The following is a 57,671-nucleotide window of genomic DNA, read 5'->3' on the forward strand; positions in this document are numbered from 1 at the left end:
CCATCTTCATCCTCCCTCATAAGTGTTCCAACTATATAGATAACTGCCTTTTCCAGTTCCTCCCTGGCAGGGCTGCCTATCTTCAAATTGCATTGCCGATCACGGAGATATGATACCATTGCTGTACCATCAATCGTCTTGTGTTCCAGTTTCATGTTTCACCTCCCCGGAATGCTTTCTGGCCCATTCTCTGTCCTTGTTACGGCACTTATCACACTCTCTCCACTGTTCAGGATCAAGAAAACGGCCACAGGAATCACAACGGTATGGATGCATCATTACCTGCCTCCTGCTGTTCTTTCTTTTTTACCCCAAGAATGCTGAATATGACATTATCATCTGTGTACTTAGCGGAATTGACGTACTCCTGTACTGCATTGATTTTTTCTACCGCCATCTGACCTTTAATGAACAGGTCCATAGGTACATTATTCATTTGGATATTAGATAAATTTGCCATCTTTACAATCCCCTTTCACTTGTGCTATGATATCTATAGTGTTATTTTCCATCTGGCCGACCGGAGTTCGCTGCTCCCTCGGCCTTTTTCTTGCCTTTCCGTTACCCCATCCATAAGGATTGATACCCAGCGATATAGCTGCACGGATGGTTCCGTTCATACGTCTGCTCATTGCTCTCCTCCCTTCACCACGCCCCCAATATCCACATCATGATCACTGCCGCAGCCACCACCATCCCAAACATCCAGAAGGATGCTATGATGATCCATCTCGCTGCTGTCATCAGGGGAGGTTCCTCCTCGTCACGCCTCTGTCTCATACACCTGTCCTCCCTCGTAGATCACGCGGATCTTGTCTCCGCTTACATCAGTTACTATGGCTTCATGCAATCCGGTGAAATTTACGCAGGCATCCAAGCCCGGGTAAACCGCCTCTAGGTACTGACGGATCCGGTGCTCTGCAAATGTCTTAGCCCTCATTGGCTGTCCCTCCCTTCTCCTCCGGTGGCATCTCTAGCCCTGTCCGCTCATAAAAATACTTCCTTGATATCATACCCGGCCGGGTTAGATAGCCTTTGCTTTCAAGCTCCTTATTCAACCTCTCAATAATCTTGTAAGAGTGACTTTTGGAATACGCCAACACTTCTGCCACATCATCAACGGTCATCATTGGTTTTACCATAAGTGGATCCTCCTTTCCTCATCTTTCCATTGACACGCATACGCGATAGTGGTATAGTCATTTTATCGAACGTATGTTTGTTTAGGCATTATTTTTCCCTCGTGAATAGATAATCTAAGTCGTACTTTGGAAACAGGACATTACGGATTGCTACTGCATCCTCGTGATAGAAACCTTTTTTGGTTTCACCATTTACCGTATCACTTACAGTTTGGTATCTACACCCAAGCAAGCTTCCTATCTGAGCAAATGTAACGCCTTCGTCCTTCATAGCCATCAAGAAATTTCTGTACATTTTTTTTCACCTCCTATTAATTCCGAATTCCGAATCGGATAAACCGATTATATTCTTAATTCAGTATTTTGTCAATGTAAAATATTCCCTTTGCCGAATTTATTCGGTAAAACGAATATTTTATATTTACAAAATTCTATTTTGGATATATAATGGGATTACTTAGAAAAAGAGGTCGTGATTATGGAAAAAGCAAAAATTTTAGAACGATTAATAAAAGAACAAGGCTATAGCCTTAAATCATTCGCATCAAAGTGCGGTCTCCCATATACCACGCTTTACGGGATAATGAAAAATGGTGTTGGTAAAGCAACTGTTGACAATGTAATGGCTATATGTCATGGACTTGGCATCACTATGGATGATTTAGAGAAAATGGCAAATGATAAAAAAATCATAAGGCCAGAACCTACTTATGCGGATGTTGAACGCCTTGTAGCTAGAAATGGTAAACAGATGTCTGCCGACCAAAAACTACGCCTAATCAAACTGTTGTCCGAAATAGACGATGAGGATTGATTTAATTGAATCACGATTTCATACTTAGCAAAGTTATTGAAACTTATGCTTATTGTGACTTTAAAAAGTTTCCATTTGATTGTTTTAAGGCAATTAAAATGTATGGATACCGAATTTTCACGTACAGTGAACTGAAGGAAAAGAGTCCGGAAGCTTATGAATTGTGCGTAGCCTGCTCTGACGAATCCTATAAGGATCCTTTTAGTAAGACGGTCGCATTCAACGAGCATATGCCGACTGATAGAATTACATTTTCAATGGCTCATGAATTAGGACATATTGTACTTGATCATCCATGTAAAACAGATTACTACGAAGCGGAAGCCAATTGTTTTGCCAGTTATCTGTTGGCTCCTAGAATGGCCATACATTACTGTAGATGCAAAAACTCATGGGAGGTTGAGCACCACTTTGGAATATCGTCAGATGCTGCGGATTGTGCCTTTGATGATTACCAAAAATGGCGCAGACGTGCAACCCATAAGATGTATCCTATTGATTGGATCGTTTACCAATATTTTTACCACCCAGAGTTTAAAAGGTTTATCTGCGGTGAAAATCAATGCCTCTATTGTGGACGGACTTTTTATAACCATCCGGGGGACTGCATTTGCCCTATATGTTATGCCAAGGTCAACCAGGAACCCTACGGATTGAGCAACTTGATTCTTTCTAAAAAACGCATAGGAAAAGCAATGACGGCATGTTAAAAAAATATATATCAAGAGAGGTTATATTATGGGAATCAAAGATCTGATGAAAAATGCCGCGGATGGCGCAACGGGTTTAGTGAAAAATGAATTAGCAAAGATGGATTCAGAAAGACAATTGGCTGTTCGGAGGCAAAGTCAAGTGAGTGCCTTTGTCACCATAAAAAATGGCCCTATCGGACTAAATGGACCCAATACTATCCGTCAGCGGCAGGAAGATGGCCTTGTATACTTTGGTACGGATGAGGCCAAACTTTATCAATTAATTGATTACTCTTGGGATGGTCCACTCTATGGCTCTGTATCAAATACTCAAACAACAGGAACCAATAATAGTCAAACAACAAAAAAAGGAAAAGCCGGGAAAATGACAGCAGGTGCTGTTGTTGGAACTTTCTTGTTGCCTGGAATTGGAACGGCTGTTGGCGCAGCAATTGGTGCCGGGGGCAAAGGAAAGTCTGCCACTCAAAGTACCATGTCTTCTAATTCTCGGCAGGTGACACAACAAGTTGAGCAAGCAGGGACTGCCGTATTAAAACTTCGCCGTATAAATGACGGAATGGTGTTCCCAATTTCCATAGCCTGTACTACTGAAATAGATGCCCAAATAAGATGTTTTCAGATCATACAAGAACCGTCCGTTGCTGAAGTATCCAAAAATACCGCGGATGCCCTTAAAGGTATTAAGGCACTTAAGGAATTATTAGATATGGGAGCTATATCAGAAGAAGAATTTGAATTCAAGAAAAAGCAGTTATTAAATTCATGATATGAAAAAGCCCCTGTGCTACCAACACAGAAGCTTTTCACATAGATTTCTCTTACCGGACGAATCCAGAAAGATATAATCAACAAACACACCTGAATTATATCATTCCTGGAGCGTCCTGGCAAGGGGCGTATTTTTTATACTCATTTTGAGATAGGAGGAATGATACATGCCATCATATTATGATGAGAACCAGAAGACCTGGTACTGCAAATTTTATTATACCGACTGGACAGGTCAGCGCAAACAGAAACTAAAACGTGGATTCCCACGCCAGCGTGACGCAAAGGACTGGGAGCGTAATTTCTTAGAAAAGCAGCAAGGAAGCCCGGATATGGCCTTTAAATCCCTTTGTGAGCTGTATCTGGAAGACTCTCGAAAGAACTGCAAACTTTCCAGCTACAAAATCAAAAAATCGCTCTGTGATACCCATATCCTCCCATATTTCAAGGATAAGCCTATCAACAAAATTCGTCCTGCCGATATACGAAAATGGCAGAATACTATTAAAGAATCCATCAGCAGCGAGGTACACCAGAAAAACATAAACCAACAGTTCTCCAGCATCATGAACTTTGCAGTCCGTTATTATGGCTTAAGAAAGAACCCTTGCAGCATCGCGGGATCCATAGGCAGACGCAAAGCCCGTAAAATGGATTTCTGGACATTAGACGAATTTAATCGGTTTATAGTCCAGGTGAATGATTTACCGCTCAAGATGGCCTATCTGGTACTGTTTTATGCGGGGCTGAGGCTCGGTGAACTACTTGCTCTTACCAGGAGTGACCTCAGCGTACCATCCAGAACACTTACAATAAGCAAAACCTATCACAGATATGATAAGGCTGATCTGATTACGTCACCAAAAACTGACAACAGCTATCGCACCATAACGCTTCCCCCTCTCCTGGTGGATGCCCTATCCGATTACATTGAACGTAATTATGATATGCAGCCTGGAGATCGTTTGTTTCCTCAAGTCACAGAATTTAAGCTACGCTATTGGAAGAAGGAAGCTTGCAACGCATCCGGTGTAAAGGTCATCCGTCTGCATGATATTCGACACAGCCATGTATCTTTGCTTATTGATATGGGTTTTTCCCCACATCTGATAGCGGAACGCATCGGAGACACTGTCCAGATGGTAAATGAAGTATACGGACACCTGTATCCGAACCGTCATGCAGAAGTTGCTAACAAATTGCAAGAAATAGTATCATTGTAGTATCACACAATCAAGTAACGGGCATAAATCCTAGTAAAATCAATACTCTCCAGTCCTTTTGCAATAAAATCCGACATTTTACAAGCAGATTTTTTTATTTCCGGCCGCCCTGGTTTTATGCAATATGACTGTCCCATTTCCTCATCATTCGTATGAAAACAGTAAAGAAAATGATCCCCTTTACAATGCTGGAAATCGTCAGCGCCCACCAGATCCCATTCAGCCCCATGGCTGTACCGCCCAGAAGTATGGCCAGCGGAATACGGGCAGCGGTAAAGATAATGGTTATGACGGATGCCTCCATGGTCTTTCCCATACCGGACATGGCGCCAACAGTCATCAGCTCCACACACATGAACATTTCCGAAAATCCGATAATGCGCAGATAATCCGCTCCCGCAGGAATCACTTCCGCTTCATGGATAAACAGGCTGAAGATTGGTACAGCACCCAAAATCAGCAGACAGGTGGTAAAGATGCCCCAGACAAACATGATGCCTGCGGCTGTCATATATCCCTTTTTCACCCGCTTTAGGTTTCCTGCCCCATAGTTCTGCCCCACAAACGCATTGATGGCAGACCCGAAGCCGTCTGCCGTCATCCATGAAATGGACTCAATCTGCCCTCCTACCCTCTGGACGGCTACCGCAGTATCCCCCCAGGAAGTGACAAAGCGGGTCAGGACCATGGAAATGCCGCAGTACAGCATACTCTGGACCGAGGAAGGAAATCCGATCCTTATCATGGTTTTAATATTGGAAAGGGGAGTGGGGTTCCATATGCGCATCTGGGCTGCCAGCACCGGATCCCTTCTCATGGCCAGGACAAGCACCAGGGCCACAATAAACTGGGCGGAAACCGTTGCTATGGCAGCGCCAGCCACTCCCAAGCCAGGGACGGGTCCCAGGCCAAAAATCAGAAGCGGATCCAGCACTATGTTGGCTCCCATTCCAATGCAGTTTGCAATAAATGGCGTCCTGCTGTTGCCGGATGCCGTATACAGTCCGGTCAAGGTCTGCCCGATAAAAGCAAACACAATAAGACCGCATGCGATCCTGAGATATAAAATTGCGTTCTCCACCACCATGGGTGAATTGAGATGGAAAAACCCGATCAGAGGACCGGCCAGCATATTGGTCAGCACCCCATATGCGATTGCCAGGCCCAATGCCAGCTGCAGAGCGCCTTTGCCGTACTGCACCGCTTCCGCAAGATTTCCCTCACCATGCGCATGGGCAGACTTTACCTGTCCCCCCATCCTGGCCAGCGTAACCACACCGGAGGACAGCCATGTATACATGGCGGCTGCCCCCACTGCCGCAACTGCATCGCTGCCCACCATACCGATCCAGGCCATATCCGTCAGGTTATAGGCTGTCTGCACCAGGGACGTGGCCATTATGGGGAGTGCCAGCCCGGTCAGGGATCTGAGGATCTTTCCATGTAATAAATCAATATTCTTCTTCACAAATTTCACCTGTCACTTTAATATTAGCATGCCATATATAATTCTCATTGGATATAAAACTTCTATTACTATACTATCTTTCGACTTTATATGCAATATGGAAGACTCATGTCTTTAAGTGATCTGGTGACCGGCTTTCATCCACCTGGAAGACAGCCTGGAGGATCAGACGCTGATTTCCGTTCACACAGGTGGACAGTGTGATGACCCGGTCTTCCCCTCCCGGAATCACACCTGTATCATAGATGGAGGCCTGCCGCATTTCCTCTAAATACTCTGTCCATTCCTCTTTCAGAAGGTTTGTCCTGTAGGCGCCCGCATCATTTTCACTGCGGATCTGGCAGGAAAAGACGGGGCACTCCCTCCATCTGCCATAATAAAATATTCTGATAAAAGGGTTTTGCTGAAAAAATGATTTGTCCCTATATTGTTTTAATCCTGCAAACATGGACCCATCCTTCATGTTATGGCCGTAGAGGATGGTATGATTTGCCGTCAAAGGGACTGTGGTGCTGTCCGCGAAAATGCTGCCCGCTATATGCTCCTCCCGGTTAAACTGATGAGTCAGGTAATACTGGTTATTCTCATGCTGTACCACCGGATATCCAATTGCGGTTCCAGGAATGGAGAGCCAGAATCGATAGTCCGGATTAATCCTGAGCAAAGCAGGCTCATCAATGTCAGGCACAGCCTCCTGCGCCTCTCCCTGAATTTCCTCTCGTACCTTCTCCTGTGTCACCCTCTGCATCTCCTTTGGCATTGCTTCACAGCCCTTTTCGTTTTTATATGCGATCCGGCGCACGGATTCATAATAATCCCTTCCGTTGGCGTATACTGCCATGGTTTTTGCAAGCCATCCTCCACTGATGATAAAACCTGCCAGAAACAGAGCCGGTACTGCCCCTGAAATGCGGCCGGCCCCTGTTTTCATCTTAAAAGCCGCTGCAGAGGCAGTAAGCACAACAAGAGCGAGAAGCGCAGAATATTCTTTTATTTTCCCGGAACCGGATGCTTCACGGTCACCGCCTGCCCATAAAACTCCGGTCCGGCCCTCATTGTTTTCCTGCTGCCTGATATCATTATGATCAAGAAACACACTTCGGTTTACCTCTCCGCTATATGAAGCATTGCAGTCTGCTACCAGCTTTCTTCCCCTGACAGTCAAATCCCTGTACATCACTCCATTCTTTTCATATGGTTCTCCTTTCCACCGGATCCGGTCAATCTTATATGATTCCTCCGGCAATCCGGCCTGGGATAGAAGGATTTTTTCATATTCTGCAAGCAGATTCCCATATTCATTTCCTGGCGGGTCATCGCTCTCTGGTCCGGCCCCTAGGAATCCATCATCCAGCAGTACATCCCCCATCAGTACATCCCCCATCAGATAACCATCCGCCCCATAATCCGTCACCGTCACATCCAGGTAAAGGTCTTCCACCCAGCGCTCATTGGAAAAATGGCATTCTGCCAGGGGAAGCAGAACCTTTTTTCCTATCCCCGTCTGTGCATCATAGGCCCATATCCAGGCAGCCTGGGGCACGGGGTCTTTTCCCTCCATTCCGTCATATATGATCTCACCCGAAACATAGATGGTTTCCTTTCCGTCATGGCCTATCCCTCCATTATCGTTCTTGGGGGCAGCCATGACCATACTTGGAAATACGGCTGCAATCGTAATTAAAAACAGGATAACCACTGCTGCTTTTTTCTTAATGGTCCATTTTCTTATTCCATCCCTTCTTATGCTGAAAATGAATCCGGCCATACACAGAACAGCTGTAACCGACACGGCCAGGACCGGCAGATCATCCCCTGTCTGGATCTTATGCTTGAATCCTGTGCCGAAATGAAACGTACCTTTTCCAAATCTCTGGTCCACCTTATATACGGCTGTGATCCTGCCGATCCGTTTCTGGGGAAGCTCCTTTTTCCAGTTGTAAACAGTTGTATTTCCCCTTATATCCCCATTCTCCTCCACAGTAAATTCATATACCGTATCATCCACCGCATATTCCTGGGGCGGAGTGATCTCCTGGATGGTATATGTGCCTGGGAGATCCGGCCGGAATAGAAGTGTTCCGTCCTCTCCTGTCTCTCCTTCATACACGGATTCCATTGGCACATGCGCCCGTTTCATGCACAGCCGGGCACCGCTAAGGGGCTGTCCCGTAGTTCCGTCCAGTTTTGTGATGACCACCTTCATTTCCTGATTTATGATCTCATATATCCCACGGATAATGTCCGGACCGCTGACCGTAAAACTGTAAATGTCCTGGTTCAGGGCATAACCTGCAGGAGCCTTTGTTTCCTTAAAGGTATAGGTTCCGTCTTTTGGTTTCTTAATCCGTACTCTCCCCGTATCATCGCTGACTGAGGTTCCTATTACATTTCCCCGTTGGTCATAAAAGGTAAATTCAGCTCCCTTAAGAGCCGCTCCAAGGGCATTTACTTTTTTAAAGAGAATGTATTCAGTCACCAGGCCAGGCTTCTCCCCGCCGCCGGAGGAGGAGGCGGCCCTGTTTTCAAAGCGGAATACCTGTACGGACTGATGGCTGTCTTCCACTGTGATCTCCTGATCCTGCGCCTTTTTGTAGCCGGATGGCGCCTGCACCTCGTGAATCCTGTAAATCCCCGGATCCAGCCCATAAAATATCTGGCCGCTTTCTTCCTCCGAGGTCCACTCCCTGATTATCCGGTCATTCTCGGTTTGGATCAGCTGAAGCCTGGCTCCTGCCAGCAGAGTGTCCGTTCCTGCTTTTGTCTTTTGGACTTCTACAATGGTCGAATAGTTGCGCATGATCAGCCGCGGGACCTCCTCCAACCCATCTGTAACCGTAAATTCAATAGGCTTTGCCAGAAGTTTAAATCCGTCCGCAGCCTTTATCTCTATAAGGCGGTATTTTCCTGCAGACAGGTTCTTCGTGCAATGGCCCTGCTTGCCGGTTATCCATTCATCCACCGGTATCCAGGTAAAACTCTCTGTATTCCCTGTTTCTTCCCTGTTTTCATCTGCCCACTGTTCAATCCGCAGCGTAACTCCTGCCAGCAGTTCCCCGGTATCCCCGAGCAGTTTTTCAGTGATCACCCGATTGGAATCATTGGTAGGATTGTATTCTGCTATGATCAGGTCTGTCAGTTCATTTTTGTATTCAAACTGGAATTCATATGGTTTCAAGGTCATCATATGGCCTTCTGCTGCTTTTATTTCTTCGCATACATATGTATAGGACTGGAAATTTCCATTGGGATCCATGGTTCCAATCGGCTGGGGTGCAAACTGCGCCGTCCCCATGGAATCTGTGGTTATCTTTTCACAAATTTGATTCAATGTCTTGTTCACCAGCTGGAACTGGGCCCCCTCCAGCTTTTGGCCGGGGTCGTCTGTATCGCTCTTGGTTATTTTAAGGATCCCATCCGGGATCTCATCTGTCATTTCCACTTTTTGCAGGACTTTGGTGTCCACAATGGAAAATGGGATATCCACGGACTGCAGGAATCCATAGGGCGTTGTCACTTCCCTCAGGATATAATTCCCCTCGGGTATGTATTTTATAAGATGGGGTTTTAAATCTCCGGGCTTAAATCCGTCCGGGATAGCTCCACATTCCTGGTCCTCCACCCCATACCTGCCATCCAGGCCGCTGATCCATTCCACTGTGACGTCCTCATATCCTCCATCCTCAGCAGGCTGATGAATCACCAGGGGAGATCCGGCCGGATTTCCCTCTCCATCCGCCTGGTAAATGGCAAGACTTGCCCCGTTCACCTCTTTGCCTCCGGTTATGTGTACCTTTGAAACTTCAAGCGTCAGTGGAATGTCACCCATTTCCCCGTACTGGATTTCTTCTAAATGTCCTTTTTCCTCCACGGTCATTAGGACCGGATCTGATGTGGCATATCCTTTTGGGGTTGCTGACTCTGTCAGTACATAGGCACCGGGAGGCAGATATTCCAGACGAGTGGTTCCATGTTCCGTATAATAACAGCGGCCCTGGAAGGTGCCCGGGATGTGTCTGAACTCATAATCATATTTCATGATAGGATGGCTTCCGCCTGCGTCAGACACCACCCGCCCGGTTGCGGCCACCTCCTGCCCGTCCTTGTAGGTCGCTGCGCGGAAGGTGAATATCCTGCCGTCCTCATCGTACTGCGGGATTCCATCCAAAACAGAGGGCTGTCCATGCTCGTCCAGCTTTGCATGGTACAAGGTCAGCCATGCCTCACTGTCCTCATAGATCACATCACTGTTTTCCGTATCATACTTACGTATTTCAATGGAAGTAAAATCATCCTCCATCTCAAAGCTCTGTACATTCCCGGTTTCCTCTATATCAATATTGACTGATGCTGACCGGACATATCCCTGTTCGTACGGACAGATTGTTTCCTCCAGCACATATGATCCTGTGGGAATATGGTCGATCCAATGGGGCTGTACAGACGGGATCGGCTGTCCTTGGGGATCCAGCTTGATATTCCCGTCATCACCATACTGGTATCCGCTGATCCAGGCTGCATATACGCTGCCCTTTTTGTAGATCCCATCCTCCCCCTTCACCGGATTCCCGCTGCTGTCCAGCTTGGCCTGATATAATGTCATGGATGCGCCCTGGATTTCTTTTTGAGTCCGCACATCTATTTTGGCAAATGCAGTTTTAGTGAATTCATTCTGCATAAAATACGTTTGGACCTCCTCCGTGTCCCGGAGTATGATCCCCATATGCCTTGCCTGGATATAACCCTGGCTGTAGGGCACTGTTTCCTCCTGTAGGATATATGCGCCAAAAGGAAGACGGGTAATGGAATGCACGGCCCCCTGCCCTTCCGGGACTCCGTGGGGGTCTGTGCTTTCATCCGTCACCCAGGCTTCATCCTTTGTCACCACCGCTCCGTCAACATAATAGATGGGCAGGGCATTTTCATCATCCTTGTCCGTCTTATTCTCATAAATGGTCTGACCCGTACCGTCATCCAGCACCTGAATGGATCTTATCAGTTCCTTGTCCCCCTGACTGTCCACGGTATAGGCAAGGATACGTCCGTAATCATCATATACATATGCCATGCCTGTTCCTGCATCCGCATAACACAGTGGATTGCCCCGCTTATCCAGGACCAGCAGTTCACCGGTATCCGGGTCTTTCCGGGTATCCACAGTATCCAGGTCGTAAAAATATAAATGGACCGGTTCATTTTCCACCCAAACAGCATCCCATACATCCAGTGCCGCCTGACCGCTGTCCTGACCTGTGACACGAATCTCCTTATGGGTTCCTGTATTGGTGTCCGTGATCTTTCTTACTTTCCCCTTCTCCCACAATACAGTGACGCCTTTGTATGTATGTTCCCCTGTCCGCTCAAGCTCCGCCGCTTTATATAAGGACAACCTGGCCCCGGATACCGGTATATCAAACCGGATTCCTTTGCCGGTAAAAGTCCCATCCCATTCATAGAGCAGTTTTACCCCCTTCATAGCCTTCAGGGATTTTTCACTCCCCTCAACTATATGCTCAGAGTATACGTCCAGGGCTTTGGTTACATTGCCGTACCAATCCATTTTCTCAGGATCATAGGTGATGTCCCTTACATCTCCCCGCTCCTCCAGCTTTTCCTTTCGTCCGCGGACTTTATACGTCAGCAGGTCTCCGGTATCGTTCACCGTGATATCTCCATCAAATCCTCCGCTGGATTCTGTTATCCCCTGATTATCTGTCCTTTGAAGTCCGTTCTGGTTGCCTGTCATGGAATCACCGTCCTCCACTTTGCGTATCTCAATTCTGGAAGGATAATCCTGCACGTTTATCCGGCTCACTGTTTCAGTCCGGAACATATCACTTTCCCCTGGTACAGGAACAGCGTATTGATACCTTACAGCAGGTTCCGGTTCCCACCCTTTGGTGGTTCCGTCCGTATTTCTCTGCTCGCTGTAGTAGATCACATCATCCCCATAAATCTCAAATGCCACCGGACGGCTTTTCGTATATCCTTCCGGCGCCTGGATCTCCACCAGGACATACGCGCCTGCGCCCAATGGTTTATATGTTACAATGTATCCCACCGGTACTTTTTGTGCCTGTCCATCTATGGTCACTTCCCGGACAGTGGAATATGCCCTAAAGATCCCGGTCTCATTTCCCTCCCTATCCTCCTGCTTGACCAGCTGGGTTTCATCATACTGCGGGATCCCTTCCCGGTCCAGACGGATCGGCAGGTCGTCATTGTCAGCATTGCTCTGCCCCACTCTTGGATAAAGTATATGGTTTCCATCCGCATCTTTTACCGGATTTCCTTCCCAGTCAACCGCTTTTCCAAACAATACATCCCCGGTCCCGGCAACCGCGCCGGTCCCGTTCTTAGCCACATCACGTTTTGCCGCATACAGTTTAAACAAGGCCCCATCATGTATTATGTTTTCGCCTGTCTCCCCATCCAGCTTTTCAATCCGGATCCGGGTACGATAATATGTATCCTCAAAATCCTCCTGGGCAAATGCCACAAAGTTAAAATCCGATCCGCTGCCGGACGGTATGAGCGTCTCCACATCTCCCGTATCCGGATTTACACGGTCTGTGGCAGGCGCCAGCACGGTCCAGGGGACCAGCATGGGGGCAAACTTTCCGTCTATGGCAGTCTGCACTCCGGTCATAACGGATACGTGATCCCTTATCTCCGTCTGACCGCTCTCCGTCTCATATCCATGGTAGGCCACCTTGTCCAGCCAACCTGCATCCTCGCTCTGTGAGGTGTATCCAAGATAGTAGGCTTTCACAGATGCATTCTTTCCCTCCATATATTCCGGCTCATGAGGTTCCGCCTCGGTCAGGCTGTGCCCCGGGCGAATATCTTTATCCAGTCCATACTTGAATACCTCAAAGTCGCCATCCTGGCCATGTGCCTGAATGATATGTGATTCCTCGTTAAAGCGGATACTATACTTCCTGATCAGGTCCTCAGGGGTGTCCATAGAATTAAAACGGTAGTAGGGATCTCCTGTCTGGTAGTTCACCTCTGTTTCCCCTGTATTTTCATCCTGTCCCATATAGGGTACAAACGGCAATGTTATCTCCTTGGGATAGTCCTTATTAAAATGACGGTTTGCCAGTTCCTTCCCGGTATCAGAGGGCGTCTGCTCCGCTATGACATAGGTGCCGTACGCAAGCATGATGGAATGATTATAATAATCATCCTTCCCATTTTTGGTGTTGCACTGCAGGGTGGTCTTATCCCCATCCGCCCCGCCTCCCGGGTCTTTGTCCCAGGCAATTGCAAGACGGTCATCCAGCCCGATAAAAATATCCAGATAGTCTGCTGCCTGGGCCTCTGCCTTTTTAAGGGCCTTTTCGTACGCCTTATCACTGTTTAGGTCCGGTTCTGCTGCCAGGATCTCCTCTTTATATCCTTGGATGTCGTAATAGTCAATGGCAAACTGTTTTACTGCCTGTGCCGGGTATGTATCTCCTTTCTTCTGCCCGGCCCCATACATGGCGTCAAAAAACTTGGCGTAATGGTATGTTCCATCCTCTTTTGTCTCCAGGAGCCTGGTGCCGTGGCCATCTTTTGGAGGCAGATATATTTTCTGGACATCTCCCTTATATCCCTGGATCCCTATATCTTCTGAGACGATCTTTCCCCTTTCGTCCACGAAAATGTTCTCCAGATTGCTTTTAAGGTATGCCTTAAACTTAAACTGGTTCAGTACCTTGGCGCCCTGAGAGGCATTTCCATGGTTAAATAGTCCCAGAAGCACGGTGGCAGGATCATTGTGCAGGGAACCATATGTATTCACACCCTCATAGGATGCCTGGGATATATCCTTTGTGATCTTAATGGACTGTTTGATGGCGCGCTCCAGAACCTGCACCGGCCTCTCCCCCGTACCTCCGTCCTGAAAAGGCTGATTCTGCCCCGGGTAGGCCAGGGTCTGAGTCACCATATAGCTGCCCTCATCCATGGCCGGAACGGACACGCATACACTGACACCGGCCCCCGCCACGTCAGTCAGGTACTGGTTAAAAGGCATTTCCATACCTTCATAATCAATGGTTTTCCTGGTTGTCACTGCACGGTACGTGGTTTTTACCGCCAAACCGGTGTGGCTCCAATCAGTGTTGTTTTCCTCGTGGATCACATAGGTGCCGGAAGCTGTTTGATAATCGGCCCTGGTCGGAATCAGTTTTTCATATTCACAAACCTCCTCCCTGCCCTCATATGTTACGATCCGGTCCATCACCGGGATCGGGTTTCCCACGCGGTCCAGAAGCACTTCCCCTTTTTCATAAGTTTCATAAACCGGCTGGTAAACAGTCCGGATCAATGCGGTAAGATCATCCCCGTAGGTAACCGGTTCCCCAATTTCCCGCTTTTCGCGGACCGATACGGTTTTACTTTTTAAATTGTACTCCCCTTTGAGATATTCAATCCAGTATTCTACCTCATCGGCCGGCCCTCCCTCCAAATCCGCTGTCTTGCGGACATAAAGCTTCTGGGTGGAGGAATCATACACTGCCGGGTAGGGATCGCTTACGGCTGAGTAATTGTATAAAAGCCTGGCATAATAATCCCCGTTCTTCTGGTAGATGTACTCCACCTGTCCGCAGTCGTAAAAGCTATGGTCCGTATACCAATCCAACATCTCGGCGGCTGCCTGGGCATTGGTGGATCCCGCCAGCCGTATATCAGCCCATGCGGAAGTTCCAGGGGCAGTCTTATACCCCATCTGATCCAACATGGTATTGACCTGCTCAGACAGATAATTTTCATCTATTGTCTGTCCCCATTTGCTCATATCCTCCGGCGCCGCGCTGCCGCCGGGATAGGGGGCTGTCCGGAAACGGTAACAGAAGGTTTCCCCAAACGGTACGCCTTCCTCTGAATTACCGCCCGTTTCCTCTTTTATCATGGGATTGCCGTTTGCGTCTGTTTTATACTCCCCGCCCTTTGCTTTCTGATAGACAGGATTCCCATTCTCGTCCAATTTGGGCTGCAGGGAGCTTCCCGTGACCACCTTCACATTTTCTGTTTGTCTTTCAGTGTCAACTTTATAAAACTCCGTTCCCTGCGGATATCCGCTGACCAGGATATCAAAGCCATTTTCCGTCTTATAATTTTCTATGATAAAATCATTCCAGGAACCATCCGCATCCATATTATTATAGTCTGACAGTCCTCCTGCCACCCAGGCCTGTCCTGCTTCCCTTATTGTGGTGGTTCCTTCCTGGGTGCGGTTGCTTTCTGTCAGGGAAATGCCGCTCACCGACAACTCATATCCTTCGGACCGGCTCAGTTCCCTGATGTAGTAATTTCCCAAAAGAAGGGGCCGGCCGATCCACTGGTTTCCATTAACCGCTGCATTATCCGGGTATGTAATGGTTCCAAATCCCTCTGGCGAGGAAGTGATGGAAGAACCATTGTATAAACTCTCCTGGCCCGTGGCATTGTCAGGGGATTTTAAGTTCCCGTCCAAATCCAGGCTTGTTCCCGGCTTCTCCGTAAATACCAGGAATGAGGCATCGCCGTTCTTATCTGTTGCAGCTACTGCCACCAGGTCATTCAGGTTATATATGATATGGGATTTTCCATCCGGATGGATCAGGTCCTGGGCTGCGAACAGGCCGTATACAGCCCCCTCTAAGGTTCCATCCCCCTGGGCCAGGCCATAGCTTCCCTCCCCGTCAGTCCGGTACAATTCCAAATCCCGTTTATTGATATGAATACGCCCTTCTGTCCGGTGATTCCAGATCTTAAACACATACAGGATCTCTCCGGGGTTTCCATATCCGGAAGGATCCAAGGGGTCCAGGCTGTCGTCAATAAAGTCCGGCAGAAACGCTGTTATGCTGTTGTCTTCATTGTCTGTAAAAAAGGAGGCAAAGAAACGGATAATCCCGCTGCCTTCCCCAGGCTGTTCCTTTTGGTCTTCCCTAAAGGTGATGTCTGCTTCAAAAGATGGATGGATTGGATTTCTTGTGTATTCATATACTTCGTAGCCATCTGCTTCCTCATCTTTGTCAGCCGCCTGTGTCATATTGTCATTTTGTTTAGATGCATTACTTCCCGTGGCGTGGGGAGAAAAAAGGATGGTCCGATGGTGAGGCCTGGCAGAAGCTGTAATAGATGACATTAGATACGCAGAGGCCGCCTCAGGCTGACGGCCGTTATTTGGCTCGTCTTCCTGGCTTTCATTCGCTGAGCCATTGTCTGGCGGATCATTGGTTTCTGAATCATTGGTTTCTGGATCATTGGTTTCTGAGTTTTGTTTTTCGGAATCGCTGGTTTCAGGAGATCCAGTCTCGTCCTTTTCGCTTTCTGTACCATCGTGGTCAGGTCGGATGATCTCTGAATCCGCACTTCCTGATTCATTGTCTTCAGGATTTTTGATTCCGTCCTCTTCCATCCCTTTGTTATCGCTGCTGTCATTCTCAGACTCATGGTTGTCTGAACCTTCACTTTCAGTATCATCAGCTTCCATCCTTTCAGATTCAGAGGGCAGGGATTCCTGACTGATTTCTGCCGTGCTTTCCACAGGTGCCTTAATCTGTTTTTCCTCTTTTTCCTTTTTGATGCTGAGTATACTGCGCCGTTCATTTAATTCCAGATCATGTCCCTCCGGAAGAGGATACGTATATCCTTTCCGCATATTGATCTCTGACAGAACTGTATACACTGGATCAAACAGAGTTCCGATCACACTGCGGCTTTTATGATCTCCCGCTCTTGCGCTGCCTCCTGCCTGTGCTGATGCAAGTATTACACGCTCTATCTCTTTATCATCATTGTGTCTGCCATGGAGAATATAACCGGTGCGGGCTGTTTTTTCCTGCAGATGGTAACTGTATTCCAAATGAATAAAGTTTTCATATGTTATATCTCTGTCCTCTAACATGTTCTCCATAGCAGTTGTATCCTGACCATGATCATCTTCATCATCGTTCTGCACATGAAAATCACATGTGGCAATGCACAGTTCCTGTTCAGCCATCCACTGCCGGCGCAGCCGTTCATTTTCTTCATCACAACTGCATTCCTCTGCCTCTTCCGCTTCCCCTTCTCCTCCTTCACCTTCGTGATCACACTGGATCCAATCCGGCGCAGGATGCCCCATACAATACGTTTTATTGTAATGGTAGTACCTTGTGTCGCTGTGCCTGGCCTGTCCGTTGGTATCTGTAGTAATGGCACTGCAAATATACTCAGTGTGCGGCTCCGGGGACATACAATTCAGATAAACCTCACCCGTGATTCCCTCCGGTTCCCCTTCCTTGTATTCATCTTCATTAACCTGGGAAAAATCAAAGTCTTCCCAAACATTGAATGTAGTGCCCTCCAATGGTTGGTTGGTTTCAGCACAGTATTTTTCAAGGCTTATGTTGTAATCGCTTTGGAAGGTTTCTTTGTGGCGGTATAGTTCTAGTTGCCCGCTTTCAGATGCTCCTGGCTCTAAAGATACTATCTCAAACTGGATTACCGCTGGTATATGTTCATCCTCAAAGCGGCCAACTTGATACTGAAAGCCAGGCGGTGAGAATATCTCAGCATGATATTGAACATCTGTTCCCGGCAGTTCAGATGACCGTATAACGCCTTTTGGTTCTGCGGCACCATTATAATTAAATGTGATACTCCTCCCATCCCCATCTAAACTATATGACCAATCAGAATCAGGAAATACCCAACTTGCTTCTCGGATAACGGGATATGCGCTTATATCCAATGTAAGAAAATATCCCCCATTATTTAGTATCATCTTTTGCTGAGTCCCGTTCCAACTTGGTAAAACAGCAGATGAACTATATCTTTCCTCTTCAGAAATAACAAATTGCTTCATATCTTCATAGTATCTCATTACACCGCTGCCCAAAATTGGGACTAATTGTTGCATGGCCTGTTCCTGAGTATCCCAATCATCTGAATATCCCGCCATACATCCCCAAATATAAGTCTGTACAACAGCATACGGTATATTGGTTCGGTCTGTATAATAGAAGATCCAGTTATATGCACAGGTAACAGGCAAGAATTTATCAGCAGGACCAATTCCCGGTATTGTTTCTCCCTTTGAAACAATATATTTTTCGTAAGGAGCCGCGCTGCCATTAGGCATTCTCTTTCCCGGCTGAAGACAAAATGTTGGATTAGGCGGATCCGTACCTAATATTTGATAAAATCCCATTTCATTATGTTTTTGCCCAAATAAATATATGGTATGACCCTGAAAAATATTTTTCCTTCTTATTAAATTTACTGTATTCTCAGCGAATGAAGAATGATCCATAAACACGATTAATAACAATACAGCCAGAATAAGTGCTGTAGGGCGTTTGAATCTTTTTGGTGATCTCATGTTATTTTCCTCCGATAAAATAAAGCTATGGTTTCTGCCCTCTCAAGCAGCCCCATAGCTTTATATATTTATGCAACTATTTGTAACTGTTCAGGACATCCGAGTTTCCATATTAAATTTTCAAGGTACTTACATTTACATGTTCTTTTTAGAAAATGTTTGGAATAAATACCCTGAAATACAGAGTAGAAATAATAAGATAATCAGAAACTCCATCATTTGAATATAATAAATTGTATCCTTGTAATTCTGTTTAATTTGCTGATGCCAATCCGTCACTTCCTCCCCATTCTCCTGTTCCATGTCCACTGTCTCCTGCCTTTTTTTAATTAGTTCTTTCTGCACTTCATCTGTCTCTGTATGGATAATCAACTGATCTTCTTTTAATCGGTTTAATCCCATATAAACAGAACTGAGCAGACCCCTGGATTGTAAACTTGTTATTTCACCATCATTTTCACCTATCTCAAATAATGGCTTTAATACACTTCGTCCAACCAGTCTTCCTACGCTAAATCCTCCTGATCCTCCAGATGAATTTCCACGCATATACTTCATATCATCCTTGGTTCCTGGTAACTGATCCGGACCATTCATCCATAATTCATCATCTTCTGTCCCAAATATACCGTCTGGACCAGGCCGGACATTGGTTCCTTCCTGTTTCTCTTTATTATCATAACAATCATCCTCTGTTCCATATTGTCCATCCGGTCCGGGATGAATCAGCCGGTCATCCTCTGTTCCCGGCTTCCCATCCGGTCCATTCCAGTACACCTCATCATCCTCCGTACCAAATACTCCATCCAGGCCAGGACGCAGGTTCGTTCCCGGATAATCACAGCTGTTGTCCACCCAGTCGTCCTTTGTCCCCAGCTGGCCATCCAGGCCAGGATATATCAGCCGGTCATCCTCCGTTCCCGCTTCCCCATCCGGTCCATTCCAGTACACTTCATCATCTTTTGTACCAAATATCCCATCCATGCCAGGACGCAGGTTCGTTCCCGGATAATCACAGCTGTTGTCCACCCAGTCATCCTTTGTCCCGGATATTCCGTCTAAGCCGTTAAAAGCAAGAATATCATCCGCTGTTTCAAATTCATGATCCTGCCCCGGCCTTGTATTGGTTCCATCTTTATTGTCGCGATAATCATCCTTGGTCTGAAACGTTTTATCCGGACCGGAATATATCTTCAGCTCCTTTTCATCCATGTAATAATCATCTTCTGTTCCATATTGTCCGTCCTGCCCCGGATAAATTCTTTTGTCATCCCGTGTCCCGGCAAGGCCGTCTCTGCCATTTAGATAAAATGTATCATCCTCTGTATCCAGATCCCCATCAGGCCCGGGCCTTTGATTGGTGCCATTGCCAATATCGCGGTATATCAGGGTAAAGTATGCATATACCTGAAGATCCCCCGCAACCTGATATATATCTGTTTCCGCAACCTTCTTGAGATCGGATGGCCTTTGCTCCCCGAACATGATTCCTTCCTGATAAATATGACTGTATGGTTCTGCATACCACCCCAAAAACTTATAGGCTTCCATGGACGGCGTGGGCAGAATGCCGATGGCACTGTCATAGGTAACTGTCTTTTTCCTGCTCCCCCAAAAGGAATCCTGTGTATGAAATATAAGATCATACTGATTCGGTGACCACTGGGCATAATAGGTTGTGTCACTGCCTGGAACTGCGGTTTCCTCTGTAATCTTCTCGCCCCCGGTACGATCCGTGCCAAATCCAATCTGGGTATATCCCGGCCTTGTAAAAACAGGGAGTTCTCCTAAATTCAAGGTATACGAGAGAGCTTTTGTTATATTTTGAGTGCCGTCCAAACTGTCATGGTATGTAATATCATATTGATCAGGCTGCCATTGCGCATACAGCTGCAGATTGCCGGAATAGACAGGCGTCAAATTATTTACTGATTCCTTATCATAGTACACTGCTCCGCTTCCGTCCGGCTGCTCAGACCAATTTATAAAGCTGTGGTGATCCTTTTTAAAATTATTCGCCTTTAGGGGCTGAGTGATGTTGTAAACAAAGTCTTGGACTTCTGCCTTTTCTTCCCCATTGTTAGACAGGAATGTCACTGTATATGGATTATTTTTAACATCTGTTTTGGAATTGCACCCGTTCCGTACACATCTCTTGTAATAAGTCCCATCGTCCGCTCCGGTATAATAATTATTTTCCCATAAATGTCCCAATGCTGACGTTACCTGTGTCTCAGCAGTCCCGCAGCCTGCGCATGTTCTTTTCTTTAATCCCGTCTCAGTGCATGTGGCTGCCTTTACAATTGACCAGTCCCCATATGTATGCTGGCGTACCATTGTAAAGTAGTCTGTTTTCATAGGAATAGGGGACCAGGTACTCCCCTCAGAATCGCTGTCATAATAATATCCTCCGGCATTTACCTCTGATATGCTCCAGCTCCAGTGGGAACTGAGATTCATCTTAGAACCGGCATACCAATATGCATTCTCATCAATAGGGGCATAGACCCATTTATGGCCTTCTGCCCAGGTCTCGTGGTAATATTGCAGATTGGTCCAGGCTTTATCTGCTTTGTAAAAAATGATCACCTTGTGTTTGCTATTACTTGCCCCCAGGTAATCATTGATCGCCACCTGATTGCCATATTTCTTCGCCAGACCGCAGTCAATGATCAGCCGTCCGCCGTTGGGTATGTCGGAAGCCGTAAATATCGTAACATTACTGCTCCCTGCCAATGTTTTTTCAACTGCCGTCACATCCGCTCCACGGCTGAGGGACAACGGCATAATGCCAGGATCCGGATACTTATAATTCAATGCATTGCCAAGCACCTTCCCCTGCTCATCGCACCGATACCAGCATGGGTCAAGGTCCGCTTCATCTATCTCACTGTTGACAATGGTACCATAAAGATAATAGCTGTCAGAATCCGATCCCTCCTGTACATTTCCATAAATATGCAGAAAATCATACCTGGTATTATCATAATTAGACCCGGACAAAACTTCTGAACCAATTCTTCCATTTTGTTGTACTTCTATATTCTCTCCATATAGAAATGTCTGCAGTTCACTGTCTGTGATCCCCGCACTTTTGTAACGGTAGGGTGCCAGTACCATATCCTCACTCTGTATATCAACAGCCCGGGAATCCGAGAGATTTCCCTTCTCATCACAGGCATACCAGCCCATAATGCCTGAGGAGACTGTGTATATCCGGTATTGGGGACATCCGGTACGGTCCACAAAAAAGTAAAGATCCACTGTCCCGCGGCTGCCTTTTATATACCATGACGGCACTTGGGACGGCTTCAGCATGTTTACTTTGTCTATTATCACTCCTGACTCCGTACATTCCAGCCACTTGTCTTCCATCTCTGCATTAACAGCACGGCCATATATAAAATATCGGACAGGCGAATTATGTTTTAGCAGATCCTCCCCCAGCCACCACACATCATAAAAAGTGCCGTCATAGTTTTCCCCCAGTTCCGAATCCACGACTTCAAAGTCCATGGAGTTGACAATATGATCATCCACCCCATAAAGTTGGCAGGAAAGCTCACATGTTATATCAATACCCACCTCTGCGCTCTCCCACCGCAAAGGAGCCAGCACCCAGTCCTCCCACAACAGATCGATCCACTGGCTTTCATTTGTAACCCTTCCCCTTTCATCACATTCGTACCACTCTGCATCTGTTTCCTCGTCATAATATCCATAGATTCTGTGCTGGATATTTCCATACCTGTCTTCAAATTCATAGTGGGTCCTTCCCCCCAGTAAACGCCCTTTTATTTTCGTATACCAACTGGGCACATCCTCAGGTTCTGCAGACTCAAAATCAATTTCCACCACCGGCGTTCCCATCCGAACCTGCGGTTCGGATGGAGTTGCTTCTGACGGGCTGGCTTCTGACGGGCTGGCCTCAGATGGACTGGATTTTGACACATTTTCCCTCACCTTCCTCAATGCACCACCCCCTGTCCCATCTGAAATCAGACTTCCGGCATAAACAATTGAGTTGGTCAACATTGCCGTCATTAATACAATCATCCCTAATCCTTTTAATTGCATATTCGCTCTCCCCAATCTCCCTTACATTCTTACAAGAAATCATCTGCTTCCCGAACCATTACAGCCTTTAAAACCACCTCCATTTCAGTTATGCCATATATAAAATAAATGTAACTGACAGGACATCCGATGTGAAAACGGATGATACCGTACTCATTAACATACTAAAAATGATTGGATAAAATTTAACACATGGAGTTAGACACATAAACTTAGACACATAAACTTAGATGCATAAACTTAGATACACAGAGAAAGATTAACAAAGTAAACTATATGACATAAAATACACGGAATTAAATCTTCAACCCAATCATTATAACCTAATCAAAATTTAATACGTGAAAACCGGCCGATTCGGCCAATCAACCAGAACAAACCTGTTCTGAAGAAGCTGACACAGAGAACTCTGTGAGATTGAATATAGAATAGCACATATGTAATTGACAAGTCAAGACCTGTTAAAACTTTTCCTTTCCACAACATCCTCCATCCCCTTTCCCATAGCACAAAAAACCGGTACACAGGCGCCTTCGCAGCACCCGGATACCGGTTCTTTTTCCTTCCGTCAAAGGAAAATCCTTTGCCAGTCCACTTTTTGACTATCTCTTTGTTTATTTACTTCCGTGAAGGAACTCATCAATTCCCCTTGCGCCTGCACGGCCTGCCTCCATTGCGAGGATAACTGTGGCGGCACCTGTCACGGCGTCTCCGCCTGCATATACGCCTTCCTTGGTGGTCTTTCCATTGGACTCATCCGCTATAATGCATTTCCAGCGGTTGGTCTCAAGTCCCTCTGTGGTGGAGCTTATCAGCGGGTTGGGGGAGGTTCCAAGGGACATGATCACTGCGTCCACGTCAATGGTATAGTCGGAGCCGGCTATCTCCACCGGCCTGCGGCGGCCTGATGCATCGGGCTCACCCAGTTCCATCTTACGCACTACCATGCCTTTTACCCATCCGTTGTCATCTGTAAGGATCTCCACAGGATTGGTCAGAAGGTTAAAGATGATCCCCTCTTCCTTTGCATGGTGCACTTCCTCCACTCGGGCCGGAAGCTCCGCCTCGCTTCTCCTGTATACGATATGTACTTCTGCACCCAGACGCAGGGCTGTTCTGGCAGCATCCATGGCCACGTTTCCGCCGCCTACCACTGCTACCCTTTTTCCCAGATAGATCGGGGTATCGTAGTCATCCCTGAATGCTTTCATCAGGTTGCTTCTTGTAAGGTATTCATTGGCTGAGAATACGCCGCTGGCATTCTCTCCCGGGATTCCCATGAACTTGGGAAGCCCTGCGCCGGAACCGATGAATACGGCCTTAAAGCCTTCCTCATCCATCAGCTCATCAATGGTCACGGACTTTCCTATGATTACATTGGTCTCTATTTTTACGCCCAGTTTTCTTACATTATCGATCTCAGGCTGTACTACTCCTGATTTAGGCAGACGGAATTCAGGAATACCGTAGGTAAGCACGCCGCCCGGCTCATGGAGCGCCTCAAAAATGGTCACCTCATATCCCATCTTGGCCAGGTCTCCTGCACAGGTAAGCCCTGCCGGGCCGGAACCGATGACAGCCACCTTCATGCCGTTGGTCTTATCCGGCTTTGCCGGTACAAATCCATGCTCCCTGGACCAGTCAGCCACAAAACGCTCCAGCTTTCCGATGGAAATAGGCTCTCCCTTGATGCCGCGGATACATTTTCCTTCACACTGGCTCTCCTGGGGGCACACACGTCCGCACACAGCTGGAAGGGCGCTGGACTCTGCTATGGTATTGGCTGCATCCTCGAATTTTCCTTCCTTTACTTCTGAGATGAACTTGGGAATATTGATGGCAACCGGACATCCCTGGATGCACTTGGCATTCTTACAGTTGATGCAGCGCTGTGCCTCTTCCTGCGCCTCTTCCTGGTTGTATCCCAGACACACTTCCTTAAAATTAGTTGCTCTTTCCTGTGGGTCCTGCTCCCTTACCGGTATCTTCTTTAATACGTCCATTATTCCTCACCTCCGCAATTTCCGCATCCGCCGTGGTGTGTTGCGCCTTCCTTCAGTCTTAAGAGCGCCCTGCCTTCCTCTGTCTTATACATCAGCTGGCGTTTCATGGCCTGGTCAAAATCCACCAAATGGCCGTCAAACTCAGGACCGTCCACGCATGCGAACTTTACTTCTCCGCCCACGCTGACGCGGCAGGCGCCGCACATGCCGGTTCCATCCACCATGATGGGGTTCAGGCTGACAATGGTGGGAATGCCTAATTCCTTGGTAAGCTTGCATACGAATTTCATCATGATCATGGGACCGATGGCCACGCACACATCATATTTCTTTCCTTCATTTTCAACCAGGTCCTTGATGACCTCAGTAACCATGCCTTTGCGCTCATAGGAACCATCGTCTGTTGTTATGTACAGATTGCCTGCCACTGCCCTTAATTCATCTTCCAGTATAAGCAGGTCCTTTGTCTTGGAGCCTTCAATGACATCCACGTCAATGCCGTTTTCCTTCATCCACTTAACCTGTGGATAAACAGGAGCAGAACCAACGCCGCCGGCCACAAAGAGGTAGCGTCTTTTCTTTACTTCTTCCAGGTCTTCCTTTACGAACTCGGAAGGCTGGCCCAGAGGTCCCACGAAATCCTGGAAATAATCCCCGGCTTTTAAGCCTGCCATGCGCTCGGTGGAAGCGCCTACTGTCTGGAATACAATGGTGACAAGCCCTTTCTCCCTGTTGAAATCACAGATGGTAAGGGGAATCCTCTCTCCTGCCTCATCCATCTTAACGATCACAAATTCACCCGGCTGGCAGGCTCTGGCTACACGCGGTGCTTCCACGTCCATCAGATAGATCTTGTCTGCCAGGCATTCTGCCTTAACAATCTTATACATGGTTCTCCTCCTGATTTGTTATAAATAGTAATTTATAATTAGCCCACTTGAATGGTATAGCTCTTACTCCATGATTCCCATCCAGGCAGGGAAATGATACCTTTCCTGTCTTTTAACTCTCCCTTATACCCTTCTGACGCGCAGATCCCATACCATGGCTCCAGGCAGACAAAGGGGTGGGTATCCTCTATGGTCCAGACTCCCAAATAAGGAAAGTCATCGCACCCCATGGTCACATAGGGCCTGCCGTCCAATAACAGGCTCACACTGCTGACCTGTGCATCATCAAACATATAGGTGAGGGCTGTATCGAAAAACCCCTTTGTCAGTTCCACCCGGCCGTCCTGAAGCGAAAGGGTTCCCGCCAGTTCCTCCGACTCATATCCCCCACTGGTGGGGGCAAGATAGTGAAGTTCCTCCTGAAACTGTCCTTTCCTGCATCCTTCCCGGTTAAACTCAAAGGTGTAATCGTAGATGCTATGCCCCTCCGGCACCTGAAATGCAGGGTGTCCGCCCATCATAAACAGCATTTCCCCGGAATCTAGGTTTGTCACCTTCCACATCACAGTGATGGTACGGCCTTCCAGCCTGTGCCCGATCTCCAGTTCAAAATGGAAGGGATATTTTTCAAATGTTTCCGGCGTATCCTTAAGCTTAAACCAGCACTCATCCAGATCACACAGGACCGGTTCAAATTCCATGTCCCTGGCAAATCCATGCTGGGTCGGCATCTGATATTCTTTTTCTTCATAAATATATCGGCCTTCATAGCACTTTCCCACAAAAGGAAAAAGCACAGGCGCATGGCGGTCCCAAACAGCAGGGTCAGCGCCCCAAAGTACATCTCTCCCGGCCTTCTTATCAAAAATCCTGGTGAGTTCCGCCCCGTGTCTGGCCACGGTGACCAAAAGTTCATCATTTTCCAGTGTAAATAGTGTTCCATCTGCTTTCATATGGATTCCCCCAATCTGCTTGTGAGAATTTACAGCTGCACAAGCTTTATATTATCATTTTCTGCATCATGTTACAACTGCTTTTTCTAAAATTCCTAAATATTTTTTAGATTTTAGTCGTAATATACAATTTTTTTGTTATTTTATCCGTTGGAACTTCTGAAAGGTGTAACAAAGGTCAAAATATGTCTGTTCATCCCCCTCATCCGTCATTCTCCAATCCCCATCATTTTCCAGATTTTTGAAAAATGTGTCCGCGTCATAGGTGTAGTCAATGCGGGTTACATGTACGGTGTCTGCGTAGGGCAGAAACTGTTCATAGATGCTCTGTCCGCCTATGATATAGATATCATTGGTGTCAAAAGCCTGGAGCCATTCCATGGCTTCCTCCAAGGAATGGCACACATGGGCACCTTTGATCTTATAATCCTCATCCCGGGTCAGCACCAGATTCTTTCTGTTTCCCAGGGGCTGTCCTCCGGGCAGGCTTTCCAAGGTCTTGCGCCCCATAACCACCACCTTGCCTGCGGTCTCCCTCATCAGCGTCTGCTGGTCCGCCGGAATGGTCACCAGGACCCGTCCGTCTTTTCCAATGGCCCAGTGCCTGTCAGCTGCTACGATCAGATTCATTCCTGCTGCCTCCTTGTATAGATCCTGAATTCATAGGCCAGGCCGTTATACTCCTGCATTTCACCCACACGCTCCCACTCCCAGTCCTTTTCCCGGTCCAGATCCACAAACTTTGTATCTGCCTGGAAAATACCGTGGATACAGGTGACATATGCCTTTTTACAGTATGGAAGAAATTCCCCGTAGATCATTCCTCCTCCTATGATGAATATATCCTCCTCCGGATACTGCTTTAATGTCTCAAGGGTTTCATTTACATCATGACATACAGTCACTCCCTCAGGGCAGTAATCCCGGTTCTGGGTCAGCACAATGTTGACCCGGTTCTTAAGAGGTTTTGCGTCAGGAAAGCTTTCCAGGGTTTTTCTTCCCATCACCACGATCTTTCCCCGGGTGGTTTCCCGAAAATATTTCATATCTCCCGGCAGATGGGTCAAAAGTCCTCCGTCCCTGCCGATTCCCCATGCTTCATCCACTGCCACGATCAAGTTCATGTAAGACCTCCTGTCTTTGGTTGCAGTATTTACCGTCATTGGTCCAAACAAAAGAATTATAGCATGAAACCTTGCAGAAAGAAAGATTTTCTCTTTCTAATCCGTATAACCTCTGCTATAATAGGTTCATATTTGACATAAGGAGTAATGTACATGAGTTATGCAGACCAGATATTTATACAGAATTGCAGGGATATTTTAGACCATGGTGTATGGGATACGGACTACCAGGTCCGCCCCGTGTGGGAGGACGGCGCTCCTGCCCATACCATCAAGCGTTTTGGAATTGTTAACCGTTACGATCTGTCAGGTGAATTTCCCGTGATCACCTTAAGGCGTACGGCTTTTAAATCAGCAGTGGACGAGCTGCTCTGGATATGGCAGAAGAAATCCAACAACATCCACGACCTGAACAGCCATATATGGGATTCCTGGGCTGATGAGAACGGTTCCATCGGCAAGGCATACGGATACCAGCTGGGAGTGAAGCATCGCTATAAGGAGGGGGACTTCGACCAGGTGGACCGCATCCTTTATGACTTAAAGCACAACCCCTTAAGCAGGCGGATCATGTCCAATATCTACAACCACCACGACCTGCACGAGATGAACCTCTACCCATGTGCCTACAGCATGACATTTAATGTGTCCGGCCACACGCTGAACGGAATACTGAACCAACGTTCCCAGGACATGCTTACGGCCAACAGCTGGAATGTGTGCCAGTACGCCGTGCTGCTCCACATGTTTGCCCAGGTAAGCGGCCTTAAGGCCGGAGAGCTGGTCCATGTGATCGCGGATGCCCATATCTATGACCGGCATATTCCCATGGTGGAGGAACTGTTAAAAAGAGAGCCCTATCCCGGCCCCACTCTGGCAATGGATACTTCCATCACTGATTTTTACCAGTTTACCACCTCCAGCTTCCGTCTGGAGGATTACCAGTATCACACCTTTGAGTCCAAGATCCCTGTGGCGATCTAAGACCATGGAGGACGGACCGGTGCCTGATCACGCGTCAGGCACCGGTCCGTTTTTAGGATACATATTGACTGTACTCCCCCTCCGGGATGGGATGCTCCAATCCCAGCACCCTGGGCCACAATCCCGTATCGTCAATGATAAATCCCATGATCATACCCATATGGCTGTGCAGATGTCTGAACTGTGCCAGCAACAGCGTAAACCTGTCATACTCACAATCCGGCGGATGATCCAATAGCTGTGCATCTTTCAGATCCAGAATATAGTTCCTTATCTTTTTGTCGATATCCCCAACATATCCATCCATCTCTGCCCTTGAGATCCGCTTCTCTGATATCACATCCAGGTTGTTCAGATCCTTCTCATGTATCTCTGGTTCCTGGTACATCCGGTCGCGGGGGTTGATGAGCCATAGGTCCAGAGAATGGAGCATGTGATAGATATGCTTCCAGCACGGCATGGCACAGTATGTTTTGTCCCACAGTTCATCCGGCACACAGTCGATCACATTTTTCACTTCCCACAGCGCCCGCCATGTCTGGTCTTTTATGACCGCAGTCAATGGATTCTGGTCCATGTACATCTTTCCTCCCTTAAAAGAGCCCCTCATTCTTTTGCTCCAGCACCTTGATGGCATGATAAAACAGTTCATTATAAGGGGTGGGGACTCCCAGCTCCCGTCCCATGCGTATCATGGCGCCGCCAAACATTTCCACCTCTGTCCTGCGCCCTGCTTCAATGTCCTGAAGGGTGGACGGCTTATTCTTAGGAGGTACCACGGCAAGGCGCTCTGCCTGTTTTTCCATGTCCTCCTCCGTCAGCCTGACTCCCTTTTTGCCGGCCACGGCCACCACCTCCCGCATCAGGGCCTCCCGGATAAAGTTAGCGTCCGCGCTCACACTCCAGGCCCCAAAAGGGATTCCCAACACGGCTGCACTCTGGTTCTCGCTGACATTGCACATGTATTTATACCAGATGGCCCGTTCCATATCCTTTGGGACAATGGCGCAGATGCCCGCGGCTTCCAGCAGATCCTTCACTGACTGGACCCTTGGGGAAATGGTCTCATTTTTCCTCTCTCCGAATTCGATTCTGGCAACTTTGGGATCAAAGACAGCCTGCCCATCCTTCATGACCACGCTCACCTTTGCAAGGGAATAAAGCAGGTTATCCCATCCGTAAACAGCGGCCACCATATCCTCGGCCTCCACCCCGTTGAGGGGGGCCATAATAAGGGTCTTTGGCCCAATCTGGTTCTTTATATCCTGGATTGCCTGGTTAAGGCCCGTAAATTTTGTGATGATAATGGCCAGATCCGGATAATCACCATTGCAGTCCTCCTCCGGGGACACCAGATGGAAACGGTAATTGACGCCGTTTACAGTTACGCCATCCCGCTCCAGCCTGTCCTTTCTGCTTCCCCCGGCAATAATCCTGAGTCTGTCCCCTAAGATTCCCTGTAGGTGGGATGCAAAAAAGCATCCGATGGCCCCCAGCCCAATAAGCGACACTGTTTTGATCGGTTTCCTTTGATTCATATCATAACCTTCTTTCTGTCTATACTTTGATACTGCGCTGAAGAGCCAGGGAGTAGATCATACGCTCCTTCACCCGTTTCCCGGTCAGCTGGGTCAAAGCCCGCTCATAGTAATCCAGCTGGACCCGGTAGCGCTCAGCCAGCATAGCCGCCCCCTGCTCCCTGTCATTTCCCGGAACCCGGTCCGTCTTATAATCGATCAGCACCAGTCCGTCCGGTTCATCCAGGTAGGCATCGATGATCCCCTGGATCAGCACCAGTTCATCTGAATCCCCCCGGTCCATTTCCCTGGCCGGGATACCGATGATAAACTGCTGCTCCTTGTGGATTCTTCCCTCTTCCTGTGCTTTTGCCATACGTTTTCCCAGCGGGCTTTTGAGAAAGGCCCATATATCCCGCCCGTTGATCAGTTCCCTGGACTCCTGATCCAGGTATCCCTTTTCCACCAGCGCCTCCAGGGCCTGCTCCGTCTCCTCCAGGCTTTGGATATGGATAAAGGAAATGTGTTCCAGGGCGGCGTGATAAGCGGTTCCCCTGAGTGCTCCCCTGCCGGATGAACCGGACGTCTCCCTTTCCGGCTCTGCCAGCGCTTCCAGCACAGCGCCCTCCGTGTCCGTGCCGGATGTGCCGATTGCCTCCGGGGCCCGTCCGATCTGGCTCTGCTTTTTAAGTTCGGACACGGAAATCATGGCATACAGCCCGGTATCATCCATATGGGGATATCTGTAGTTCACTGCCTGTTCCAGTTTTTCCCCCGCCTCTTTGTCGTATATCCTGGCGCTATCCACGCCCAGCAGATCCTCCTTGGTCATCCGCCTCATAACCTGGCGGCCGACCTCCTCTCCGATCAGTTCCCTAACCTGGACACAGGTCACTTCCAAGTGGGACTTTGGCACGGCAGGGCAGGCCATAAGGACCCAGTCCAGATAGGAACCGGCTGTGGCCAGCACCGTATAGGGAATCTGTCCCCCCACTGCCATGGAGTCCTTCCATTTGGAGCATTTATTTTCAAGGGACTTGTCCGAAGCTGTCATGATCAGCTTTTCCTTTGCCCTGGTCATGGCCACGTACAGGACTCTCAGCTCCTCACCCATGGTCTCCAGTTCCATACGCCGTTTCAGGGCCTGTTTCTTGAGGGTAGGCGCCTTCACCCGAAGGTCCAGGTCCAGATGGTCAGCCGCCACTCCCAGATCCGCATCCAGCAGTATCCTGCCGTAAGCATCCTGTTTATTAAACCGCTTGCCCATGCCGGCCAGGAACACCACAGGAAACTCCAGTCCCTTACTCTTATGAATGCTCATAATGCGGACCGTACGGTCCTGTTCACCTGCCACACTGGCCTCGCCAAAGTCCGTATCATATTTTTTCAGCTTCTCAATATAGCGCACAAAATGGAACAGCCCCTTATAACTGGTGGCTTCATAGGCAGCTGCCTTTTCCACCAGCATATCCAGGTTTCCCCTTCTGGTCTCTCCCGCAGGCATGGCGGATACATAGTCGTAATATCCGCTTTTTCTGTACACACGGTACAGCAGCTCATGGATGGGTAGATGTCTGGCCTCACTGCGCAGCTCACCGAGAAGCTCCCGCAGATAAGCCAGCTTTTTCCTGATGGAGGCAGCGGCTGTTTCAGGTACAGTTCCGGGATGTTCCCATTCCTCATCCATCCACAAGGTCCAGGCGCCATAAACACCCCGGTCCTGCCCTTTTTTGCTGTTCTTTTTGTAGGCTGCCATCATCCACGCCATCTCTTCATCATCCATTCCCACAATGGACGAGCGCATTACGGCCGCCAGGGGTATATCCTGCATAGGATTGTCGATCACGGACAGCAGACTCAACACGGTCTCCACTTCCACCGTGTTAAAATATCCGGTCCTGGTCTGGGCGCTGGCAGGTATGCCCTCGTTCATCAGAACATTTACAAACACCTCGGACCAGCCGGTCATGCTGCGAAGAAGGATGACCATATCCCCCAGCCGTGCCCTGCGGTATGTCTCCTTTGTTTTATCCCAGACCAGGAGCCCCTTTTCCTCACTTACCAGCTCCCGGATGCGCTTTGCGATCATCCTGGCCTCCAGTTCCCTGGCAGTGTAGTCCAGGGCATCCTCGTCCAGCTGCTTTAAGGCTTCCGCTCCCGTATCCACCATCAGCAGCTCCGTGGGCGTGCCGGCTGACAGGGAAATGCCTTCTTTCCGCTTCAGGGTTTCATCCACATTCTCCCCGCCCACTTCCTGGAAAGATGCTCCGGGATAAAGAGCCGTATCCTTTGTGTAGGTGATCCCGCCCAGATTCTTGGTCATAATCTGGTAAAATATATCATTGACACTGGTGAGAACGGATTCCCTGCTTCGGAAATTCTGCTGAAGTTCGATCATCTGGTAAGGACCATCCTCCGCTGAATAGCTTCCATATTTTTCCATAAACAATTCCGGCCTGGCAAGGCGGAACCTGTAAATGCTCTGCTTCACATCCCCCACCATAAACACATTGGGATGCCCGAACCGCTCCCTGGATATGCTGGTAATCAGGGCCTCCTGAACATAGTTGCTGTCCTGGTACTCGTCCACCAGGATCTCCTCAAACTGGCGGCTCAGCTCATCTGCTGCCGGGGACGGGCGGCGTTCCTTGTTTTCCTGCTCCTGCGCCTCCTCCGGCGCCTTCTCCAGCAGCACCTCCAGAGCCAAATGCTCCAGGTCATTAAAGTCCAGGACATTCCGCTCCCGTTTGGCTGCCCGGTACGCTTCATCGAACATTCCCGTAAGGTTTAAAAGCTCCGCGATGACTGTCTTGGTCCCCCGGATGCTCTCCACCACCTCCGCCGGGCTCTGGGCTCCGTACAGGTCCCTGCATTTTCCCACTGCCTTTTTCACCCGGTCCCTGCATGCAGTGACAAACGCTTTCTTTTCCCCGTCAATATCCTTGCTGCGTATGGATGCCAGGCGGTCAAAGTTCATGTTTTTAAGGCTCTGGTACAGGGCCTCAAAATTCCCCTGGGACGCAGCCTGTTCAATGGCCTCCAGCTTTCCCACATCACTGAGCAGCATGGGCTCGTATGCCTGTGGTCCGTTCTCTTCCCCGCACACTGAAAGGGCGGACCTAAGCTGTGCCGAAAGCTCCTCCATCTGCCGGGCCGTGTCCTGGAACAGGAACTGCATCCAGGGACTCTGCTCCATTTCCTCCAGGTTTCCCTCCTCCAGTTCAGCCCTGCAGTTGAGCAGCCATTCCCCCGGCCATGGATGGCTCTGGGAGAACTGCCATGCCTGGAGGATCACATCCTCGATTCCCCGGTCCGACTTACCCCGTCCAAAATGCTCCACGAATCCGGCAAATTCCTCCCTGCCTTCCTCATAGCATGCTTCCAGCATTTCCCCCAGAACATCGCTTTTTAACAGGGCCAGCTCCCCCTCATCTCCGATACGGAAAGCGGGATCTATATCCAGACTGTTAAAATGGTTCCGTATGATATTCAGGCAGAAGCTGTCAATGGTGGTGATCATTGCCTGGGGGATCAGGGCTGCCTGAAGCCACAAATGCTCGTCCTCAGGCCGCTCCTTCAGCTTCTGCTCCACGGCCGCTCCGATCCGCTCCCGCATCTCTGCCGCGGCTGCGTTGGTAAAGGTCATTACCAGCAACTGGTCAATATCCAGAGGGTGCTCCCCCTCACTGATCATCCGGATAATGCGCTCCACAAGGACCGCCGTCTTTCCGCTTCCTGCCGCTGCAGACACCAGCAGATTGCGGTTCCTGCTTTCAATCACTTTTTGCTGCTTTTCAGTCCATCTCACTGCCATCCTGTTCCTCTTTCCTGTCCGGCGATATCTCCGCCCAGATCTCCTCGGGCTTTAACCCCTTCAGTCTCCTGTATCCATATCCCGCCGTCTTGGTGTCAAAGCCGCACACCGCATGGTAAGGACAGTAATCGCAGGCAGTCCTGTCCGCCTGCTTACTGGGTTTAAGCTCCACATTCCCCTTAAGGATATCCTGCCCTGCTTCCTTCAGCTTTCGGTTCACAAACCGCCTTAAATCCTCAAACCGCCTGGTACTGGCCACGGATGACCGGCTCTCCTGCACATACCCGTCCTTGATGGCGACCGGTATCACATCTGATTCTTTCCGGATCTCCCTGTCTAAATGATTGATAATATCCAGCTGGCTGTTCACCAGACCGTTCATCCTCAGCTGACGCAGAATCTGCTTTTCAATCTCCTCCGCCGTCATTCCCTCCTGCTTGTCAGCCAGGGGATCGTTGATATGGTAATAGAAGATCCCGGCAGGGACCACTTCCTTTCCCGGATGATTCCTCTCCTCCATCTCCATGGCCGCGTCCATATAGACCACCAGCTGAAGCTGGAGTCCATAGTACAGCGCTGCCAGGTCAAAGGCAGTGGTGCCTGATTTGTAGTCAATAATCTTCACATACACATGCTCCTCATCCTCACACAGGTCCATCCGGTCGATGCGCCCCCGAAGCTGCAGTTCCTCATCCTCGGACAATCCGATGCGCATTGCTTTCAGGTTGTCAATGGAGGAAAAGGACACCTCAAAGCCAACCGGCTCAAAATCGCCTTTTTTTACCTGCTCTGCCAGGGCCCAGATGGTCCTGTCCGTGATCCGCTCGATCCTTCCGGCCAGATAGGCGTTGCGGGCTGAGTTCTGCATAATGGTGTTGCCGTATTCCTCCGTCACCTGGGACACGCATTCCTGCACCAGCCTCCTCCTGGCTTCCTCCGTCAGATTCCTCCAGTCCTGTCCGCTGTTCTTCATGACCTCAAAGCAGCGGTCAATGGACTGATGGAACAGGTTTCCCATGTCCACGGCCTCCAGCTCATACTCCTGGCGTTCCATCAGTTCCAGGCCGTATTTAAGGAAATGTGCATAGGCGCAGGAGGCAAACTGTTCCAGCCTGGTAACACTGCCCTGAAGGCTCTGGCCGTAAAGCGCCCTGGCCGCTGCCCTGCCTATCCCCCTCTCCTCATAGGAGTAAAAGGCAGCTTCCACCAGCTGTTTTACCTGTTCCCTGTGCTCTTTGGAGCAGTAAAAATATCTGTACAGTTCCAGAAAAGCGGCTTCCTCCCCGGTCCGTTCCTGCGGGTTTTCCCCCTGGCCCCCCTCCTTGTCTTCCCGCATCTTCCTCAGTCCCCTGATCAGATGTTCCCGGCCATCCTGCACGGTACGCACCGGCCACTCCACAGCGCTCTCATCCAGGGCCTCCAGTTTTGGAAACAGCTTTTCCACTTCACCGATCAGGCTGGAAGGCCTCTGGCTTTTGCCGTCTGCAGACATGCCTGCAAAGGTGAGAACAAGGCTCAGGGACGGCTTGGCCATCATAAGGTAGAGATAGAACTTCTGGATGCATCCATCCTCCCTGGACGTGGGCGCCAGTTCCATGTCCAATGCCTTAAACGCCTCCCTGTCCCTGTCTGAGAGAAGGCTTCCTCCGCTCTTTCTCTGCGGTACGATCCCCTCATTGACCCCCACAAAAAACAGTACCTTCACTGCCTCCAGGCGGCTTCTTGTAATGTCCCCCACCATCACCTGGTCTATGGTGGCCGGGATCACGCCTACTTTGATCTCCTCAAAGCCGGCATCCAATATCTGGGAATAATTTTTCCGATCCGCCTTCTCTGCGCCCAGAAGTCCTTCCAGTCGTCCAAACAGTTCCAGGACCATATCATATACCTGGCCGTATTCCCTGGCCAGATTCTCATCTCCGGGCATTCCCCTGTCCAGGAAAAACTCCTTGTAATCCTCCAGCTTTTCCTTAAGTTCCATGCGCTCCAGAAATTCCCTGAGGGCCGCTGTCACAGATGCAACCGTGGCGCCTTCCTCCTGGAAAGCCTCCCGCAGGGGACGCAGGGGTTCAAGGATCCACCGGCGGTATGCGTTCAGCTCCTTTAGATTCAGCTTTTCACTGCCCCTGTACTGCTTTTCCCACTGGGATTCCCAGCGTTTCCATCCCCGGATGCCCAGGGCTCTTACATAATTTTCCAGCCGATCTGTCATCTGTTCTACCTGGTCACGGGAACCATCAAACTCCTGGTCATTGTCAGACTTCTGAACGTCATCTAATTCCCGGTCACCCCATCCCTTCCTGGAATAGATCAGCCCTGTTTTCAGATACCGGAACACACTTTCATAGGAAAAGTCCCTGACCGTTTCCAGGGCTGCCCGGATCAGTTCTACCAGCGGATTCTCCATGATGCTCTTTTTATCATCCAGAAAATAGGGGATACCGGCATTATCAAACTGGTGAGCCAGCTCCCTTCCATAGGAGGACAAATCACCGGTGATCACAGCCGCGTCCCGGTAACGCATGCCTTTTTCCTGGACCATCTCCTGGATGCGGCTGCACACATAGGCTGCTTCCCCTGCAGGCCCCTGCCCCCTGTACAGCACAATGCGCTCCACCGGATCATTCCAGGAATTTCCATTGTACCGGTACAGGTTCTGTTCCAGGAAATCCAGCTCCGGGCTGTCCTTAAACCGCACCCCGGGCCGTTTGCCGCAGACCACGTCCTGCTTTTTTTCTATATCATGACGCAGCGCCATGTCTGCCAGGCGGCACACGGTATGTTTTCCCATGTAAAACAGATGCTGAATGCTCCCCTCCTTATAAGCGTTGGCCCTGGGGTCAATGGTCACGGAACACAGCACATCCCTGGCATAAAGGAGGAAAAGCTCCACAAGCCTGTACTGCACCGGTGTAAAGCCCGTGTATCCGTCCAGCAGTATGACACTGTCTTGCAGCGTCTTCCAGCGGGGAAGTTCCCTGCACAGGATATCCAGTATCTCCTCGGCCGTGATATAATGCTCTTCAATATACTCCTTAAACCCGCTGTAGATCACCTCCAGGTCCTCCAGCTTCTGCTCCAGAAGGGGACTGTTAGCCTCCTTCATCACCTGTCTGAGCATGGGAGGAGTGATCCCATACTGGTAAAGCTCGGATATCTGGGATTTCAGCTGATTGATAAATCCGGCCTGTTCCAGATGGTGGCCGTACATGCCAAGCTCTTTTCTCTTTATGCCTGCCACCTTGCGGATGACCATGGATTTGCCCATATCATCCAGGACCACGGGAAGATGGATCCCCAGGTCCTCGAATACCCTGTAGGCCAGACGCTTAAAGCTTAAGATGTCGATATTCATAACCCCGTGCCTGGGGTGAAGCCGTATGATCTCCTTCTGGGTCTGCATGGTAAACTGCTCCGGCACCACCACCAGGTACTGTATATCCGGGTGGGCCATGGATTCCCTTATGGCTGTCTCATACAGATATCTTGTTTTGCCGGATCCGGCCCCTCCTAATATGAACTGTAATGCCACTTTTTTATCTCTCCTCTCATATTTCCCCCTGTACCATCATAAGCTTTAACAAACTATCTTAGAGGTCCTGACTATGAGCTCTAAAACCAAAATTGTGGTGCTTCGGATGAAAGAGATCATCTACACTGCAATCTTCGTAGGCCTTGCTATCCTTTTGATCACTCTCTGTTTCATCATGTTCCGCCCCAAAAAGGACGCCGCTGCTGTCTCTGCCAATGTCATCAGCTATGTCCCCGGCGTGTACAGCGCGGCACTGACTCTGGGCAGCGAAAATGTGAACGTGGAAGTAACCGTGGATGCCGACCGCATTAACTCCATTGACCTGGTTCCCTTAAGTGAAGCTGTCACCACCATGTATCCCCTGATGCAGCCCACCCTGGATGATCTGGCAAGTCAGATTGTAAGCACCCAGTCCACAGAGAACCTTACATATCCAAGCGCATCCCGCTATACCTCTACCGCACTTTTAAACGCCATCAATACGGCTCTGGACAAAGCAAAGGTAGATTAGCAGGCAAAAAAACAGCATCCTGAATATTGCAAAAAGCCGCTGCCCCAAACTTCAGGGGCAGCAGCCCTCTTTTGCTGTCAACTTTCCTTACGGAATTTTTTACTTTTGAAAACATATACATGGGCCACCAGGGTGGCTGCAAACAGGACCAGCAAAGCCATCTCCACCTGCCTGGGCAGACGGTTCATGCCCACTCCAAAGCTGCAGGCGGCATCGATGAGGAAGATCCACTTCTCAGCCCCGTACACCTTATCCAGATCATAATCTTCTTTCTTCGTGGATCCCACAAACATGAGGAAATCATTCCCTGTGAACAGATCGATCCCCTCTGCCAGGCACAGGGCCCCCATAAACATAAACAATAAATCCATTCTCTTTACCCTTGCGCTTTCGCGGTATCTGTATCCTTCTGCTCCACAAACCTGCGGATATTGGAAGCATTGGCAAACTTCTGGATGATACCGTCCCTGACGATCACCAGCGTGGGAGCCTGCATGATTCCAAATTTCTCCGCCAGTTCAGGGCGCTCCTCGGCATCCACCACCTGGTAGTCCCATCCCTTCAGAAATTCCTTGGCCGACCTGCAGTTTGGACATGTCTTGGTTGTAAACAGATACAGCTGAGCCGGAGCAGATGCCTTCTCGGACTTCACCTGACCGGGCTGAGCCGGCTTTACAGCGCTCTCCGCCACGATCCTGGACACTCCGTGTTTTAACTTGGAACGGCCGATATCATAGGAGGTGCGGTCCTTGTATTCCTGTGTCTTGCCCTCGTTCCAGTTCTGGACCGGACGGTAGTACCCCGTGATCCTGCTGTAAACTTCCGCCTTCCCGCCGCAGATCGGACAGGTGAAATGTTCACCGATCAGGTATCCATGGCTCTTGCAGATAGAGTAAGTCGGTGACATGGTATAGTAAGGCAGCTTATAATTCTCGGCAATGGTGCGCACCAGGTTCGCTGCGGCTTTCCAGTCAGGCAGCTTCTCCCCCAGGAATGCATGGAATACGGTGCCGGATGTGTACAGGGGCTGAAGTTCATCCTGGATATCCAGGGCATCGAATACATCCGCGGTATAGTTCACTGGCAGATGGGAGCTGTTGGTGTAGTAAGGGGTCTCACCCTCCCCGCCGGCTGTGATGATCTCCGGATAACGCGCCCTGTCGTGCTTAGCCAGGCGGTAGGAGGTGGACTCCGCCGGTGTGGCCTCCAGGTTATACAGGTCTCCGTACATCTCCTGGTAATCGGACAGACGCTCCCTCATATGGTTCAGCACATCCTGGGTAAACTTCTGGCATTCTCTGCTGGTAAGATCCTTTCTCACCCATTTGGCATTCAGTCCGGCTTCGTTCATGCCGATCAGTCCAATGGTGGAGAAGTGGTTCTCAAAGGTCCCCAGATATCTTCTGGTGTACGGGTAAAGTCCCTGGTTCAGCAGCTTGGTGATCACCTGGCGCTTTGTCTTCAGGGAGCGGGCGGATATATCCATCATATGATCCAGCTTCTCATAGAAATCAGCCTCGTCCTTGGCCAGGTAAGCGATCCTGGGCATATTGATGGTGACCACGCCCACGGAACCGGTGCTCTCGCCGGACCCAAAGAATCCGCCGGTCTTCTTGCGCAGTTCACGCAGGTCCAGACGAAGACGGCAGCACATGCTGCGCACATCGCTTGGCTCCATATCGCTGTTAATATAATTGGAAAAATAAGGTGTTCCATATTTGGAGGTCATCTCAAAGAGAAGTTTGTTGTTCTCTGTCTCCGACCAGTCAAAATCCCTTGTAATGGAGTAGGTGGGTATGGGATACTGGAATCCTCGTCCGTTGGCATCTCCCTCTACCATGGTCTCAATAAAGGCCTTGTTGATCATATCCATCTCGGCCTTGCAGTCCTTGTACTTAAAGTCCATCTCCCTGCCGCCCACAATGGCATTCAGCTCCGCCATATCATTGGGTACGGTCCAGTCCAGGGTAATATTGGAAAAGGGAGCCTGGGTGCCCCAGCGGCTGGGGGTGTTCACGCCATAGATAAAGGATTCAATACACTTCTTTACCTCCGGATAGCTTAAATTATCTACTTTTACAAAAGGAGCAAGGTATGTATCAAAGGAGGAAAATGCCTGGGCTCCCGCCCATTCATTCTGCATAATGCCCAGGAAGTTGACCATCTGGTTGCACAGCACGGATAAATGCTTTGCAGGGGATGAGGTGATCTTTCCTGTGATCCCGCCCAGTCCCTCCATCAGAAGCTGTTTTAGGGACCAGCCCGCACAGTATCCGGTGAGCATGGACAGATCGTGAAGATGGATGTCCGCATTGCGGTGGGCATCGGCGATCTCCTGGTCATAGATCTCACTGAGCCAGTAATTGGCGGTGACAGCGCCGGAGTTGCTCAGAATAAGACCGCCCACTGAGTATGTAACCGTGGAGTTCTCCTTTACACGCCAGTCTTCCACCTTTACGTAGCTGTTGACCACGTCCTTGTAATCCAGGATGGTGCTGTTCATGTTGCGTATCTTTTCTCTCTGTTTTCTATATAAAATGTAGGCCTTGGCCACATCTGTATACCCGGTCTGCTCAAGGACATGCTCCACACTGTCCTGGATCTCCTCAACGGAAATCCTGCCGTCCTTCATCTTATTCTGAAAATCCGCAGTTACCCTTAATGACAGCAGCTCCAGAATCTCATTATTGTAATCCTTCTTTGTTGCCTTGAATGCTTTTTTGATCGCTTCCGTGATCTTGTTCAGACTGAACTCCGCAATCTCCCCATCCCTCTTTGTTACCTGAATCATACCACTTACTCCTTTCAAACCCTCACTACTGCCTCCCGGCTCAAATAGCCCATTCCACAGTGCCTGACGCCAAATCAGGAGGCATTAACTGAAAATATACGGCCCGCCCCAACCGGAGCGAGCTACGAACTCATTATAGCAGACCGCAAGGAAAAACACAATATCTATGCATAACTTTTTGCATCAAACTAGATATTGTGTCTTATTACCTGTACTTATAACTATTTTATCAAATCCCCGCAAAGCCTTATTCCGCCTGCCTTTGCGGCACAGGGCCGTCCATGGGGGGCGTTTTAAAAATGCGATCCGGGAACTCAGTCGGAATAAAGTTCCGCAAAAAGTTCTGCGGGCACATATGCTTTGACAGCAATGCCGTCATCTCTGTATTCCTCTTCCAGCAGCTGTCCGTATTTGCGGATGGTCTGGATGCGCCCGGCCTGGGAGTAGGCATATACCTTTTCCAGAAGGACGCGCCTGCTTCTGATAATGGTCAAAAATATTTTCTCCAGCTCATCCAGCCCTTCTCCGGTTTTAGCCGAGATCCTCACCTGGTAGTCTGAGGAAAAATCTCTTGGAACCTGCTGCAGGGGCTGTCCCTCCGATTCCATTTCCCTGAACCGGTCCGTCTTGTTAAACACGGTCACAACCGTTTTATCCACGATCTCCAGCTCCCGAAGCGTCTCCTTGACCACATGCATCTGCATGTCCATCTGGGGATTGGCGCAGTCCACCACATGAAGGATGATATCGCTGTAGCGCGCTTCCTCCAGGGTGCTCTTAAACGCCTCGATCAGATGGTGGGGAAGCTTGCGTATAAAGCCCACCGTATCGGTTAAAAGGATCTGCTGCCCGTCCTCCAGATAAAAGCTTCTGGTGGTGGGATCCAGGGTGGCAAACAGCTTATCCTCCGCCAATATGCCCGCTCCTGTAAGGCGGTTTAACAGAGTGGACTTTCCCGCGTTGGTATAGCCCACAATGGCGGCTGTGAGGGCGAAATTCTTCTCCCGCTGCTGCCTGGTCACTTCCCTGTGCCGCTTTACATCCTCCAACTCTTCCTTCAGCTGCCCGATCCTCTGGTGGATCAGACGCCGGTCTGTTTCCAGCTTTTTCTCTCCCGGTCCCCTGGTCCCGATCCCGCCGCCCAGACGTGACAGGGAGTTGCGCATTCCAACCAGGCGGACGGCCCTGTATTTTAACTGGGCCAGTTCCACCTGGATCTTTCCCTCCCTTGTGTTGGCCCGGGCCGCAAAAATATCCAGGATGACCATGGTCCTGTCCATCACCTTGGTGTCCAGGGCATCCTCCAGGTTCCTCAGCTGCGCGGGTGAAAGTTCATCATCACAGACCACGCCCGTGGCGCCAAGTTCCCAGATCAGGTCCCTTACCTCATCGATCTTGCCCTTGCCAAGATACGTGCCCGGATGGACCCTTTCCCGGTTCTGCGTCACTCTGGCAATGGTCACGGCCCCTGCCGTGGCTGCCAGTTCCTCCAGCTCGTCCAGGGATGCCTCTGTGTGGTCCTCCTCCCCGGTGCTCACCGCTATCAGTATTACCTTTTCCTGTAATTCCTTTAAATCGATCAAATCTGCCATCCTATCTTGTTTTCAGGAACGCGATCTCGTGTTCCGCATCTTCATTGGAGCCAAAGGCGGTTACGTACTCCTCAAACAGCTCCAGGGCCTTCTGGTATTGGTTTAAGTATTCGTAGGCCACGGCCCTGTTATACGTCAGTTCCTTTAAAAGAGCCATATCTGAGGACGCATCCTCGGGCAGGGCTGCCGCTGCCTGGACCGCGGATGTCCCGGTGCCCAGCTCATATCCGGTCACCAGCGTTTCATACCCCTGCTCAAATGAATCAAGAGCACCCTGGTAGTCCTCCTCAGCCATCTGGCAAAGGCCCATCTGGTTATAAATCTGCCCATGCTTCATCCCTTCCTTCAGTGCATCCTGGTAAAAGCCCATGGCCTTTTCGTATTCTTTTGCATCCACATATGCCCCGCCTGCCGCCACCAGCGCTTCCATCTTTCCGGCCGATGCCTTTGCATCCTTTTCCAGAGCCGCTCCCGCCTGGTATTTTGCAACGGCATTTTCCGTATCCCCCATCTGGGAATAGCACATGCTCTGTGCATACAGATAGGAGGCTGTGGATGGCTCCATCTCTAAAAGCAGGTCATAGGTGTGGATGGACGCCTCATAATCCCGGAGCTTATACTCTGCCTCCGCCCTGTACATCAGGACATCGCTGTTAAATCCTTTGGATCTCTTGCCCGACTTTTCCAGGGCCGCGTCAAAGTCCTCAATGGCTCCCGCGTAATCCCCAGAAGCCATCTTCTGGGTTCCCTCCTGGCGCATCTGCCGCTTCTTGGAAGAAGCCACGGAGGAAACCGCCCGGAACGTACCCACGGCGATCAGACCAATGAGAAGGACGCATACCGCCCAGGCAATGACCGCCTTCATCACCCTTATCCTCCTGCGCTTCCTCCTCTTTGCATTGCTGCCCGGCTTTCCCGCCCCCTGGTAATATCCGTTTCCCTGGGGCCTGCGTCCGCTGTAATTTCCCCGTCTTCCCCGATTTGCCATATTCACCTACCTCGCATCCGTGCTTCCAAACCCGCCGTTGCGTGAGTCTTTGCAATCATCATCCACAGTGATCCCAAAGGGAAGAAAGATCCCCTGGGCAAATCCGGTCCCGGCTGAAAGTTCCACGGTCCTGCCCTCATTGGTGTCATTGGTCATCTTGACAAACATATGCCCCTGGTTGTCCGAATAAAAATAATCGCTGTCAATAATTCCCACCGTATTATTCAGCTGCAGGCGGAATTTAAAGCCCAGGCTGCTCCGCGGAAAGATCTGAAGCACCCATCCCTCCTCCATCTGGGCACGCACGCCGGTTGGGATCTTAAGCGTCTCCCCCGGCTTTAAGTTCACTGCCACCGGCGTAAAGAAGTCATATCCCGCAGAGCCTGACGTGGCGCGGCGGGGAAGCCTGATATCCTCATAGATCTCCCTGATCCGCTCCGCCGGTGTGTCCGGAAATGTATCAGCCCAGTCAGCCTGGAACTGTTCAAAACTTACTTTATAAAATTTAGCGATTCTCTGCATGATGCCTCCTGTTTTATATTTCATGAATAAAATGTCCTTATCAGTCTATCATAATCCCATGGATTTTTCTACTTTATTTTTCCATGCTTCAGTATTAGAATCCCCTACTTATATAAATTCATTTACAATGAGATGGATACTTCATTTTTAGAAGTATACGATACTGACATAATAGAGGGAACTTCATGAAAATCTCGTATAACTCTGAACCGAGAAAGAATCTCATCGGCGAGCAGATTTGCAGACTGCGCAAAGAAAGGCACCTGTCGCAGCGGTCCCTGGCAGCAAAGCTGCAGGTCCTTGGATACAGTTTCAGTGAGCTTACCATTTTAAGAATTGAAAAAGGCCAAAGGCTTGTCACTGACATTGAACTGAAGATACTCTGCAACTACTTCAACGTCAAACCAAATCAGATGCTGGGATTCGATGATTGATGCCGGTCCTTGTTACTGTTATTAAATTGTGCGGCCACATTCACTATATAGTGCATAATTTATACATTGTTTTTCAGCCTAATGTTTTTTTCACCGCTAGGATACAATAATACAAAAGATTTCCTAGAATTCAGACAATGGTGGTGAGAACATGAGTTTTGAGCTGGAACGCATTGAAGAACTTTGCCAGGAACGCGGATGGAGTCATTACCGCCTGGCCATTGAGATGGATACATCCCCTAACAACATAGGCAACCTGTTCCGGCGCACAACGGTTCCCAGCATTCCTACCATCAGGCGTATCTGCGATGTGATGGGGATTACCATTGCCCAGTTTTACAGCACGGACGGTGTGCAGATGACCCTGAACCCGCAGCAGAAACGGGTGCTGGACCTGTACGATAAGCTGGACCAGACGGACAAACTGAGGGCCGAGGCTTACATGGAGGGCCTGTCAGCCAAGGATCAGTCCCATTAGAACAGACACGTGCGCCGCCGGGCGCACCACCCAATAAGGCATGGCTCCGGTTCCCACCAAAGCCATGCCTTAAATTTATATTACCTTATTTGTAACTGTTCAGGACATCCTATTTTCCCGCGGTCCGGAACTGTTACCTTTATTTTAAAGCACCTTCATCAGGGCTAGGATCATAAGCAGTACCCCGCTGATCCAGGACAAGTCGCATTTCCATTTGGACGCCACTTTACCGCCCAGCCACAGTCCGGCATACATCATGCAGACGCCCACTACAAAGGACAACCCCAGGGTGGCGCCTGTGGGGAGGTTCAAAAAAGCGGCCATGGTCCCCGCCACCAGGCTGTCGATGGACATTGCCAGGGCAAGAAAAACAGTCTCCTTCCATCCAAGTGAAAGGGATCCGTCCACATCCGCCGCCATAGGATCCCCGTATATACTCACAATCACCTTTAGCCCGGAAAGGTTAAAACTCAGGTTTCTCCTGATATGGCAGTTGCGGTTGATAAACGCTTTGATGCTGTAATCCAGGAGCTTGACAAATCCCAGGGCAAACAGGCATACAAAGCAGATGATCTTGGTAAGATCCTCAGGCATAAAGGCATCTATCAGACTCCCCATCCCCAGGGCCAGGCCCAGACAGCCGCTGCAGATCCCATTGAGCAGCGCCACCTTTCCCCATGTGACATGGACCCGGTTTGCACCATAGGCCAGGCTTGCCACAAAGGTATCTGTACAGAGAGCAAATACTAAAATCAGACTTCCAAACATGATCTCATCTTTTTCTTTTTATTTTATTATATTCCTCAAGTCCATGTTTGGGAATCTCACTTCCTCACTCTTCTTTTGTGGCAGCCGCCTCCTCCAGGGCCGACAGCCCTGTCTCCTCCAGCTTAAGCTGCAGCTCTTCCTCCACCTGTGCCTTGATCTCCGCTTCCTGTTCCGGGTTTATGTCAGGCAGGTCCTGGACTGAACCGACCCCAAACCGTCTTAAGAATTCCTCCGTGGTGGCAAACAGTGCCGGCCGGCCCGGGGCATCCAGGCGGCCCACCTCATACACCAGATTATACTCCACCAGACGGTTCACCGCATGATCCGACTTTACGCCCCTTATCTTTTCTATCTCCATCTTAGTCACCGGCTGTTTATAGGCAATGATGGAAAGAGTTTCCAGCACTACCTCGGTCAGTACCTGCTTTTTGGGCGTGGCGGCTACCCGGATCAGGTTTTCATAATAGTCGGATTTGGTGCACATCTGGTAGCTGTCCTCCAGCTGGGTGATCTCCATCCCGCCTTTGGATCTCCGGTACCGCTCCATCAGACGCTCCACCGCCCGTTTTGCCACTGCCTGATCCTGGCCGATGGCCACTGCCAGCCGGCGCAGCTCCACTGAATTTCCCATGGTAAAAAGAACGGCTTCAATAATGGCTTCCTGCTCTTTTTCATTCTCAGTGGGCGGAAAGGTAAACTCCATCTGTTCCGGCCCTTCCTGGGGCTGCGCGCCTCCATCCCTGCCGGCAGCGGCCGCTCCCGTACCCGCTGTGCTGATCGTCTTGCCGGCCCGGGTCTTAAGGCTCCCTGCAGCTGCTTCCAATGCTTCCACTTTATCCTTCTTGCTCATCATTCACCCATCCACTTATCATTAAAAATCGTCCATTCCCTCCAGGTCCAGATCCATGTCCCCGTCATCCTGATCCAGGGCCTCTATCTCCATATCCCCGAAGGTTTCTTCCTGCTTCAGCTGGATCTTGCCGATCTTCATCAGTTCCAATACGGCCAGGAAGGTGACCACCACTTCCAGCTTGTCCCCCTGCCCTTCCAGCAGCTGCCTGAAGCTGAAATGCCTCCTGCCTTTTGCAAAGGTGAGAAGCTGACCGATCTTCTGCTCCAGACTGACCGGCTCCCTTTTTATAGTACCGAAATTGCTTCTGATGGGGTCGATCTTATCCTCCTTGCGCTTCATCACCTGCTCAAAGATCCTCTGGAGCTTGGCCAAAGTGAGACCGTCCAGCAGTCGGTCCAGATCCACGGGCGGCTCATATTTTGCCACCTCAGGCGGCAGGGTGGAGGGCTTATACAAATGCTTCTGAGCCCCATCCTCCCGGTCGGCCAGTTCGTCCGCCATCAGCCTGTACCGCTTATATTCCAATAACCGCTGTACCAGTTCAGCCCTGGGGTCGATCTCTTCCCCTTCCTCGTCCACTTCCTTGGGCAGCAGCATTTTCGCCTTGATGTCTAACAGCGTGGCTGCCATGACAAGGAACTCGCTGACCACGTTCAGGTCCTCCCGCTCCATATGGCGCACGTAATCCAGGTACTGGGCCGTAATATCCACAATGGGGATATCATATATATTTACCTTGTTCTTTTCAATGAGATGGAGCAGCAGGTCCAGAGGGCCCTCAAAATGCTCCAGCTTGTATGATATGGTCTCCATGTGTCCACCTGTTCCCATTTATTGCTGAATTGCAACTGTTCAGGACGGCTCATCTTTTTGACCGGAAAAGCCGTCCTGGACTGTAACGCTGAATTTTATATTATCACAAATCCCTCTCTGTTTACAAGGGTCCTGTTATTTCCGCTGTTTTTTAAGGTACACCACCACCAGCTGTGGCCGGTTGTTTAACCGGATATTGATGGAGTGGGTCCCCAGTCCCCGGCTCACCACCATCCGCTTTCCCTGCTGTTCAAAATCCCCGGCGCACCAGGGCAGAAAAAACTGGTACTGGGGCGTCATGACTCCTCCCAGCGCGGGAATCCGTATGGTTCCCCCATGAAAATGACCTGCCAGGGTCAAATCGGCCCCCCAGGCCGCATAGTCCGCAAAGTAAAGAGGTGAGTGGGCCAGAAGGATCCTGAACCTGTCTTTTCCTTCCACATGGTCTGTCCGCCCCAGCTTCCGGTCCAGATATTCCTTTCCCATGGAGGGCATTTTCTGGTACAGGGCCTTCCGGTAATAGCGCTTGCCCAGATCGATCCCAGAAATCAGGACATCTGTTCCCAAAGCCGCGGTTTCATCCTCCAGGTACACCACTCCCATGCGTCTTAAAGCGCTTTTGTATTCCTCATACAGAGTTCCGTATACGTCCCGCTCCCAGGTCATACGGTTTTCGTGGTTGCCGTTTCCATAATAGACCGGATACCGGTCTGCCAGCTGCGAAATCAGTTTTATGGGGACGCCCACATCCCCCGTCCCCTTGCACACCATCATATCGCCGCCGCACAGGACGGCGTCCGGTTTTATGCCGCGGACCGCCTCCACCAGCTGGCAGTTGTCCTGCCCGAATTCGTTGTTATGTAAATCCGACAAAAACACAAGGGTCCTGTCCTGATCCAGTTTATCTGATCCCATGGTCACTGCTTCCACGGAAAAATGTTTCTTCTCATATTCTGACAGGGCCAGGCAGGCGCAGCCCAGCCCGGCCATCCATGCTGCCGCTTCTTTCCACATATAATAGTTCTTCCTCTTAATACTCAAATGTTCCGTTTTTAAACAGACCGATGACATCGGACAGCACATCACACCGGGCTGCCAGCAGTCCGGATAGTTCCTCATCCGGCTCATCCTGGTCCGGCACCATCACGGGAAGGAACCCGCCCGCGTAGGCTGCCCTGATCCCGTTAAAGCTGTCCTCCAGTACCATACACTCCTCCGGATCTTCCCCCAGGGTGCCGGCTGCCAAAAGGAAGATCGCGGGATTTGGCTTCGCCTCCTCCACCATGTCTCCATATATGTAATGGTCAAAATATCCTTCCACCCCTGCACTTTTTACATTTCCCTGGGTCCACTCCCGTCCGCTGGCCGTGGCCACTGCGGTCTTTATATTATGGGACTTCAGGTATTCCAGCAGTTCCTTAAGCCCCGGCTTAACCGGCGCCCCGTTTTTTTTCACCCAGTGATAGGAATACAGCCGCTTTTCCTCGCATATGGAATCAAAATCAATGTCAGGGCCATACTGCCTGATGAACGCCTCTTTCACCTTATCCGGCTTCGTCCCCCTCAGATCCCTGAAAAAATCCTTTTCAAATGTTATATTGTGCTTTGCCGCCGCTGTCTCCCAGCCCTCAAGCACAAGCCGTTCCGTATCAAACATAAGACCATCCTGGTCAAATATGACCGCCTTTACTTTCTTTGCCATGGTTCATTCTCCTTTTGCTCCGGGCGCCTGTCATCATAAGGGACTGGACAGGCCACTGCCCAATGCCAGTCCCTTTGTCTATGATATTCCTCTATCATGTCTGCCGACATTATATCATCTGCACCCGGCTTTGTAAAATCAAATTTCGCGGGGGAATATGCGCCAGAGCGTGTTTGGATACGGTTCTAAGCCTTGAGGAACCACGGTGAAAGCTCCTGCCCTGCAAAATATCCCTGGTCATGGTGGCAGACCGGACAGAACTGGGGCGGTTCTTCCCCTTCATAAATATAGCCGCAGTTGGTACAAACCCAGCTGTTCTTTTCCTGGCGGTCATAAAGCCTTCCCTCGCCTAACAGGCCGGCCAGATACTGAAAGCGTTCGCCGTGGGTCTTCTCAATTTCCGCGATCATGCGGAAGGATGCTGCGATCTGGGCAAATCCCTCCTTTTCAGCAACCTCTGCAAAGGATTTGTACACCACATCATGCTCCTCATACTCATTGTGGGCAGCGGCATTCAACTGGGCCAGGGTATTTTCCTCCAGATCCACCGGATAACCTCCGTCAATGAATATGGTCTCCTTATCCAATGGCTTCAGATAGTTGTAAAAAATCTCGGCATGTTCCTTTTCCTGGTTTGCCGTGTATTTAAATACCATCTCCACCATGGGCATTTTCTGCTTTTTTGCCAGCCCTGCCGCAAAGGTGTAGCGGTTCCTTGCCTGGCTTTCGCCGGCAAATGCCCTCATCAGATTTTTTGCTGTTTCGCTTGTCTTAAAATCCGTCATAAAAATTCCTCCTTTTCTCAGTCGTGGTACCTGAATCTATGTTCACTCCTAACTATGCCCTGAAACCTTCTCTTTTATTCCCATTTTTACCAATCATTCTTGTAATTATAAGGCCCCCATGATATAATCCATTTATTGATAATAACGATTTAAGGAGGAGTACACTATGATCCGCTATGACCGCTTATGGGCCACCATGGAAGCACGTGGAATGACCCAGTACAGACTGATCAAACAGTACAGTTTCAGCGCCGGACAAATCGGCCGCCTGAAAAAGAACATGCACGTATCCACCCACACCCTTGACACCCTGTGCTCCATCCTGGAGTGCGATATCAGCGACATCATAGAGTATGTCCCCGATGAACTTCCCCAGCCAGAGGAAGTGCCGGCCGGCCAGAGCGCAGACACCCCGGATGATCGTGATCAGGCAGAGGGTCCCGGTCAGGAAGGGGATTATGGCCAGGGAGAGGATTCCGGCCAGGAGGACACGCCTCCGGCCAAGCAGAAAAGGTCCGATGCGGCCAAGGGCGACAAGCCTGAAGCGGCCAAGAACGACAAACCCAAAAAAGCAGGTAAGTCCAAAAAGGGCGAAAAGGGTGATAAAAAATCATCCAAAGACGGGAAAAAGGGAAAAGACAGCAAGAAAAACAAATAAACATTCAGCCATATCCGCAGGCGGTCCGAGAATTTTCACTCTCTTCAGACCGCCTGTTGTTTATTTTCCACCTTTTTGATGTATTGTCGGATTTACTTTCCACGGACAAATGCTAGAATTGAGATATGAGAAACAACTGTTGATAAAACAAAGAACTGTTGATCAAGCAAGAGAGGGAGGAGCGATTTAGAATGAGGAAGTTTCAGAAAGTATCAGCATGTATCATGGCAGTAGCCCTTGCAGCCACAGGCTGTTCCGGCGGCAGTACCGGCACAAAGGCACCGGCTGAGCCGGCCAAGACAGAGGCGGCCGGGGAGGCAAAAGCACAGGCGGCAAGCGGTGAAGCGGCCGGGGAAGAGGATCCCGTACTGGTGGTTTACACGGCCCGCAGCGAGGCCCTGAACAATGCTGTGATCCCTGAGTTTGAAAAGGATACGGGCATCAAAGTTGAAGTTGTGGTGGCAGGGACCGGCGAACTTCTTAAGAGGGCCCAGTCAGAAAAGGATAACCCTCTGGGCGATATCTTCTGGGTAGCTGACCAGACCATGCTCTCCGCTTCCAAGGACCTGTTCATGGAGTATGTCTCCTCCGAGGACGGCAACATGCTGGAGGCATTCCGCAATACCACCGGATATTTCACACCTGCATTTGCAGACCCAACGGTCATGATCGTAAACAAGGACTTAAAGGGCGACATGAAGATCGATGGCTTTGAGGATCTTCTAAATCCTGAGTTAAAGGGCAAGATCGCTTTCGGCGACCCTGTAAACTCCAGCTCCGCATTCCAGTCCTTACTGGCCATGCTTTACGGCATGGGAAAGGACGGCGATCCCCTGTCAGACCAGGCCTGGGATTATGTGGACCAGTTCATCGCCAACCTGGACGGCAAGATGTGCAACAGCTCCAGCCAGGTATACAAGGGCGTGGCCGAGGGCGAGTATGTGGTAGGGCTTACCTGGGAAGATCCGGCAGCCAACTATGTTAAGGAAGGCGCAGCTGTAGAGGTTGTATTCCCGGAAGAGGGAGCCATATTCCCCGGAGAGTCCGTACAGATCTTAAAAGACTGCAAACATCCGGAAAACGCCAAAAAATTTGTGGACTACATGCTGTCCGAAAAGATTCAGAACGCAGTGGGCTCCAACCTGACCGTCAGACCCCTTAGAAAGGACGCCAAGTTAGCTGACTATATGACACCACAGTCTGAAATTAAACTGTTTGATAATTATGATGAGGGATGGGTTGCTGAACACAAGACAGAAATCACCAATCTGTTCAGCGAGCACATGGAGACATCCATGGATTAATGATTCCCGTCTGTTAAAAGGACTGCCCTGGACCTGACCACCACTCTGCCGCGGTGCCGTACCATGTTTGCGGTACGGCACCGCGGCACCAACCGCCTCCCCCGGCGGGAGTCGGTCAGATATGGCAGTCCTTTTCTGTTCCCAAAATAAGCTTTTCTGTTCCCAAAATCAGGACAATATCCGCCCGGGCGGTCGGGAGAAAGCCGGACGGACGCTTAATATTAAGGAGGATTTACAGGTATGAGTGTAGCGATCAACATTGAAAATGTCATCAAACGTTTTGGCAAGGACACTATTATAAACGGCCTTTCCCTGGACGTGCGGCCCGGTGAATTTTTTACCCTTCTGGGCCCTTCCGGGTGCGGAAAGACCACTCTGCTGCGCATGATCATCGGCTTTAACTCCATTGAAGGCGGCGAGATCAAAATCGATGGCAAGGTCATCAACAACATTCCCACCAACAAAAGGAACATGGGAATGGTATTTCAGAACTATGCCATTTTCCCCCACATGTCCGTGCGCGACAATGTGGCCTTTGGATTAAAGAACAGGAAAATGCCTCAGGCCCAGATAGAATCCCAGGTGGACGAAATACTGAAAGTGGTAAAGATCGATCACCTGAAAAAGCGTATGCCCTCCAAGCTGTCCGGCGGCCAGCAGCAGCGTGTGGCTCTGGCCAGGGCCATTGTCATCCATCCGGAGGTCCTTCTCATGGATGAACCCCTGTCCAACCTGGACGCAAAGCTGCGTGTGGAAATGCGCAATGCCATCAAGCGGATCCAGCAGCAGATGGGCATCACCACCCTTTACGTGACTCATGACCAGGAGGAGGCCCTGGCCGTATCGGACCGGATCGCTGTCATGAACGGAGGCGTCATCCAGCAGATCGATACCCCAAAGAACATTTACCAGCGCCCTGCCAATCTGTTCGTGTCCACCTTTATCGGACTCTCCAACATCCTTGACGGCGCCATTGAAACCTCGGGCAATACCACCCTGGTGCGCATGGGCGATTACGCGGTTGCCATGGATAACCTGAACAGCTCCTGTGTTAACGGCCAGCCTGTCAAGGTGTCTGTACGTCCTGAGGAATTTATCCTGAACAGAGAGGCGGACCAGGGCATACCTGCCATTGTGCGAAGCAGCGTATTCCTGGGAGTCACCACCCACTATTTTGTGGAAACAGCGGACGGAAAAGAGATGGAGGTTATCCAGAATTCCGATATATGGGATATCATCCCTGACCACACCCCGGTACGCCTTGGGGTTCAGCCGGCTAAGATCAACGTATATAACCAGGACGGCAGCGAAAGCCTTATTGTCAGGAGGGAGCATTCATGAGGTATGCAGGAGAGAAAAAACTGAATATATGGATCGTCATGGCACTGGGAATCCTGGCCCTGTTCCTTCTCTTCGTGGTCTATCCCCTGGTCCTTGTGCTGTATAAAAGCGTGCTTACCGAGGAAGGTAAGCTGAGTTTTAGCTACTTTACAAAATTCTTTGCAAGAAAATATTACTGGAGCACCCTGGTGAACAGCTTTAAGGTAACTATTGTCTCCACCCTGGTGGCCGCGTTTTTAGGCCTGATCATGGCCTATGTGCTGCGGAGCGTAAAGATCCGTGGCAGCAAGTACCTGAACATCCTGATCGTGATCTCCTATCTCTCACCGCCATTTATCGGAGCTTACGCATGGATCCAGCTGCTGGGCCGCAACGGTTTTATCACCAAGATCCTCAACAGCCTGTTCCAGGTCAAACTGGGAGGTATTTACGGTTTTGCCGGCATTGTGCTGGTATTCTCACTCCAGTCCTTTCCATTGGTATACATGTATATTTCAGGTGCATTAAAAAACCTGGACAATTCCTTGAATGAAGCCGCGGAAAGCCTGGGATGCACAGCGTTCCAGCGTGTCATACAGGTCATCATTCCCCTGGTCATGCCCACCATGCTTGCCAGCTCCCTGCTGGTATTCATGAGGGTGTTCTCTGATTTCGGCACCCCCATGCTCATCGGCGAGGGATACAAGACCTTCCCGGTGCTGGTCTACAGCCAGTTTATGGGTGAGGTGAGTACGGATGACCATTTTGCGGCAGCTCTCTGTGTGATCGTCATTGTCATAACCCTGGTACTGTTCTTCTTCCAGCGCTATTTGGGAAACCGGTTCACCTACTCCATGACCGCCTTAAAACCCATGGAAGCGGAACACTGTACAGGGACCAAGAATATCCTGTCCCACCTGTTTGTGTATGCAGTGGTGTTTGTGGCCATCCTGCCGCAGCTGACCGTTATCTTCACCTCCTTCCTGGCAACAGGCGGAGGCACGGTTTACACCGGAGGCTTTTCACTGGAAAACTACAGGAATACCCTGTTCTCCAAGAACAACAACGGCGCTATTTTCAACACCTACCTGTTTGGCCTGTGCGCCATTGCCATTGTGGTGGTGCTGGGAATCCTTATCTCCTATCTCACCGTGAGAAAGAAATCCTTCCTCACCGGCATACTGGACACAGTGACCATGTTTCCCTATATCATCCCTGGATCCGTACTTGGTATCTCCTTCCTGTATGCATTTAACAGCAAACCCATGCTCCTCAGCGGCACGGCCATTATCATCATCATTTCCCTGTCCATCCGGCGAATGCCCTACACCATCCGCTCCAGCACGGCCATCATCGGCCAGATCAGCCCCAGTGTGGAGGAGGCTGCCATCAGCCTGGGGTGTACGGAGACAAAATCCTTTGTAAAGATAACCGTACCCATGATGATGTCCGGCGTGCTCTCAGGCGCTATCATGAGCTGGATCACCCTGATCAGCGAGCTCAGTTCCTCCATCATCCTCTACACCAGCAAGACCCAGACCCTGACCGTGGCCATCTACGCGGAAGTTATCAGGAGCAATTTCGGCAATGCGGCTGCTTATTCCACCATACTGACATTGACCAGTATCGTATCCCTGCTGGTGTTCTTTAAGGTAACGGGAAGCAACGATATCAGTATATAGAATCAGCATATAGAAGGATCCCTGTCTGGAACAGGAACTGAAACTATGGTATAATTAAGTTTACGGCCGCTCTCCTGGCTAAAAGAAGGGCGGCCGGCAGACAGAAGCTTAACAGGAGGCACTTATGGCAGCCAGCAATCAGTACAGGGATTATATTAAACGTTCCTTTCTCAGATATTCGTTTTCCATTATCAGCCTGCTGTTTGTGCTGGTGGGACTGTTTCTGTTCATCAATGTGGAATGGATCAGCGCCGGAGGAAATAAAAAGAACAACGCCCTGCTGGCAGAGATCCTGGACCGGCAGGTGGGCGATTATGAGAAAGGGCTGGTCCGGTTCACCTCGGATTACAGGATCCTGGAAGCCCTTAAGGACAAAGACAGCGGCCGGGTTACCGAGGTAAACCGGCTGCTTTATGAGTTTTCCACCCGGCAGTCCATCCGGTGCAGCTTTGTGCTCACGGACAGCGGCGGCACCATCGTTAGCTCCAACCTGTTTGAGGGAAACCGGGATATCTTTTTAAACAGCACGGTTTATCAGAGTTTATTCGAGAAAATGGCCCTTGAGCCGGATAAGATCTTCACCCTGCCAAGCAGGCTCAATTATGCCCATGGACAGGAGGGGGATCTGATCTTGTCCCGGGCTGTTTCAGACTCATCAAAGGTACTGGGGTATCTTTTTTTTGATCTGTCGGACGAACAGATCTATGAGACGGTTAGGAACTATCCCCTGGATGACGTGATCCTCACGGACCGCTATGATAACCTGATCTTTTCCATCGGCAGGCAGAGCGCCGATCCCATGGAGAAGTATCCGGCAGGCAAGTACAGGATGGAGTGGGAAAAGGGAAATGTGGTCAGGGTAAACGGCAAGCACTACCACGTACAAAAGGAAATGCTTCCGGAAAGCACCCTGGTGCTGTACACCCTGGTGTCCATGGAGTTCCAGAGGACCCTGGTGTCCTACGGCATGCTGTTTCTGGGCCTGGTGGGTATACTGATGCTGGTCATGATACCGCCGCTGACCTTTCGGATCACCAGGAAGAATCTAGAAGCCATTGATGAACTGCAGACCTCTGTGGCCGAGATGGGCCGTGGCAACATGGACTATAAGCTCAAGGGTCAGGTGTTTGATGAGTTTAAGGTACTGGGGGACGCGTTCCGCAAAATGGTCCTGCAGCGGGAGGAGCTGATGCTGCACAACAGTGAGCTGGCCGAGCGCAAGCGGGTGATGGAGATCAAGCAGCTGGAGGAACAATTTAACCCTCATTTTATCTTTAATGTGCTGGAGACACTGCGCTACGAGATCGTGATCGATGGAGCTAAGGCCTCCGACATGGTCATGGCTTTTGCCAACCTGATGCGCTACAGCATCTATTACGGAAGCACCATTGTCCCTCTTCAGACCGATATTGAGAACATCAACGACTACCTGCTCCTCCAGAAAATGCGCTATAACAGACGGCTGAACTATCATATCGACATACCGGAGGAGCTTTTGGGGTGCAGGATCCCCAAACTTTTACTCCAGCCCGTGGTGGAAAATTCCCTTGTCCACGGGATGAAGGATATACACTCTGTTTCCGTCACCATCAGCGCATGGATGGCAGAGGGGAATTTAAAACTCTGCGTGGAGGATAACGGCAGCGGCATCAGCAAAGAGAAACTGGAGGAGCTCAGGGAAGGCCTGGAGCAGGAGGACATTTACAGGGAGCATATCGGGCTGTACAATTCCCACCGGGTGGTAAGACTGCTCTACGGGCCGGCTTACGGTATGGCCATTGACAGCAGCCCGGGCAAGGGTACAAGGGTGGTCATCACCCTTCCCGCAGAGATGGAGGATGGTTATGTATAAAGTCCTGATCGTGGAAGATGAAGATATCATACGCAAAGGCCTGATGTTTATGGTGAACTGGCAGCAGGCCGGCTGTGTGGTGGCCGGTGAAGCCGCGGACGGCCTGGAGGGACTGGAGAAGATCAGGGAAACCAGGCCCGACATCGTAATCGTGGACATCAACATGCCGGTCATGGACGGCCTGGAAATGCTGGAAAAAAGCATACGGGAATACGGATTTGACGCCATCATTGTGTCCGGGTACAGCGAATTTGAATATGCCAGAAAAGCCATCACCCTGGGGGTGACAGAGTATCTGCTAAAGCCTGTAAACTTTAATGAACTGTATGATGCCCTTGGAAAGATAATCCAAAAACAGATGGCTGCCGCCAGGCTGCGGGATGAGATGAAGCAGATCGACATGGAAAAAAAGAAACTGGGGATCCTGGACTCCCTGTCCCCGGAGGAGCTGGCCGAGGGCAATCCCCATGTGGAGTTCATGATGGATTACATCAGGGAACACTACTACTCCCGGGTATCCCTGACAGATGTAAGCGAACAGTGCGGCATGTCCTGCACATATCTCAATGCCAAGTTCAAAAGCGGCACGGGCTACACCTTTAATGATTTTCTTAACCGCTACCGGATGCAGAAGGCAGTGGAGCTTTTAAAGGAAAATAAATACAAGGTCTACGAGATCGCAGACCTTGTGGGATTTTCTGACTATAAATATTTTATCAAGGTATTTAAAAAATACATTGGCTGTTCCCCTGTACGCTTTATCGAGGGCGGGGGGAATCCTCCTGAATAAGGGCCGGGGCTTTCAGGGGGTCATGAAACCTTAAAATCCTCGCAGTAATTGGGCCGGCGGATATCCAGCACCATGGGCAGGTTTCCGTCACAGAACCGCTTATCCAGTGCTTCCATGCCGTATTCCAGCTTGTACTCGATCTCCTCCTTGTAGGCGGGAACCACCATATAGAAGTTGATCTCTTTCCCGTCTTCCGCCTTCATGGAGCCCATGTCACCGCCGGTCTGCACCAGGACCACCCCGCCCATCCGGGTATCCTGGCATAAGGGTTCATAATCCGGGCCGTTGGGTATGGTGTGGCCCCAGCCCAGCCAGGTACCGTACTCATGGGGAAACCGGGCCAGGTACTTGATCAGCCGTATGGGCCAGTACTGGGAATCCGGTATGTCGGAGTCCAGCTGCCCTGTCTCCCCCGGGTTCCATTCCTTTGGAAGGAACATAAAAAGTTCCCCATATTTTAGAT

44 protein-coding genes (1 of these 44 running past the window's edge) are annotated in these 57,671 nt (G+C 49.9%); 14 read left to right on the forward strand and 30 right to left on the reverse strand.

What is annotated here, in order from left to right; genetic code table 11:
* Positions 1-256 precede the first annotated feature (256 nt).
* The 6 genes from ABID13_RS17345 to ABID13_RS17370 all read right to left on the reverse strand — a co-directional run bounded on the left by ABID13_RS17345 (position 257) and on the right by ABID13_RS17370 (position 1,437).
* Positions 257-460 (reverse strand): hypothetical protein, encoded by a 204-nt coding sequence (locus ABID13_RS17345; protein ID WP_048930956.1) that lies wholly within the window; start codon positions 458-460, stop codon positions 257-259.
* On the reverse strand, positions 444-632 hold the full coding sequence (locus tag ABID13_RS17350) for a hypothetical protein (RefSeq protein WP_048929275.1): 189 nt from the start codon (positions 630-632) through the stop codon (positions 444-446). The genes ABID13_RS17345 and ABID13_RS17350 overlap by 17 nt, the downstream gene beginning before the upstream one ends.
* Before the next feature lie 13 nt (positions 633-645).
* A complete protein-coding gene (locus ABID13_RS17355) occupies positions 646-780 on the reverse strand; it encodes a hypothetical protein (RefSeq protein WP_276325551.1) in 135 nt (44 codons plus the stop codon).
* Positions 764-940, reverse strand: a complete 177-nt coding sequence (locus ABID13_RS17360; RefSeq protein ID WP_195416364.1) for a hypothetical protein — start codon at positions 938-940, stop codon at positions 764-766. Before ABID13_RS17360 ends, ABID13_RS17355 begins: the two co-directional genes overlap by 17 nt.
* Positions 930-1,142, reverse strand: a complete 213-nt coding sequence (locus tag ABID13_RS17365; protein ID WP_048930957.1) for a transcriptional regulator — start codon at positions 1,140-1,142, stop codon at positions 930-932. Before ABID13_RS17365 ends, ABID13_RS17360 begins: the two co-directional genes overlap by 11 nt.
* An 88-nt stretch (positions 1,143-1,230) precedes the next feature.
* Positions 1,231-1,437 (reverse strand): DNA-binding protein, encoded by a 207-nt coding sequence (locus ABID13_RS17370; protein WP_048930958.1) that lies wholly within the window; start codon positions 1,435-1,437, stop codon positions 1,231-1,233.
* Between the two features lie 183 nt (positions 1,438-1,620).
* Here ABID13_RS17370 and ABID13_RS17375 point away from each other — a divergent pair, with 183 nt between their 5' ends.
* The 4 genes from ABID13_RS17375 to ABID13_RS17390 all read left to right on the forward strand — a co-directional run bounded on the left by ABID13_RS17375 (position 1,621) and on the right by ABID13_RS17390 (position 4,660).
* Positions 1,621-1,956, forward strand: a complete 336-nt coding sequence (locus tag ABID13_RS17375) for a helix-turn-helix domain-containing protein (RefSeq protein ID WP_048930959.1) — start codon at positions 1,621-1,623, stop codon at positions 1,954-1,956.
* A 5-nt stretch (positions 1,957-1,961) separates the two neighbouring features.
* On the forward strand, positions 1,962-2,666 hold the full coding sequence (locus tag ABID13_RS17380) for an ImmA/IrrE family metallo-endopeptidase (protein ID WP_082173992.1): 705 nt from the start codon (positions 1,962-1,964) through the stop codon (positions 2,664-2,666).
* Between the two features lie 28 nt (positions 2,667-2,694).
* Positions 2,695-3,435 carry an SHOCT domain-containing protein gene (locus ABID13_RS17385; protein WP_048930961.1) on the forward strand — a complete coding sequence of 247 codons (741 nt, stop codon included), beginning with the start codon at positions 2,695-2,697 and terminating at the stop codon, positions 3,433-3,435.
* Between the two features lie 169 nt (positions 3,436-3,604).
* Entirely contained in the window at positions 3,605-4,660 is a 1,056-nt protein-coding gene (locus ABID13_RS17390; RefSeq protein WP_048930962.1) for a site-specific integrase, read from the forward strand.
* Positions 4,661-4,775: 115 nt separating this feature from the next.
* Here the strand turns inward: ABID13_RS17390 and ABID13_RS17395 are convergent, their stop codons facing one another.
* The 8 genes from ABID13_RS17395 to ABID13_RS17430 all read right to left on the reverse strand — a co-directional run bounded on the left by ABID13_RS17395 (position 4,776) and on the right by ABID13_RS17430 (position 27,518).
* A complete protein-coding gene (locus ABID13_RS17395; RefSeq protein WP_085952487.1) occupies positions 4,776-6,137 on the reverse strand; it encodes an MATE family efflux transporter in 1,362 nt (453 codons plus the stop codon).
* A 97-nt stretch (positions 6,138-6,234) separates the two neighbouring features.
* Positions 6,235-18,471 carry a SpaA isopeptide-forming pilin-related protein gene (locus ABID13_RS17400; RefSeq protein WP_048930963.1) on the reverse strand — a complete coding sequence of 4,079 codons (12,237 nt, stop codon included), beginning with the start codon at positions 18,469-18,471 and terminating at the stop codon, positions 6,235-6,237.
* A 135-nt stretch (positions 18,472-18,606) separates the two neighbouring features.
* Positions 18,607-22,434: an InlB B-repeat-containing protein gene (locus ABID13_RS17405; RefSeq protein ID WP_242849305.1), complete on the reverse strand. Its 3,828-nt coding sequence runs from the start codon at positions 22,432-22,434 to the stop codon at positions 18,607-18,609.
* A gap of 728 nt (positions 22,435-23,162) precedes the next feature.
* Positions 23,163-24,551 (reverse strand): NADPH-dependent glutamate synthase, encoded by a 1,389-nt coding sequence (gene gltA / locus ABID13_RS17410; protein WP_045091480.1) that lies wholly within the window; start codon positions 24,549-24,551, stop codon positions 23,163-23,165.
* The gene (locus tag ABID13_RS17415) at positions 24,551-25,441 is read right to left on the reverse strand and encodes a sulfide/dihydroorotate dehydrogenase-like FAD/NAD-binding protein (RefSeq protein ID WP_007868924.1); all 891 of its coding nucleotides are present in this window, start codon (positions 25,439-25,441) and stop codon (positions 24,551-24,553) included. The genes gltA and ABID13_RS17415 overlap by 1 nt, the downstream gene beginning before the upstream one ends.
* A 38-nt stretch (positions 25,442-25,479) precedes the next feature.
* Positions 25,480-26,394, reverse strand: a complete 915-nt coding sequence (locus ABID13_RS17420) for an aldose 1-epimerase family protein (protein ID WP_048930964.1) — start codon at positions 26,392-26,394, stop codon at positions 25,480-25,482.
* Positions 26,395-26,532: 138 nt separating this feature from the next.
* On the reverse strand, positions 26,533-27,024 hold the full coding sequence (locus ABID13_RS17425) for a dihydrofolate reductase (protein ID WP_007868929.1): 492 nt from the start codon (positions 27,022-27,024) through the stop codon (positions 26,533-26,535).
* The gene (locus tag ABID13_RS17430) at positions 27,021-27,518 is read right to left on the reverse strand and encodes a dihydrofolate reductase (protein WP_007868932.1); all 498 of its coding nucleotides are present in this window, start codon (positions 27,516-27,518) and stop codon (positions 27,021-27,023) included. Before ABID13_RS17430 ends, ABID13_RS17425 begins: the two co-directional genes overlap by 4 nt.
* 153 nt (positions 27,519-27,671) lie before the next feature.
* Here ABID13_RS17430 and thyA point away from each other — a divergent pair, with 153 nt between their 5' ends.
* Positions 27,672-28,502 carry a thymidylate synthase gene (gene thyA / locus ABID13_RS17435; protein ID WP_045091477.1) on the forward strand — a complete coding sequence of 277 codons (831 nt, stop codon included), beginning with the start codon at positions 27,672-27,674 and terminating at the stop codon, positions 28,500-28,502.
* A gap of 52 nt (positions 28,503-28,554) precedes the next feature.
* On the opposite strand, the gene ABID13_RS17440 is transcribed toward thyA, so the two are convergent.
* Genes ABID13_RS17440 through addB form a run of 4 tightly spaced genes read right to left on the reverse strand, consistent with a single transcriptional unit; the run spans position 28,555 to position 37,365 of the window.
* The gene (locus tag ABID13_RS17440) at positions 28,555-29,079 is read right to left on the reverse strand and encodes a hypothetical protein (protein ID WP_007868944.1); all 525 of its coding nucleotides are present in this window, start codon (positions 29,077-29,079) and stop codon (positions 28,555-28,557) included.
* Positions 29,080-29,095: 16 nt separating this feature from the next.
* Complete coding sequence (locus tag ABID13_RS17445) at positions 29,096-30,040, reverse strand: ketopantoate reductase family protein (RefSeq protein WP_007868946.1); 945 nt, start codon at positions 30,038-30,040, stop codon at positions 29,096-29,098.
* Positions 30,041-30,059: 19 nt separating this feature from the next.
* Positions 30,060-33,833: a helicase-exonuclease AddAB subunit AddA gene (gene addA, locus ABID13_RS17450; RefSeq protein ID WP_048930965.1), complete on the reverse strand. Its 3,774-nt coding sequence runs from the start codon at positions 33,831-33,833 to the stop codon at positions 30,060-30,062.
* Positions 33,814-37,365 (reverse strand): helicase-exonuclease AddAB subunit AddB, encoded by a 3,552-nt coding sequence (addB, locus tag ABID13_RS17455; protein WP_048930966.1) that lies wholly within the window; start codon positions 37,363-37,365, stop codon positions 33,814-33,816. Before addB ends, addA begins: the two co-directional genes overlap by 20 nt.
* A gap of 73 nt (positions 37,366-37,438) precedes the next feature.
* Between addB and ABID13_RS17460 the strand changes: the two genes are divergently transcribed.
* A complete protein-coding gene (locus tag ABID13_RS17460) occupies positions 37,439-37,876 on the forward strand; it encodes an FMN-binding protein (RefSeq protein WP_007868952.1) in 438 nt (145 codons plus the stop codon).
* A 77-nt stretch (positions 37,877-37,953) separates the two neighbouring features.
* On the opposite strand, the gene ABID13_RS17465 is transcribed toward ABID13_RS17460, so the two are convergent.
* From ABID13_RS17465 to ABID13_RS17485, 5 genes are all read right to left on the reverse strand, one after another.
* Positions 37,954-38,247: a hypothetical protein gene (locus ABID13_RS17465; RefSeq protein ID WP_040417322.1), complete on the reverse strand. Its 294-nt coding sequence runs from the start codon at positions 38,245-38,247 to the stop codon at positions 37,954-37,956.
* A gap of 5 nt (positions 38,248-38,252) precedes the next feature.
* Complete coding sequence (locus ABID13_RS17470; protein WP_045091473.1) at positions 38,253-40,667, reverse strand: ribonucleoside triphosphate reductase; 2,415 nt, start codon at positions 40,665-40,667, stop codon at positions 38,253-38,255.
* Between the two features lie 314 nt (positions 40,668-40,981).
* The gene (gene hflX / locus ABID13_RS17475) at positions 40,982-42,259 is read right to left on the reverse strand and encodes a GTPase HflX (protein WP_048930967.1); all 1,278 of its coding nucleotides are present in this window, start codon (positions 42,257-42,259) and stop codon (positions 40,982-40,984) included.
* Between the two features lies 1 nt (position 42,260).
* On the reverse strand, positions 42,261-43,247 hold the full coding sequence (locus ABID13_RS17480) for a tetratricopeptide repeat protein (protein ID WP_007868964.1): 987 nt from the start codon (positions 43,245-43,247) through the stop codon (positions 42,261-42,263).
* A gap of 6 nt (positions 43,248-43,253) precedes the next feature.
* Entirely contained in the window at positions 43,254-43,769 is a 516-nt protein-coding gene (locus ABID13_RS17485; RefSeq protein WP_007868968.1) for a dCTP deaminase/dUTPase family protein, read from the reverse strand.
* A 185-nt stretch (positions 43,770-43,954) separates the two neighbouring features.
* On the opposite strand from ABID13_RS17485, the gene ABID13_RS17490 reads away from it, so the two are divergent.
* On the forward strand, positions 43,955-44,203 hold the full coding sequence (locus ABID13_RS17490) for a helix-turn-helix transcriptional regulator (protein WP_007868982.1): 249 nt from the start codon (positions 43,955-43,957) through the stop codon (positions 44,201-44,203).
* Positions 44,204-44,354: 151 nt separating this feature from the next.
* Positions 44,355-44,681 (forward strand): helix-turn-helix domain-containing protein, encoded by a 327-nt coding sequence (locus tag ABID13_RS17495; RefSeq protein ID WP_007868984.1) that lies wholly within the window; start codon positions 44,355-44,357, stop codon positions 44,679-44,681.
* Between the two features lie 144 nt (positions 44,682-44,825).
* On the opposite strand, the gene ABID13_RS17500 is transcribed toward ABID13_RS17495, so the two are convergent.
* The 6 genes from ABID13_RS17500 to rbr all read right to left on the reverse strand — a co-directional run bounded on the left by ABID13_RS17500 (position 44,826) and on the right by rbr (position 49,602).
* Positions 44,826-45,449 carry a manganese efflux pump MntP gene (locus ABID13_RS17500; protein WP_007868987.1) on the reverse strand — a complete coding sequence of 208 codons (624 nt, stop codon included), beginning with the start codon at positions 45,447-45,449 and terminating at the stop codon, positions 44,826-44,828.
* A 64-nt stretch (positions 45,450-45,513) separates the two neighbouring features.
* Positions 45,514-46,299, reverse strand: a complete 786-nt coding sequence (scpB, locus tag ABID13_RS17505; protein ID WP_048930968.1) for an SMC-Scp complex subunit ScpB — start codon at positions 46,297-46,299, stop codon at positions 45,514-45,516.
* 21 nt (positions 46,300-46,320) lie between these two features.
* Positions 46,321-47,115 (reverse strand): segregation and condensation protein A, encoded by a 795-nt coding sequence (locus tag ABID13_RS17510; RefSeq protein WP_007868994.1) that lies wholly within the window; start codon positions 47,113-47,115, stop codon positions 46,321-46,323.
* Positions 47,116-47,250: 135 nt separating this feature from the next.
* Positions 47,251-48,129 carry a metallophosphoesterase gene (locus ABID13_RS17515; protein WP_048930969.1) on the reverse strand — a complete coding sequence of 293 codons (879 nt, stop codon included), beginning with the start codon at positions 48,127-48,129 and terminating at the stop codon, positions 47,251-47,253.
* 16 nt (positions 48,130-48,145) lie between these two features.
* Positions 48,146-48,817, reverse strand: coding sequence for an HAD family hydrolase (locus ABID13_RS17520; protein ID WP_007869000.1), 672 nt, complete (start codon positions 48,815-48,817; stop codon positions 48,146-48,148).
* Positions 48,818-49,002: 185 nt separating this feature from the next.
* Positions 49,003-49,602, reverse strand: coding sequence for a rubrerythrin (rbr, locus tag ABID13_RS17525; protein ID WP_007869001.1), 600 nt, complete (start codon positions 49,600-49,602; stop codon positions 49,003-49,005).
* Between the two features lie 166 nt (positions 49,603-49,768).
* Between rbr and ABID13_RS17530 the strand changes: the two genes are divergently transcribed.
* The 6 genes from ABID13_RS17530 (at position 49,769) to ABID13_RS17555 (ending at position 57,208) form a co-directional block, all read left to right on the forward strand.
* Positions 49,769-50,260, forward strand: a complete 492-nt coding sequence (locus tag ABID13_RS17530; protein ID WP_048930970.1) for a helix-turn-helix domain-containing protein — start codon at positions 49,769-49,771, stop codon at positions 50,258-50,260.
* A gap of 191 nt (positions 50,261-50,451) precedes the next feature.
* Positions 50,452-51,564: an extracellular solute-binding protein gene (locus ABID13_RS17535; protein WP_007869008.1), complete on the forward strand. Its 1,113-nt coding sequence runs from the start codon at positions 50,452-50,454 to the stop codon at positions 51,562-51,564.
* Positions 51,565-51,804: 240 nt separating this feature from the next.
* Positions 51,805-52,905: an ABC transporter ATP-binding protein gene (locus ABID13_RS17540; protein ID WP_048930971.1), complete on the forward strand. Its 1,101-nt coding sequence runs from the start codon at positions 51,805-51,807 to the stop codon at positions 52,903-52,905.
* Complete coding sequence (locus ABID13_RS17545) at positions 52,902-54,566, forward strand: ABC transporter permease (RefSeq protein ID WP_007869013.1); 1,665 nt, start codon at positions 52,902-52,904, stop codon at positions 54,564-54,566. Before ABID13_RS17540 ends, ABID13_RS17545 begins: the two co-directional genes overlap by 4 nt.
* A gap of 124 nt (positions 54,567-54,690) precedes the next feature.
* Entirely contained in the window at positions 54,691-56,418 is a 1,728-nt protein-coding gene (locus ABID13_RS17550; protein WP_048930972.1) for a sensor histidine kinase, read from the forward strand.
* Entirely contained in the window at positions 56,411-57,208 is a 798-nt protein-coding gene (locus tag ABID13_RS17555; RefSeq protein ID WP_045091467.1) for a response regulator transcription factor, read from the forward strand. The genes ABID13_RS17550 and ABID13_RS17555 overlap by 8 nt, the downstream gene beginning before the upstream one ends.
* A 20-nt stretch (positions 57,209-57,228) precedes the next feature.
* On the opposite strand, the gene ABID13_RS17560 is transcribed toward ABID13_RS17555, so the two are convergent.
* Positions 57,229-57,671: the 3' portion of a suppressor of fused domain protein gene (locus ABID13_RS17560; protein WP_048930973.1), read on the reverse strand. It continues 331 nt past the right edge of the window; the window shows 443 of its 774 coding nt (coding positions 332-774); its start codon lies off the right edge, out of view; its stop codon occupies positions 57,229-57,231.

This window comes from Enterocloster citroniae, from assembly GCF_040545455.1.
GTDB classification, from domain to species: Bacteria; Bacillota; Clostridia; order Lachnospirales; family Lachnospiraceae; genus Enterocloster; species Enterocloster citroniae.

Excerpts from the sequence above, each read along its gene's own strand:
- ABID13_RS17345 (WP_048930956.1), bottom strand. The coding sequence starts at position 460 with ATGGCAAATTTATCTAATATCCAAATGAATAATGTACCTATGGACCTG.
- ABID13_RS17350 (WP_048929275.1), bottom strand. The coding sequence starts at position 632 with ATGAGCAGACGTATGAACGGAACCATCCGTGCAGCTATATCGCTGGGT.
- ABID13_RS17355 (WP_276325551.1), bottom strand. The coding sequence starts at position 780 with ATGAGACAGAGGCGTGACGAGGAGGAACCTCCCCTGATGACAGCAGCG.
- ABID13_RS17360 (WP_195416364.1), bottom strand. The coding sequence starts at position 940 with ATGAGGGCTAAGACATTTGCAGAGCACCGGATCCGTCAGTACCTAGAG.
- ABID13_RS17365 (WP_048930957.1), bottom strand. The coding sequence starts at position 1,142 with ATGGTAAAACCAATGATGACCGTTGATGATGTGGCAGAAGTGTTGGCG.
- ABID13_RS17370 (WP_048930958.1), bottom strand. The coding sequence starts at position 1,437 with ATGTACAGAAATTTCTTGATGGCTATGAAGGACGAAGGCGTTACATTT.
- ABID13_RS17375 (WP_048930959.1), top strand. The coding sequence starts at position 1,621 with ATGGAAAAAGCAAAAATTTTAGAACGATTAATAAAAGAACAAGGCTAT.
- ABID13_RS17385 (WP_048930961.1), top strand. The coding sequence starts at position 2,695 with ATGGGAATCAAAGATCTGATGAAAAATGCCGCGGATGGCGCAACGGGT.
- ABID13_RS17390 (WP_048930962.1), top strand. The coding sequence starts at position 3,605 with ATGCCATCATATTATGATGAGAACCAGAAGACCTGGTACTGCAAATTT.
- ABID13_RS17400 (WP_048930963.1), bottom strand. The coding sequence starts at position 18,471 with ATGAGATCACCAAAAAGATTCAAACGCCCTACAGCACTTATTCTGGCT.
- gltA (WP_045091480.1), bottom strand. The coding sequence starts at position 24,551 with ATGGACGTATTAAAGAAGATACCGGTAAGGGAGCAGGACCCACAGGAA.
- ABID13_RS17415 (WP_007868924.1), bottom strand. The coding sequence starts at position 25,441 with ATGTATAAGATTGTTAAGGCAGAATGCCTGGCAGACAAGATCTATCTG.
- ABID13_RS17420 (WP_048930964.1), bottom strand. The coding sequence starts at position 26,394 with ATGAAAGCAGATGGAACACTATTTACACTGGAAAATGATGAACTTTTG.
- ABID13_RS17425 (WP_007868929.1), bottom strand. The coding sequence starts at position 27,024 with ATGAATCTGATCGTAGCAGCTGACAGGCACTGGGCCATTGGAAAAGAC.
- ABID13_RS17430 (WP_007868932.1), bottom strand. The coding sequence starts at position 27,518 with ATGAACTTGATCGTGGCAGTGGATGAAGCATGGGGAATCGGCAGGGAC.
- thyA (WP_045091477.1), top strand. The coding sequence starts at position 27,672 with ATGAGTTATGCAGACCAGATATTTATACAGAATTGCAGGGATATTTTA.
- ABID13_RS17440 (WP_007868944.1), bottom strand. The coding sequence starts at position 29,079 with ATGGACCAGAATCCATTGACTGCGGTCATAAAAGACCAGACATGGCGG.
- ABID13_RS17445 (WP_007868946.1), bottom strand. The coding sequence starts at position 30,040 with ATGAATCAAAGGAAACCGATCAAAACAGTGTCGCTTATTGGGCTGGGG.
- addA (WP_048930965.1), bottom strand. The coding sequence starts at position 33,833 with ATGGCAGTGAGATGGACTGAAAAGCAGCAAAAAGTGATTGAAAGCAGG.
- ABID13_RS17460 (WP_007868952.1), top strand. The coding sequence starts at position 37,439 with ATGAGCTCTAAAACCAAAATTGTGGTGCTTCGGATGAAAGAGATCATC.
- ABID13_RS17465 (WP_040417322.1), bottom strand. The coding sequence starts at position 38,247 with ATGGATTTATTGTTTATGTTTATGGGGGCCCTGTGCCTGGCAGAGGGG.
- ABID13_RS17470 (WP_045091473.1), bottom strand. The coding sequence starts at position 40,667 with ATGATTCAGGTAACAAAGAGGGATGGGGAGATTGCGGAGTTCAGTCTG.
- hflX (WP_048930967.1), bottom strand. The coding sequence starts at position 42,259 with ATGGCAGATTTGATCGATTTAAAGGAATTACAGGAAAAGGTAATACTG.
- ABID13_RS17480 (WP_007868964.1), bottom strand. The coding sequence starts at position 43,247 with ATGGCAAATCGGGGAAGACGGGGAAATTACAGCGGACGCAGGCCCCAG.
- ABID13_RS17485 (WP_007868968.1), bottom strand. The coding sequence starts at position 43,769 with ATGCAGAGAATCGCTAAATTTTATAAAGTAAGTTTTGAACAGTTCCAG.
- ABID13_RS17490 (WP_007868982.1), top strand. The coding sequence starts at position 43,955 with ATGAAAATCTCGTATAACTCTGAACCGAGAAAGAATCTCATCGGCGAG.
- ABID13_RS17495 (WP_007868984.1), top strand. The coding sequence starts at position 44,355 with ATGAGTTTTGAGCTGGAACGCATTGAAGAACTTTGCCAGGAACGCGGA.
- ABID13_RS17500 (WP_007868987.1), bottom strand. The coding sequence starts at position 45,449 with ATGTTTGGAAGTCTGATTTTAGTATTTGCTCTCTGTACAGATACCTTT.
- scpB (WP_048930968.1), bottom strand. The coding sequence starts at position 46,299 with ATGAGCAAGAAGGATAAAGTGGAAGCATTGGAAGCAGCTGCAGGGAGC.
- ABID13_RS17510 (WP_007868994.1), bottom strand. The coding sequence starts at position 47,115 with ATGGAGACCATATCATACAAGCTGGAGCATTTTGAGGGCCCTCTGGAC.
- ABID13_RS17515 (WP_048930969.1), bottom strand. The coding sequence starts at position 48,129 with ATGTGGAAAGAAGCGGCAGCATGGATGGCCGGGCTGGGCTGCGCCTGC.
- ABID13_RS17520 (WP_007869000.1), bottom strand. The coding sequence starts at position 48,817 with ATGGCAAAGAAAGTAAAGGCGGTCATATTTGACCAGGATGGTCTTATG.
- rbr (WP_007869001.1), bottom strand. The coding sequence starts at position 49,602 with ATGACGGATTTTAAGACAAGCGAAACAGCAAAAAATCTGATGAGGGCA.
- ABID13_RS17530 (WP_048930970.1), top strand. The coding sequence starts at position 49,769 with ATGATCCGCTATGACCGCTTATGGGCCACCATGGAAGCACGTGGAATG.
- ABID13_RS17535 (WP_007869008.1), top strand. The coding sequence starts at position 50,452 with ATGAGGAAGTTTCAGAAAGTATCAGCATGTATCATGGCAGTAGCCCTT.
- ABID13_RS17540 (WP_048930971.1), top strand. The coding sequence starts at position 51,805 with ATGAGTGTAGCGATCAACATTGAAAATGTCATCAAACGTTTTGGCAAG.
- ABID13_RS17545 (WP_007869013.1), top strand. The coding sequence starts at position 52,902 with ATGAGGTATGCAGGAGAGAAAAAACTGAATATATGGATCGTCATGGCA.
- ABID13_RS17550 (WP_048930972.1), top strand. The coding sequence starts at position 54,691 with ATGGCAGCCAGCAATCAGTACAGGGATTATATTAAACGTTCCTTTCTC.
- ABID13_RS17555 (WP_045091467.1), top strand. The coding sequence starts at position 56,411 with ATGTATAAAGTCCTGATCGTGGAAGATGAAGATATCATACGCAAAGGC.